The sequence below is a fragment of the Citrobacter sp. CK198 genome (assembly GCF_030333295.1).
GTDB lineage: Bacteria > Pseudomonadota > Gammaproteobacteria > Enterobacterales > Enterobacteriaceae > Citrobacter_B > Citrobacter_B koseri.
The window spans coordinates 169,846-227,516 of sequence record NZ_JAOWGE010000031.1 but is presented as its reverse complement, the minus strand read 5'-3'; the positions used below and the strand labels follow the sequence as shown (position 1 = coordinate 227,516).

54 protein-coding genes (1 of these 54 running past the window's edge) are annotated in these 57,671 nt (G+C 53.6%); 19 read left to right on the top strand and 35 right to left on the bottom strand.

All coding sequences use genetic code 11. The features are described from left to right. Positions 1–88: 88 nt before the first annotated feature. The 3 genes from OGY62_RS13450 to icd all read right to left on the bottom strand — a co-directional run bounded on the left by OGY62_RS13450 (position 89) and on the right by icd (position 3,258). Positions 89–220 (bottom strand): hypothetical protein, encoded by a 132-nt coding sequence (locus tag OGY62_RS13450; RefSeq protein WP_012132696.1) that lies wholly within the window; start codon positions 218–220, stop codon positions 89–91. Between the two features lie 123 nt (positions 221–343). Then, complete coding sequence (locus OGY62_RS13445) at positions 344–1,303, bottom strand: Kdo(2)-lipid IV(A) acyltransferase (protein WP_049011760.1); 960 nt, start codon at positions 1,301–1,303, stop codon at positions 344–346. A 704-nt stretch (positions 1,304–2,007) separates the two neighbouring features. After that, positions 2,008–3,258 (bottom strand): NADP-dependent isocitrate dehydrogenase, encoded by a 1,251-nt coding sequence (gene icd / locus OGY62_RS13440; RefSeq protein WP_047457457.1) that lies wholly within the window; start codon positions 3,256–3,258, stop codon positions 2,008–2,010. Between the two features lie 172 nt (positions 3,259–3,430). On the opposite strand from icd, the gene rluE reads away from it, so the two are divergent. From rluE to roxA, 8 genes are all read left to right on the top strand, one after another. Beyond that, a complete protein-coding gene (gene rluE / locus OGY62_RS13435; protein ID WP_286451592.1) occupies positions 3,431–4,084 on the top strand; it encodes a 23S rRNA pseudouridine(2457) synthase RluE in 654 nt (217 codons plus the stop codon). A 9-nt stretch (positions 4,085–4,093) separates the two neighbouring features. Then, a complete protein-coding gene (locus tag OGY62_RS13430) occupies positions 4,094–4,555 on the top strand; it encodes an NUDIX hydrolase (protein WP_012132701.1) in 462 nt (153 codons plus the stop codon). A 54-nt stretch (positions 4,556–4,609) separates the two neighbouring features. Continuing rightward, on the top strand, positions 4,610–5,716 hold the full coding sequence (mnmA, locus tag OGY62_RS13425; RefSeq protein ID WP_024130406.1) for a tRNA 2-thiouridine(34) synthase MnmA: 1,107 nt from the start codon (positions 4,610–4,612) through the stop codon (positions 5,714–5,716). Between the two features lie 35 nt (positions 5,717–5,751). Then, the gene (gene hflD, locus OGY62_RS13420) at positions 5,752–6,393 is read left to right on the top strand and encodes a high frequency lysogenization protein HflD (protein WP_024130407.1); all 642 of its coding nucleotides are present in this window, start codon (positions 5,752–5,754) and stop codon (positions 6,391–6,393) included. 3 nt (positions 6,394–6,396) lie between these two features. Continuing rightward, positions 6,397–7,767, top strand: coding sequence for an adenylosuccinate lyase (gene purB / locus OGY62_RS13415; protein WP_012132704.1), 1,371 nt, complete (start codon positions 6,397–6,399; stop codon positions 7,765–7,767). Between the two features lie 171 nt (positions 7,768–7,938). Then, positions 7,939–8,610 carry a two-component system response regulator PhoP gene (gene phoP / locus OGY62_RS13410; RefSeq protein ID WP_024130426.1) on the top strand — a complete coding sequence of 224 codons (672 nt, stop codon included), beginning with the start codon at positions 7,939–7,941 and terminating at the stop codon, positions 8,608–8,610. Further along, complete coding sequence (phoQ, locus tag OGY62_RS13405) at positions 8,610–10,073, top strand: two-component system sensor histidine kinase PhoQ (RefSeq protein WP_286460085.1); 1,464 nt, start codon at positions 8,610–8,612, stop codon at positions 10,071–10,073. The genes phoP and phoQ overlap by 1 nt, the downstream gene beginning before the upstream one ends. Positions 10,074–10,165: 92 nt before the next feature. After that, positions 10,166–11,287, top strand: coding sequence for a [50S ribosomal protein L16]-arginine 3-hydroxylase (gene roxA, locus OGY62_RS13400; protein WP_024130427.1), 1,122 nt, complete (start codon positions 10,166–10,168; stop codon positions 11,285–11,287). 109 nt (positions 11,288–11,396) lie between these two features. Here the strand turns inward: roxA and pepT are convergent, their stop codons facing one another. Further along, the gene (gene pepT / locus OGY62_RS13395) at positions 11,397–12,623 is read right to left on the bottom strand and encodes a peptidase T (RefSeq protein WP_047457474.1); all 1,227 of its coding nucleotides are present in this window, start codon (positions 12,621–12,623) and stop codon (positions 11,397–11,399) included. Between the two features lie 250 nt (positions 12,624–12,873). Between pepT and potA the strand changes: the two genes are divergently transcribed. Genes potA through potD form a run of 4 tightly spaced genes read left to right on the top strand, consistent with a single transcriptional unit; the run spans position 12,874 to position 16,698 of the window. Further along, on the top strand, positions 12,874–14,010 hold the full coding sequence (gene potA / locus OGY62_RS13390; RefSeq protein ID WP_012132791.1) for a spermidine/putrescine ABC transporter ATP-binding protein PotA: 1,137 nt from the start codon (positions 12,874–12,876) through the stop codon (positions 14,008–14,010). Then, a complete protein-coding gene (gene potB, locus OGY62_RS13385) occupies positions 13,994–14,851 on the top strand; it encodes a spermidine/putrescine ABC transporter permease PotB (RefSeq protein WP_286460084.1) in 858 nt (285 codons plus the stop codon). Before potA ends, potB begins: the two co-directional genes overlap by 17 nt. Beyond that, positions 14,848–15,627: a spermidine/putrescine ABC transporter permease PotC gene (gene potC, locus OGY62_RS13380; RefSeq protein WP_012132793.1), complete on the top strand. Its 780-nt coding sequence runs from the start codon at positions 14,848–14,850 to the stop codon at positions 15,625–15,627. Before potB ends, potC begins: the two co-directional genes overlap by 4 nt. Before the next feature lie 24 nt (positions 15,628–15,651). Beyond that, entirely contained in the window at positions 15,652–16,698 is a 1,047-nt protein-coding gene (potD, locus tag OGY62_RS13375) for a spermidine/putrescine ABC transporter substrate-binding protein PotD (RefSeq protein WP_012132794.1), read from the top strand. 101 nt (positions 16,699–16,799) lie between these two features. On the opposite strand, the gene cobB is transcribed toward potD, so the two are convergent. The 5 genes from cobB to lolC are packed head-to-tail and all read right to left on the bottom strand — an operon-like array spanning position 16,800 to position 21,718. Continuing rightward, entirely contained in the window at positions 16,800–17,621 is an 822-nt protein-coding gene (gene cobB / locus OGY62_RS13370; RefSeq protein ID WP_047457485.1) for a Sir2 family NAD+-dependent deacetylase, read from the bottom strand. 15 nt (positions 17,622–17,636) lie between these two features. Then, complete coding sequence (nagK, locus tag OGY62_RS13365) at positions 17,637–18,548, bottom strand: N-acetylglucosamine kinase (RefSeq protein ID WP_110494339.1); 912 nt, start codon at positions 18,546–18,548, stop codon at positions 17,637–17,639. A 32-nt stretch (positions 18,549–18,580) separates the two neighbouring features. Beyond that, a complete protein-coding gene (gene lolE, locus OGY62_RS13360) occupies positions 18,581–19,825 on the bottom strand; it encodes a lipoprotein-releasing ABC transporter permease subunit LolE (protein WP_024130429.1) in 1,245 nt (414 codons plus the stop codon). Then, positions 19,825–20,526: a lipoprotein-releasing ABC transporter ATP-binding protein LolD gene (gene lolD / locus OGY62_RS13355; protein WP_115609376.1), complete on the bottom strand. Its 702-nt coding sequence runs from the start codon at positions 20,524–20,526 to the stop codon at positions 19,825–19,827. The genes lolE and lolD overlap by 1 nt, the downstream gene beginning before the upstream one ends. Continuing rightward, positions 20,519–21,718, bottom strand: a complete 1,200-nt coding sequence (gene lolC, locus OGY62_RS13350; protein WP_024130430.1) for a lipoprotein-releasing ABC transporter permease subunit LolC — start codon at positions 21,716–21,718, stop codon at positions 20,519–20,521. Before lolC ends, lolD begins: the two co-directional genes overlap by 8 nt. Before the next feature lie 261 nt (positions 21,719–21,979). On the opposite strand from lolC, the gene OGY62_RS13345 reads away from it, so the two are divergent. From OGY62_RS13345 to ldtC, 3 genes are all read left to right on the top strand, one after another. Continuing rightward, a complete protein-coding gene (locus tag OGY62_RS13345) occupies positions 21,980–23,053 on the top strand; it encodes an acyltransferase family protein (protein WP_012132800.1) in 1,074 nt (357 codons plus the stop codon). Between the two features lie 129 nt (positions 23,054–23,182). Next, entirely contained in the window at positions 23,183–26,629 is a 3,447-nt protein-coding gene (mfd, locus tag OGY62_RS13340; RefSeq protein WP_286460082.1) for a transcription-repair coupling factor, read from the top strand. A gap of 289 nt (positions 26,630–26,918) precedes the next feature. Then, a complete protein-coding gene (ldtC, locus tag OGY62_RS13335; RefSeq protein ID WP_024130431.1) occupies positions 26,919–27,884 on the top strand; it encodes a L,D-transpeptidase LdtC in 966 nt (321 codons plus the stop codon). Positions 27,885–27,963: 79 nt separating this feature from the next. On the opposite strand, the gene bhsA is transcribed toward ldtC, so the two are convergent. After that, the gene (gene bhsA, locus OGY62_RS13330) at positions 27,964–28,221 is read right to left on the bottom strand and encodes a multiple stress resistance protein BhsA (RefSeq protein WP_047457498.1); all 258 of its coding nucleotides are present in this window, start codon (positions 28,219–28,221) and stop codon (positions 27,964–27,966) included. Between the two features lie 240 nt (positions 28,222–28,461). On the opposite strand from bhsA, the gene comR reads away from it, so the two are divergent. Beyond that, complete coding sequence (gene comR, locus OGY62_RS13325; RefSeq protein WP_286460081.1) at positions 28,462–29,097, top strand: TetR family copper-responsive transcriptional repressor ComR; 636 nt, start codon at positions 28,462–28,464, stop codon at positions 29,095–29,097. A 73-nt stretch (positions 29,098–29,170) separates the two neighbouring features. On the opposite strand, the gene OGY62_RS13320 is transcribed toward comR, so the two are convergent. The 8 genes from OGY62_RS13320 to hinT form a co-directional block, all read right to left on the bottom strand. Further along, the gene (locus tag OGY62_RS13320) at positions 29,171–29,710 is read right to left on the bottom strand and encodes a glycine zipper 2TM domain-containing protein (RefSeq protein WP_024130433.1); all 540 of its coding nucleotides are present in this window, start codon (positions 29,708–29,710) and stop codon (positions 29,171–29,173) included. A 286-nt stretch (positions 29,711–29,996) separates the two neighbouring features. Next, positions 29,997–31,301, bottom strand: coding sequence for an NADH-quinone dehydrogenase (ndh, locus tag OGY62_RS13315; RefSeq protein ID WP_024130434.1), 1,305 nt, complete (start codon positions 31,299–31,301; stop codon positions 29,997–29,999). A 248-nt stretch (positions 31,302–31,549) separates the two neighbouring features. Beyond that, positions 31,550–32,092 carry an alpha/beta hydrolase YcfP gene (gene ycfP, locus OGY62_RS13310; RefSeq protein WP_012132812.1) on the bottom strand — a complete coding sequence of 181 codons (543 nt, stop codon included), beginning with the start codon at positions 32,090–32,092 and terminating at the stop codon, positions 31,550–31,552. Between the two features lie 23 nt (positions 32,093–32,115). Then, on the bottom strand, positions 32,116–33,141 hold the full coding sequence (nagZ, locus tag OGY62_RS13305; RefSeq protein ID WP_024130435.1) for a beta-N-acetylhexosaminidase: 1,026 nt from the start codon (positions 33,139–33,141) through the stop codon (positions 32,116–32,118). Positions 33,142–33,151: 10 nt separating this feature from the next. After that, a complete protein-coding gene (gene thiK / locus OGY62_RS13300) occupies positions 33,152–33,976 on the bottom strand; it encodes a thiamine kinase (RefSeq protein WP_286460079.1) in 825 nt (274 codons plus the stop codon). Then, entirely contained in the window at positions 33,957–34,598 is a 642-nt protein-coding gene (gene lpoB / locus OGY62_RS13295) for a penicillin-binding protein activator LpoB (protein ID WP_286460078.1), read from the bottom strand. Before lpoB ends, thiK begins: the two co-directional genes overlap by 20 nt. Before the next feature lie 13 nt (positions 34,599–34,611). After that, complete coding sequence (locus OGY62_RS13290; RefSeq protein WP_049008937.1) at positions 34,612–34,986, bottom strand: YcfL family putative periplasmic lipoprotein; 375 nt, start codon at positions 34,984–34,986, stop codon at positions 34,612–34,614. Positions 34,987–34,988: 2 nt separating this feature from the next. Further along, positions 34,989–35,348, bottom strand: a complete 360-nt coding sequence (gene hinT / locus OGY62_RS13285) for a purine nucleoside phosphoramidase (protein WP_047463701.1) — start codon at positions 35,346–35,348, stop codon at positions 34,989–34,991. Between the two features lie 354 nt (positions 35,349–35,702). Here hinT and fhuE point away from each other — a divergent pair, with 354 nt between their 5' ends. Further along, the gene (gene fhuE / locus OGY62_RS13280; protein ID WP_275166374.1) at positions 35,703–37,901 is read left to right on the top strand and encodes a ferric-rhodotorulic acid/ferric-coprogen receptor FhuE; all 2,199 of its coding nucleotides are present in this window, start codon (positions 35,703–35,705) and stop codon (positions 37,899–37,901) included. A gap of 191 nt (positions 37,902–38,092) precedes the next feature. On the opposite strand, the gene ptsG is transcribed toward fhuE, so the two are convergent. The 14 genes from ptsG to yceD all read right to left on the bottom strand — a co-directional run bounded on the left by ptsG (position 38,093) and on the right by yceD (position 50,641). Next, positions 38,093–39,526 carry a PTS glucose transporter subunit IIBC gene (ptsG, locus tag OGY62_RS13275; RefSeq protein WP_024130440.1) on the bottom strand — a complete coding sequence of 478 codons (1,434 nt, stop codon included), beginning with the start codon at positions 39,524–39,526 and terminating at the stop codon, positions 38,093–38,095. Between the two features lie 416 nt (positions 39,527–39,942). Then, positions 39,943–40,740 carry a metal-dependent hydrolase gene (locus OGY62_RS13270; protein ID WP_198448254.1) on the bottom strand — a complete coding sequence of 266 codons (798 nt, stop codon included), beginning with the start codon at positions 40,738–40,740 and terminating at the stop codon, positions 39,943–39,945. Between the two features lie 10 nt (positions 40,741–40,750). Next, the gene (gene holB / locus OGY62_RS13265; RefSeq protein WP_153258413.1) at positions 40,751–41,755 is read right to left on the bottom strand and encodes a DNA polymerase III subunit delta'; all 1,005 of its coding nucleotides are present in this window, start codon (positions 41,753–41,755) and stop codon (positions 40,751–40,753) included. Further along, positions 41,752–42,393: a dTMP kinase gene (gene tmk / locus OGY62_RS13260; RefSeq protein WP_286460074.1), complete on the bottom strand. Its 642-nt coding sequence runs from the start codon at positions 42,391–42,393 to the stop codon at positions 41,752–41,754. Before tmk ends, holB begins: the two co-directional genes overlap by 4 nt. Then, positions 42,383–43,405 (bottom strand): cell division protein YceG, encoded by a 1,023-nt coding sequence (gene yceG, locus OGY62_RS13255; protein WP_200053583.1) that lies wholly within the window; start codon positions 43,403–43,405, stop codon positions 42,383–42,385. The genes tmk and yceG overlap by 11 nt, the downstream gene beginning before the upstream one ends. 2 nt (positions 43,406–43,407) lie before the next feature. After that, positions 43,408–44,217 (bottom strand): aminodeoxychorismate lyase, encoded by an 810-nt coding sequence (gene pabC / locus OGY62_RS13250; protein ID WP_286460073.1) that lies wholly within the window; start codon positions 44,215–44,217, stop codon positions 43,408–43,410. A gap of 116 nt (positions 44,218–44,333) precedes the next feature. Next, positions 44,334–45,575 carry a beta-ketoacyl-ACP synthase II gene (gene fabF, locus OGY62_RS13245; protein WP_058669004.1) on the bottom strand — a complete coding sequence of 414 codons (1,242 nt, stop codon included), beginning with the start codon at positions 45,573–45,575 and terminating at the stop codon, positions 44,334–44,336. A gap of 85 nt (positions 45,576–45,660) precedes the next feature. Further along, positions 45,661–45,897 carry an acyl carrier protein gene (gene acpP / locus OGY62_RS13240; protein ID WP_000103754.1) on the bottom strand — a complete coding sequence of 79 codons (237 nt, stop codon included), beginning with the start codon at positions 45,895–45,897 and terminating at the stop codon, positions 45,661–45,663. A gap of 151 nt (positions 45,898–46,048) precedes the next feature. Further along, complete coding sequence (gene fabG, locus OGY62_RS13235) at positions 46,049–46,783, bottom strand: 3-oxoacyl-ACP reductase FabG (protein ID WP_012132828.1); 735 nt, start codon at positions 46,781–46,783, stop codon at positions 46,049–46,051. Between the two features lie 12 nt (positions 46,784–46,795). Beyond that, positions 46,796–47,725, bottom strand: a complete 930-nt coding sequence (gene fabD, locus OGY62_RS13230; protein ID WP_058669003.1) for an ACP S-malonyltransferase — start codon at positions 47,723–47,725, stop codon at positions 46,796–46,798. A gap of 15 nt (positions 47,726–47,740) precedes the next feature. Next, entirely contained in the window at positions 47,741–48,694 is a 954-nt protein-coding gene (gene fabH / locus OGY62_RS13225) for a beta-ketoacyl-ACP synthase III (protein ID WP_012132830.1), read from the bottom strand. A 76-nt stretch (positions 48,695–48,770) separates the two neighbouring features. Next, entirely contained in the window at positions 48,771–49,850 is a 1,080-nt protein-coding gene (gene plsX / locus OGY62_RS13220) for a phosphate acyltransferase PlsX (protein ID WP_071818860.1), read from the bottom strand. A gap of 79 nt (positions 49,851–49,929) precedes the next feature. Next, a complete protein-coding gene (gene rpmF, locus OGY62_RS13215; RefSeq protein ID WP_000290727.1) occupies positions 49,930–50,103 on the bottom strand; it encodes a 50S ribosomal protein L32 in 174 nt (57 codons plus the stop codon). 16 nt (positions 50,104–50,119) lie between these two features. After that, the gene (gene yceD / locus OGY62_RS13210; protein WP_012132832.1) at positions 50,120–50,641 is read right to left on the bottom strand and encodes a 23S rRNA accumulation protein YceD; all 522 of its coding nucleotides are present in this window, start codon (positions 50,639–50,641) and stop codon (positions 50,120–50,122) included. A gap of 198 nt (positions 50,642–50,839) precedes the next feature. Here yceD and OGY62_RS13205 point away from each other — a divergent pair, with 198 nt between their 5' ends. After that, positions 50,840–51,424 carry a Maf family protein gene (locus tag OGY62_RS13205; protein WP_012132833.1) on the top strand — a complete coding sequence of 195 codons (585 nt, stop codon included), beginning with the start codon at positions 50,840–50,842 and terminating at the stop codon, positions 51,422–51,424. Between the two features lie 157 nt (positions 51,425–51,581). Here OGY62_RS13205 and rluC read toward each other — a convergent pair whose 3' ends face one another. Beyond that, positions 51,582–52,535, bottom strand: a complete 954-nt coding sequence (rluC, locus tag OGY62_RS13200; protein WP_012132836.1) for a 23S rRNA pseudouridine(955/2504/2580) synthase RluC — start codon at positions 52,533–52,535, stop codon at positions 51,582–51,584. A gap of 687 nt (positions 52,536–53,222) precedes the next feature. Here rluC and rne point away from each other — a divergent pair. Then, positions 53,223–56,420: a ribonuclease E gene (gene rne, locus OGY62_RS13195; protein ID WP_286460072.1), complete on the top strand. Its 3,198-nt coding sequence runs from the start codon at positions 53,223–53,225 to the stop codon at positions 56,418–56,420. Positions 56,421–56,582: 162 nt separating this feature from the next. Here rne and flgL read toward each other — a convergent pair whose 3' ends face one another. Next, the gene (gene flgL, locus OGY62_RS13190; RefSeq protein ID WP_115626607.1) at positions 56,583–57,536 is read right to left on the bottom strand and encodes a flagellar hook-associated protein FlgL; all 954 of its coding nucleotides are present in this window, start codon (positions 57,534–57,536) and stop codon (positions 56,583–56,585) included. Between the two features lie 15 nt (positions 57,537–57,551). After that, on the bottom strand, positions 57,552–57,671 hold the end of the coding sequence (flgK, locus tag OGY62_RS13185) for a flagellar hook-associated protein FlgK (RefSeq protein ID WP_115626606.1). Its footprint extends 1,515 nt past the window's final position; the window shows 120 of its 1,635 coding nt (coding positions 1,516–1,635); its start codon lies beyond the right edge, outside the window; the stop codon is at positions 57,552–57,554.

Sequence of the window (57,671 nt, the reverse complement as noted above, 5' to 3'; positions counted from 1 at the left end):
AGTCGTCACTCTCACAACACGCCATTCTACTGACATGAAAAAACGGGAACTGACAGGTTCCCGTTCTTGTTTATCCTCAGGTGCATATTTACAGATACCCGGCGATATAACCGGAGATCATACGCACAAGATAAGGCCACCCGGCCATGACAAGCAGCATCAGCAGCGCGATAAGCAGCCCCGTTAATACTGACCGAATGCGTTCATGTTCCGTACCCATTTTCACCTCCCCTGACCGCAGAAAATGAATGACTAAATTCCCAATAGCACGAACACATGACAGGTTTATGACGGCATTATTGACCAGTAACCGCCCGGAGGCGGTTTGAAACCAGGAAACGAGCTATTCGCCGTTACTCTCAATCGCGTTTTCCTTCTTCCCATACAGGGCCGGCTTGCCTGCTGGTCGGGTCTTAAAGCGACGGTGTAGCCACATATATTGTTCAGGAGCCAGGTTGATTGCGCGTTCAATCGCCCGATTCATTCTGGTCGCAACGGTTTCCTTGCCCTCGTCATACAGTTCATGGCCGATATCCGGGAGGATGATCAGCTCGTACCCTCTTCCATCCGCTCGGCGTCGGGGAACAAAAGGAACAACCGCCGGGCGCGCGCTTCTGACAAGCATGTAACTGCCTGCGGTAGTCGCCGCATCGGGAACATCAAAAAAAGGAACAAACACGCTGTTACGAGCGCCATAGTCATGATCAGGTGCATACCAGACAATCTCACCTTGTTTGAGCACTCGTATCATGCCTTTTAAATCATAGCGATCGAGCATGGTTTTATTTGAGCGAAGACGTCCCCGCGTCTGCAACCAGTCATACAGCGCGTTATTGTTCGGCCTGTATACGCCAATGCCCGGATTGAGCATCCCAAATATGCGCGCCCCAAGTTCAAGAGTAAGAAAGTGCATACCGATGAGAAGCACGCCTTTATTTTCAGCTCGCGCACTTTCCATATGTTCATAACCCGTAACCGTAAACCATTTGCGTAAACGCCTGTCTGACCAGAACCAGGCGATACCGGTTTCAAGTACCCCCATGCCTACCGACTCAAAATTTTTAATCAGTAATTTCTCACGCTCCTTCGCAGGTAACGCCTTAAAGCAAAGTTCCAGGTTGCGACGGGCTATTGTTACCCTGCGAGGCAATGCGCGCATGGCCACTCTCCCCAGACAAGCGCCAAGCCTGAGCAGAATGGGATAAGGCAGCAAAACAGCACATCGTAAGAAGAAAATACCCAGCCATAGCAGCCAGTAGCGAGGATGAAAAAAAGCGAATGAAAATGTTGGGAGTCTCGTCATTGAGTAAAATACGTTCCGGTTTACTGATAACTGCGGTGTTAGCTATCTGACTATTACAAAGAGGGGAAAACTAAACCCCCGGTTAGCACAAAAAGTCTATAAAAAGACGAAAAAGTCGTTTTGTCATTTTTTGCGACTTATCCCCTGCTCACCGCGAGGTCGTAAAAACGTCATTTACCTTTTCGCCGCCACATGACCGATCGGACAATTTCAGGTCTATTCATTAAGCACAATTGAGGTTATGTTATTACATAACTTTTAGTGAGAAGGGTAATCATCAGATGAAAGTCAGAAACATATTCGCCATATCACTGGCTGCCTCGTCGTTCAGTTGCCTGGCATTCAAATCGCCGCCCAACGTAGTACCCGGTACGGCTCCTGATAACGTTCGCACACTCGAAAGTAAGATTCTGGGAAGTTTTTACAGTCAGCATGGTACTGAGCCGCAGACAACATTTTTGGGAACCTGTGATGCTTCACCCGTTCCAGGTTGTTCATGCCCGTTTTGCACAATGCTCCGTAGCCATATTCGCTGATGGGCTAAACGTCTGAGCCACTGGCAGATGCGCATCTTCCCCGTCTGGAGACTTGCGAAGTATCGTCTTAATCCTCTGCGAATTCGACATTCAAAAAACAAGTTCGAATGCTAATAATAAAAAACGGGAACCCTCAGGCTCCCGTTCTTGTTTAACCCAGAAACTGGATTACATATTTGCGATGATCGCGTCGCCAAACTCTGAACATTTCAGCAGCTTAGCGCCTTCCATCAGACGTTCGAAATCGTAAGTGACGGTCTTCGCGGCAATCGCGCCTTCCATCCCTTTGACGATCAGATCTGCGGCTTCGAACCACTGCATGTGGCGCAGCATCATCTCAGCAGACAGAATGATGGAGCCCGGGTTAACTTTATCCTGGCCCGCGTACTTCGGCGCAGTACCGTGAGTCGCTTCGAACAGCGCGCACTCGTCACCGATGTTTGCGCCCGGCGCGATACCGATACCGCCAACCTGCGCCGCCAGGGCGTCAGAGATGTAGTCGCCGTTCAGGTTCATACAGGCAATCACGTCGTACTCAGCCGGACGCAGCAGGATCTGTTGCAGGAACGCATCGGCGATCACGTCTTTAATCACGATCTCTTTGCCGGTGTTCGGGTTCTTGATTTTGACCCACGGGCCGCCGTCGATCAGCTCACCGCCGAATTCATCACGCGCTAACTGGTAGCCCCAGTCTTTAAACGCGCCTTCGGTGAACTTCATGATGTTGCCTTTGTGAACCAGGGTCACAGAATCACGGTCGTTAGCGATGGCATATTCAATCGCCGCACGCACCAGACGTTTGGTTCCTTCTTCGGAACACGGCTTAATACCGATACCACAGTGTTCAGGGAAGCGAATTTTCTTCACGCCCATCTCTTCACGCAGGAATTTGATCACTTTCTCGGCATCCGCAGAGTCGGCTTTCCATTCGATACCTGCATAAATATCTTCAGCGTTTTCGCGGAAGATGACCATGTCGGTCAGTTCAGGGTGTTTAACCGGGCTTGGGGTGCCCTGATAGTAACGAACCGGACGCAGACACACGTACAGGTCGAGTTCCTGACGCAGCGCCACGTTCAGGGAACGAATACCGCCGCCGACCGGGGTAGTCAGAGGGCCTTTGATGGCCACGCGATAATCACGAATCAGATCCAGAGTTTCAGCAGGCAGCCAGACATCCTGGCCATAAACCTGAGTGGATTTTTCACCGGTGTAAATTTCCATCCAGGAGATTTTACGCTCGCCTTTATAGGCTTTCTCGACAGCGGCATCGACCACTTTGAGCATGGCTGGGGTTACATCAACACCGATACCGTCGCCTTCAATGAACGGGATAATCGGATTTTCAGGAACGTTGAGTTTGCCGTTTTGCAGGGTGATCTTCTTACCTTCCGCCGGAACAACTACTTTGCTTTCCATTCACCTCTCCTTCGAGCGCTTCTGGTTTGCTCGTCTGTCATCACGCTGCATGTGCGTTTGCGTCCTGCGACACGGATGCATTAGAGCAACTTTTTTGTTAATGATTTGTAATGAGCGTGTCAATACTACCCTATTGTTTGCTGCCATGAAAGACACTCGTTATTAGGCTATAATGCGGCAATTGATAAGCTCTGAAAATACCATGCAAAAAACTTCTTTTAGAAATCACCGGGTTGAGCGATTCAGCTCACGACAAGTCACTAAGCGGCGGAAAGAAAACCAGCCAAAACGCGTGGTTTTGTTCAATAAACCTTACGATGTTTTGCCGCAATTTACGGATGAGGCCGGGCGCAGCACATTAAAAGACTATATTCCTGTCCAGGGCGTCTATGCAGCAGGTCGTCTGGACAGGGACAGCGAAGGTCTTCTGGTGCTCACCAACGATGGCGCATTGCAGGCTCGTCTGACGCAGCCCGGCAAACGTACCGGTAAAATTTATTACGTTCAGGTTGAAGGCGAACCCACCGCAGAAGCGCTGGAAGCCCTGCGCAATGGCGTGACGCTCAATGATGGCCCCACTCTGCCTGCGGGCATTGAGGTAGTGGACGAACCCGAATGGCTGTGGCCGAGAACGCCGCCGATTCGCGAACGAAAAAGTATTCCCACCCGCTGGCTCAAAGTGACCTTATATGAAGGCCGTAACCGTCAGGTACGGCGTATGACGGCGCACGTCGGCCACCCTACGCTGCGACTGATCCGCTACGCAATGGGCAACTACACGCTGGATAATCTTGCCAACGGCGAATGGCGAGACGCTACCGATTAAGGAAAAACCATGTTCAAACCGCACGTCACCGTCGCCTGCATCGTCCATGCAGAAGGTCAATTCCTCGTGGTGGAAGAGACCATTAACGGCAAAGCGCTCTGGAATCAGCCAGCCGGACACCTGGAAGCCGACGAAACGCTGGTGGAAGCCGCCGCGCGCGAACTCTGGGAAGAGACAGGGATTACCGCGCAACCCCAGCACTTTATTCGTCTGCATCAATGGATCGCGCCGGACAACACGCCGTTCCTGCGTTTCCTGTTTTCCATTGAACTTACCAGAATGTGCGCCACTGAACCTCACGACAACGACATTGACTGCTGTCGCTGGGTCAGCGCCGACGCGATCCTCAACGCCCCCAACCTGCGTTCGCCGCTGGTTGCCGAGAGCATTCGTTGCTGGCAGAACGGGCAACGTTATCCGCTGGCGATCATCGGCGAATTTAACTGGCCGTTTACAGAGGGTGTCAAGTAAAAGGGCTGCGTGATAGAATACGCCGCCTTGAAGTTCAATGTCGTGAGTATTCCAATGTCAGAAAGCCCAAAAAAAGTGATCGTCGGCATGTCCGGCGGTGTCGACTCCTCCGTTTCCGCCTGGCTGTTGCAACAACAGGGCTACCAGGTAGAAGGCCTGTTCATGAAGAACTGGGAAGAGGACGACGGTGAGGAATATTGCACAGCGGCAGCCGACCTGGCTGATGCGCAGGCCGTTTGCGACAAACTTGGCATTGAACTGCATACCGTAAACTTTGCCGCAGAATACTGGGACAACGTTTTTGAACTCTTCCTGGAAGAGTACAAAGCGGGCCGCACGCCAAACCCGGATATTCTGTGTAATAAAGAGATCAAATTTAAAGCCTTCCTCGAATTTGCCGCTGAAGATCTGGGCGCTGATTATATCGCCACCGGTCACTACGTCCGTCGCGCGGATGTGGACGGCAAAAGCCGCCTGCTGCGCGGGCTCGACGGTAACAAAGATCAGAGCTACTTCCTTTACACACTCGGCCATGAGCAGATCGCCCAAAGCCTGTTCCCGGTCGGTGAGCTGGAAAAACCGCAGGTACGCAAAATTGCCGAAGACCTCGGTCTGATCACCGCGAAGAAAAAAGACTCTACCGGCATCTGCTTTATCGGCGAACGTAAATTCCGCGAGTTCCTCGGTCGCTATCTCCCGGCGCAGCCAGGAAAAATCATCACCGTAGACGGCGACGAAATCGGTCAGCACCAGGGGTTGATGTACCACACGCTGGGCCAACGTAAAGGTCTGGGTATCGGCGGCACCAAAGAAGGCACCGAAGATCCGTGGTACGTGGTCGATAAAGATGTCGAGAACAACATTCTGGTTGTCGCTCAGGGTCATGAGCATCCACGTCTGATGTCCGTCGGCCTGATTGCCCAACAGCTTCACTGGGTCGATCGCGAACCGTTTAGCGGCACCCTGCGCTGCACGGTGAAAACCCGCTACCGCCAGACCGACATTCCGTGCACCGTGAAAGCGCTGGATGACGAACGCATTGAAGTGATTTTTGATGAGCCGGTAGCCGCAGTAACGCCGGGTCAGTCGGCTGTCTTTTATAACGGAGAAGTGTGCCTCGGCGGCGGTATTATCGAGCAGCGCCTGCCCCTGCCGGTATAATTATTCTCTATAACTGATACAAGGAAGCAGTGATCGTGGCAAAGAATTATTATGACATCACCCTCGCACTGGCAGGTATTTGCCAGTCAGCACGCCTGGTGCAACAGCTGGCGCACCAGGGGCACTGTGATGCCGATGCGCTACACGTTTCACTGAACAGCGTTATCGATATGAACCCCAGCTCTACGCTGGGCGTATTCGGCGGCAGCGAAGCGAACCTTCGCCTCGGTCTGGAAACCCTGCTCGGCGTCCTGAATGCCAGTAGCCGCCAGGGGCTGAACGCAGAGCTGACGCGCTATACGCTAAGCCTGATGGTGCTGGAGCGCAAACTGTCAGCTGCCAAAGGCGCGCTGGACATGCTGGGCGAGCGCATTAACGGCTTACAGCGTCAGCTTGACCATTTTGACCTGCAATCAGAAACGCTGATGAGCGCGATGGCCGGTATTTATGTCGATGTCATCAGCCCGCTGGGGCCACGCATTCAGGTGACGGGCTCACCCGCCGTGCTGCAAAGCCCGCAGGTGCAGGCAAAAGTTCGCGCCTCGCTTCTGGCCGGTATCCGTGCCGCAGTGCTCTGGCACCAGGTCGGCGGTGGCCGCCTGCAATTAATGTTTTCTCGTAATCGCCTGACCACTCAGGCAAAACAAATTCTTGCTCATTTAACCCCGGAGTTGTGATCTATGGAATTATCCTCACTGACCGCCGTTTCCCCTGTCGATGGACGCTACGGCGATAAAGTCAGCGCGCTGCGCGGGATTTTCAGCGAATACGGTTTGCTGAAATTCCGTGTACAGGTTGAAGTACGCTGGCTGCAAAAACTGGCCGCGCACGCAGCGATCAAGGAAGTTCCTGCTTTTGCTGCCGACGCAAACGGTTTCCTGGATACGATCGTCGCGAACTTCAATGAAGAAGATGCCGCGCGTATCAAAACCATTGAGCGCACGACGAACCACGATGTGAAGGCAGTTGAGTATTTCCTGAAAGAAAAAGTGGCGGATATCCCGGAACTGCATGCGGTTTCGGAGTTCATCCACTTCGCCTGTACTTCTGAAGACATCAACAACCTGTCTCATGCGCTGATGCTGAAAACCGCGCGTGACGAAGTGATCCTGCCGTACTGGCGTCAGCTGATCGACGCGGTAAAAGATCTGTCCGTTCAGTATCGCGATATTCCCCTGCTCTCCCGTACCCACGGTCAACCGGCTACGCCGTCCACGATGGGGAAAGAGATGGCTAACGTGGCTTACCGCATGGAACGCCAGTTCCGCCAGTTAAACCAGGTGGAAATCCTTGGTAAAATCAACGGCGCGGTCGGTAACTATAACGCCCACATTGCCGCTTACCCGGAAGTGGACTGGCACCATTTCAGCGAAGAGTTTGTGACATCGCTGGGTATCCAGTGGAACCCGTACACCACACAGATTGAACCGCATGACTACATCGCAGAGCTGTTTGACTGCGTCGCGCGCTTTAACACCATCCTGATTGACTTCGATCGCGACGTCTGGGGTTATATCGCGCTCAACCACTTCAAACAGAGAACCATCGCGGGTGAAATTGGTTCTTCCACCATGCCGCACAAGGTTAACCCGATTGACTTCGAAAACTCCGAAGGCAACCTGGGCCTGGCTAACGCCGTACTGCAACACCTGGCAAGCAAACTGCCGGTTTCCCGCTGGCAGCGCGACCTGACGGACTCCACCGTGCTGCGTAACCTGGGCGTCGGTATTGGCTATGCGTTGATCGCGTATCAGTCCACCCTGAAAGGCGTAAGCAAACTGGAAGTGAACCGCGATCGTCTGCTGGATGAACTGGATCACAACTGGGAAGTGCTGGCAGAGCCGATCCAGACCGTAATGCGCCGCTACGGCATTGAGAAACCGTACGAGAAGCTGAAAGAGTTAACGCGCGGCAAACGTGTTGACGCCGAAGGCATGAAGCAGTTTATCGACAGTCTGGCCCTGCCGGAAGAAGAGAAAACGCGCCTGAAGGCGATGACCCCGGCCAACTATATTGGCCGCGCCATCACTATGGTTGACGAGCTGAAGTAATCCCCCCTGCCGGATAGCGATGCTAACGCATCTTATCCGGCCGATATTCAGCGCCCCCAATGCCGGAGACTCATCCGGCATAACTCTCCCCCCGGTTTACGAAATGTTTATCCCCGCCGCAACATAATCAGCGTTAAACTACTAATACCGTTAATTTAGGGAGAAAAGATGATGCGCGTACTGGTTGTCGAAGATAATGCCTTATTACGCCACCACCTGAAGGTTCAATTACAGGATTTGGGGCACCAGGTTGATGACGCAGAAGATGCAAAGGAAGCCGATTATTATCTTAACGAGCATCTGCCGGACATCGCCATCGTCGATTTAGGCCTCCCGGATGAAGACGGGCTTTCGCTGATCCGCCGCTGGCGCAGCAATGACGTTTCCCTTCCTGTTCTGGTATTAACCGCCCGTGAAGGCTGGCAGGATAAAGTGGAAGTGCTGAGCGCCGGCGCCGACGACTACGTGACAAAACCGTTTCATATTGAAGAAGTGGTCGCGCGTATGCAGGCGTTAATGCGCCGCAACAGCGGTCTGGCCTCGCAGGTTATCTCTATTCCGCCTTTTCAGGTGGATCTCTCCCGCCGTGAATTGTCCGTAAATGATGAAGTGATAAAACTGACGGCGTTTGAATACACCATTATGGAAACGCTGATCCGCAATAATGGCAAAGTCGTCAGTAAAGATTCGTTGATGCTACAGCTCTACCCGGATGCGGAACTGCGTGAAAGCCATACCATTGATGTATTAATGGGGCGCTTACGCAAAAAAATTCAGGCGCGATATCCTGATGATGTGATTACCACCGTCCGTGGTCAGGGATACCTGTTCGAACTGCGCTAATGAATAAATTACTGCGTCATCTTTTTCCTTTATCGCTGCGCCTGCGCTTTCTGCTGGCGACGGCAGGCGTTGTGCTGGTGCTCTCTCTGGCCTACGGCATGGTCGCACTGGTTGGCTATAGCGTCAGTTTTGATAAGACAACCTTTCGCCTGTTACGCGGTGAGAGCAACCTTTTCTACACCCTCGCGTCATGGCAAAACAATAAAATCAATATCGAGATCCCGGAAAATCTCGATATGCAAAGCCCCACGATGACACTGATCTATGATGAGAACGGCAAGTTGTTATGGGCGCAGCGCAACGTTCCCTGGCTGGAGAAACGTATCCAGCCGGAATGGCTGAAAGCCAACGGTTTTCATGAAATTGAAGCCGATGTCGACGCCACCAGCACATTGCTGAGTGAAGATCATTCCGCCCAACAGCAGCTCAAAGAGGTGCGGGAAGATGACGACGATGCGGAAATGACCCACTCCGTGGCGGTGAATGTCTATCCGGCTACCGCGCGGATGCCGCAACTGACGATAGTGGTTGTCGATACCATCCCCATTGAGCTGAAACGCTCGTATATGGTCTGGAGCTGGTTTATTTATGTTCTGGCGGCAAACCTGCTGTTAGTCATCCCGTTGCTCTGGGTCGCTGCGTGGTGGAGTTTACGCCCTATCGAAGCGCTGGCACGTGAAGTGCGCGAGCTGGAAGAACACCACCGCGAAATGCTCAACCCGGAAACCACGCGGGAACTGACCAGCCTGGTGCGCAACCTCAACCGGCTGCTGAAGAGCGAACGTGAACGTTATGATAAATACCGCACCACGTTAACCGATCTCACCCATAGTCTGAAAACGCCGCTGGCGGTATTGCAGAGCACCCTGCGTTCAATGCGCAGCGAAAAAATGAGCGTCAGCGACGCCGAACCGGTCATGCTGGAACAGATCAGCCGTATATCCCAGCAGATTGGTTATTACCTGCATCGCGCCAGCATGCGCGGAAGCGGCGTGTTACTCAGCCGCGAGCTGCACCCCGTAGCGCCGTTACTGGACAATCTCACCTGCGCGCTCAATAAGGTGTATCAGCGTAAAGGGGTCAACATTAGCCTCGATATTTCGCCGGAAATCAGCTTCGTCGGCGAGCAGAATGACTTTGTTGAAGTGATGGGCAACGTGCTGGATAACGCCTGTAAATACTGCCTTGAGTTTGTCGAAATTTCAGCCCAGCAGACCGATGAGCATCTGCATATTCTGGTAGAAGACGACGGCCCGGGCATTCCGCAAAGCAAGCGTGATGTGGTTTTCGATCGCGGTCAGCGCATTGACACCCTGCGACCAGGGCAAGGCGTGGGGCTGGCGGTCGCCCGTGAGATCACTGAGCAATATGAAGGGAAGATCGTCGCCGGTGACAGTTTGCTCGGCGGAGCGCGGATGGAGGTGATTTTTGGTCGCCAGCACCCGATTCAGCGCGATGAATGACGCTGGCGTGTAATATTTATGTATGTTCTTCACCGCATGTCGTTAAGCATCCGTTATAATCGGTGTCAGATACCAGCCTGCGGATAATCAACATGGAATATCAATTAACACTTAACTGGCCCGAATTTCTTGAACGCCACTGGCAAAAACGCCCGGTGGTGTTAAAACGTGGGTTCAACAACTTCATTGATCCGCTCTCCCCTGACGAACTGGCGGGACTGGCGATGGAAAGCGAAGTCGATAGCCGTCTGGTCAGCCATCAGGATGGTAAATGGCAGGTCAGCCACGGCCCGTTCGAGAGTTACGACCACCTCGGCGAGAACAACTGGTCGCTGCTGGTTCAGGCCGTAAACCACTGGCATGAACCTACCGCTGCGCTGATGCGCCCTTTCCGCGCGTTGCCGGACTGGCGTATTGACGATCTGATGATCTCCTTTTCCGTCCCTGGCGGCGGCGTGGGTCCGCATCTGGATCAGTACGATGTCTTTATCATTCAGGGAACCGGTCGCCGCCGCTGGCGCGTAGGCGAGAAGCTGCAACTGAAGCAGCATTGCCCTCACCCGGACCTGCTCCAGGTCGATCCTTTTGAAGCCATCATTGATGAAGAGCTGGAGCCCGGCGATATTCTGTATATCCCACCGGGATTCCCGCACGAAGGCTACGCGCTGGAAAACGCGATGAACTACTCGGTTGGTTTCCGCGCGCCGAATACGCGTGAACTGATCAGCGGTTTTGCCGACTACGTTCTGCAACGCGAACTGGGCAGCACCTATTACAGCGACCCGGATATCCCGTCGCGCGAGCATCCTGCCGACGTTCTGCCGCAGGAGATGGACAAGCTGCGTGAAATGATGCTCGACCTGATCAATCAGCCTGAACACTTTAAACAGTGGTTTGGCGAATTTATCTCCCAGTCTCGTCACGAACTGGACATCGCGCCGCCGGAACCTCCGTATCAGCCGGATGAGATCTATGATGCGCTGAAACAAGGCGATGTGCTGGTGCGTCTGGGCGGATTACGCGTCCTGCGCATTGGCGATGAGGTCTACGCCAACGGTGAGAAGATTGATTCTCCGCACCGCCCGGCGCTGGAGGCGCTCTCCAGTCACATCGTGCTGACCGCCGAGAATTTTGGCGATGCGCTGGAAGACCCGTCGTTCCTCGCAATGCTGGCCGCACTGGTCAACAGCGGGTACTGGTTCTTCGAAGGGTAATAAGTTATTGCGATTGAGCCTGATGGCAACGCTAGCGCGTTTTATCAGGCCTACACACGGTAGGCCTGATAATCGAAGCGCCATCCGGCGCCATCACACCACGACACCATTACTGCTGCTTCGCAGTTAGCTCCGCAATACGCACAATCACCTGCACCGCTTTCTCCATCCCTTCCAGCGTCACAAACTCATGCTTGCCATGATAGTTATAGCCGCCGGTAAAGAGGTTCGGGCACGGTAAACCCATAAACGAAAGCTGGGCGCCGTCAGTGCCGCCACGGATCGGCTTCATATCCGGCACAATATCGCAGTCACGCATTGCCTGCTGTGCAATATCGAGAATATGTGGATGCTCGACCACTTTCTCGCGCATATTGTAATAGCTGTCTTCGATCACCAGCTCAATGTAGCAGTCCGGGTGCAGTCCCTTCCCGACCTTTTTAGCGATCTCCATCATTTTGCGCTTGCGGGCTTCAAACTGTTTGCGGTCGAAATCGCGAATGATGTAGTGCATATCCGCACGATCAACTGTGCCTTTCATACTCGCCAGATGGTAGAAGCCTTCATAGCCTTCAGTCGTCTCCGGGCTCTCATCCGCCGGAACCTCGGCATGAATACGCGCCGCCAGCGACAGCGCATTCACCATCACGCCCTTCGCCGTACCGGGGTGTACGTTATTGCCCACGATTTTGATATTCACGGAGGCCGCATTGAAGTTTTCAAACTCCAGCTCCCCTACGCCGCCGCCATCAACGGTATAAGCCCACTGCGCGCCGAAAGCCTCAACGTCAAAATGTTTCGCCCCTTTTCCGACCTCTTCATCCGGCGTAAAGGCCACGCGAATATCACCGTGCGGAATGTCTTTCTGTTTCAGTACCGCCAGCGCGGTCATGATTTCCGCCACGCCCGCTTTGTCGTCAGCGCCCAGCAGCGTTTTCCCGTCAGTGGTGATCAGCGTCTGCCCCAGCAGTTGATGCAGAACCGGGAACATCACCGGCGACAGCACCTCATCGCCGATCCCTAGCGCAATATCGCCACCACGGTAGTTTTCCACAATCTGCGGATTCACATTTTTACCGCTGAAATCAGGTGAGGTATCCACATGAGAGATAAAACCAATCGCGGGAATATCACCAGCAACGTTGGCTGGCAGCGTCGCCATGACGGTCCCTTTGTCACTTAACGTGACATTCACCAGCCCCATTTCTTCGAGCTGTTGTTTGAGCAAATGTAATAATTTCCACTGGCCCTCAGTGCTGGGCACTTGCCGTACGCCCGCCTTTGATTGGGTATCCAGCGACACGTAGTGTAAAAAACGCTCAAGTAGTTTATCCATGCAGTCACCCTCACTTTTCGTGACAACATTATTAATAAGCAAGAAAAGACAAATATTGCGTCAGGTCACTTTTATCCCTGCAAACGAGAATATTTCGCGTAGACACTTTTTCTGACTATAAAGCTAAGCCAGTAATTCGCAACAAGGATTGGCGATTTTAGCGGTTTGCCGTAGAATGACCGCCCTCATTAAGAGTCACCAAGGTGGTTAACCACAAACCCCGCATCGGTCAGCCATCCGTTGCGTCTACATGGGACAGAGTAAAAAATTGAATAAACAACCGCGTTCGCTTTCACCGCTGGTACAACTGGCGGGAATTCGCAAAAGCTTCGACGGAAAAGAGGTCATTTCTAATCTGAATCTGACCATCAATAACGGCGAATTCCTCACGCTGCTTGGCCCCTCTGGCTGCGGTAAAACAACCGTTCTGCGCCTGATTGCCGGTCTGGAAAATGTTGATGCCGGTCATATCATGTTGGATAACCAGGACATCACCGACGTTCCAGCGGAACACCGCTATGTGAACACCGTCTTTCAAAGCTATGCGTTATTCCCCCACATGACCGTATTTGAAAATGTGGCTTTCGGTTTACGCATGCAGAAAACCCCCGCCGCCGAGATTACCCCTCGCGTCACCGACGCTCTGCGCATGGTGCAACTGGAAGAGTTTGCGCAGCGAAAGCCGCATCAGCTTTCCGGCGGGCAGCAGCAGCGTGTGGCCATCGCCCGCGCCGTCGTCAATAAACCGCGTTTATTGCTGCTGGATGAATCCCTCTCCGCGCTGGATTACAAGCTGCGAAAGCAGATGCAGAACGAACTGAAAGCGTTGCAGCGTAAGCTGGGCATCACTTTTGTGTTCGTTACGCACGATCAGGAAGAAGCGCTGACCATGTCTGACCGTATCGTGGTGATGCGCGACGGCATTATTGAGCAGGACGGCACGCCGCGAGAAATCTATGAGGAGCCGAAAAACCTGTTCGTCGCCGGATTCATTGGCGAAATCAACATGTTTAACGCCACGGTAATTGAACGTCTGGACGAACAACGCGTACGCGCCAATGTAGAAGGACGCGAGTGCAATATTTATGTTAACTTTGCCGTCGTTCCTGGTCAGAAACTGAACGTACTGTTACGCCCGGAAGATCTGCGCGTTGATGAAATTAACGATGATAACCACATTGAAGGTCTCATTGGCTACGTACGCGAGCGCAACTACAAAGGCATGACGCTGGAGTCCGTCGTCGAACTGGAAAATGGCAAAATGGTGATGGTCAGCGAATTCTTCAATGAAGACGATCCTGACTTCGACCACTCTCTCGACCAAAAAATGGCCATTAATTGGGTAGAAAGCTGGGAGGTCGTACTGGCTGATGAAGAACACAAGTAAATTCCAGAATGTGGTGATTGTCACTGTCGTTGGTTGGCTTGTGTTGTTTGTCTTTCTGCCCAACCTGATGATTATTGGTACCAGCTTTTTGACCCGTGATGACGCGAACTTCGTCAAAATGGTCTTTACGCTGGATAACTACGCTCGTCTGCTCGATCCGCTCTATTTTGAGGTATTGCTGCATTCCCTCAATATGGCGCTCATCGCCACCTTCGCCTGCCTGGTGCTCGGCTATCCCTTTGCCTGGTTTCTGGCGAAACTGCCGGAAAAAATGCGTCCGCTGCTGCTGTTTTTGCTGATCGTACCGTTCTGGACCAACTCGCTGATCCGTATTTACGGCCTGAAAATTTTTCTTAGCACCAAGGGCTATCTCAACGAGTTCCTGCTGTGGCTGGGTGTGATTGACGCCCCGATCCGCATCATGTTCACGCCGGGCGCGGTCATTATCGGTCTGGTCTATATCCTGCTGCCGTTTATGGTGATGCCGCTCTACTCCAGCATTGAAAAACTGGATAAGCCGCTGCTGGAGGCCGCCCGCGATCTGGGCGCCAGTAAATTGCAGACCTTTATTCGCATTATTATTCCACTGACCATGCCGGGGATCATCGCCGGGTGTCTACTGGTGATGCTGCCGGCGATGGGGCTGTTCTATGTCTCTGACCTGATGGGTGGAGCAAAGAACCTGCTGATTGGTAACGTTATTAAGGTTCAGTTCCTGAACATTCGCGACTGGCCGTTTGGCGCAGCCACCAGCATTACGCTGACGATTGTGATGGGCCTGATGCTGCTGGTTTACTGGCGCGCATCGCGGCTGCTGAATAAGAAGGTGGAACTCGAATGATCGGTCGACTGCTTCGTGGCGGTTTTATGACCGCTATCTACGCGTACCTGTATATTCCAATCATCATCTTGATTGTGAATTCCTTTAACAGTTCGCGCTTTGGCATCAACTGGCAGGGCTTTACCACCAACTGGTACAGCCTGCTGATGAATAACGACAGCCTGTTGCAGGCGGCACAGCACTCGCTGACGATGGCGGTGTTCTCGGCCACCTTTGCCACGATCATCGGCTCGCTAACGGCAGTGGCGCTGTATCGCTATCGTTTTCGCGGTAAACCGTTTGTCAGCGGCATGCTGTTCGTCGTCATGATGTCGCCGGATATTGTAATGGCGATTTCACTGCTGGTGCTGTTTATGCTGCTCGGCATCCAGTTGGGCTTCTGGTCGTTGCTGTTTTCGCATATCACCTTTTGCCTGCCCTTCGTGGTCGTTACCGTTTACTCGCGCCTGAAAGGGTTTGACGTGCGGATGCTGGAAGCGGCAAAAGACCTTGGAGCCAGTGAAGTCACGATTTTGCGTAAGATCATTCTGCCGCTGGCAATGCCTGCGGTCGCGGCTGGCTGGTTGCTCAGTTTCACCCTGTCGATGGATGACGTGGTGGTTTCGTCATTCGTCACCGGGCCTGGCTATGAGATTCTGCCATTGAAAATTTACTCAATGGTAAAAGTCGGCGTTTCACCGGAAGTTAATGCGCTGGCAACGATTTTGTTGGTTCTGTCGCTGGTTATGGTCATCGCCAGCCAGCTTATTGCTCGTGATAAAACCAAGGGCCGTTGAGGCCCACTATTCAGGGGACGTTAAATGAAAAAATGGTCACGCCACCTGCTCGCGGCGGGTGCTCTGGCACTGGGCATGAGCGCCGCTCACGCTGATGACAACAACACGCTCTATTTCTACAACTGGACCGAGTATGTTCCACCAGGACTGCTGGAACAGTTCACTAAAGAGACGGGCATTAAGGTTATCTATTCGACCTACGAGTCGAATGAAACCATGTATGCCAAGCTGAAAACGTATAAAGACGGCGCCTACGACCTGGTGGTGCCTTCCACCTATTACGTCGATAAAATGCGTAAAGAGGGCATGATCCAGAAGATCGACAAAACGAAGTTAACCAACTTCCACAACCTCGATCCTGAAATGCTCAACAAACCGTTTGACCCGAATAACGACTACTCCATCCCGTATATCTGGGGCGCAACGGCAATTGGCGTTAACAGTGACGAAATTGACCCGAAAACCGTCACCAGTTGGGCTGACCTGTGGAAGCCTGAGTATAAAGGCAGTCTGCTGCTGACTGACGATGCGCGTGAAGTGTTCCAGATGGCGCTGCGTAAGCTGGGTTACTCCGGCAACACCACCGATCCTAAAGAGATTGAAGCGGCGTATAACGAACTGAAAAAACTGATGCCAAACGTGGCGGCGTTCAACTCAGACAACCCGGCTAACCCGTATATGGAAGGCGAAGTCAACCTGGGGATGGTGTGGAACGGTTCTGCGTACGTTGCACGTCAGGCAGGGACGCCGCTTGAGGTTATCTGGCCGAAAGAAGGCGGTATTTTCTGGATGGACAGCCTTTCTATTCCGGCGAACGCCAAAAACAAAGAAGGCGCGCTGAAGCTGATCAACTTCCTGTTGCGCCCGGATGTGGCGAAAGAAGTGGCGGAAACCATCGGTTATCCGACACCGAACCTGGCCGCACGTAAGCTGTTAAGCCCTGAAGTGGCAAATGATAAATCACTCTACCCTGATGCCGACACCATCAACAAAGGGGAATGGCAGAACGACGTGGGTTCCGCCAGTGCTATCTATGAAGAGTATTATCAGAAGCTAAAAGCGGGACGCTAATTCAGCGTTGTAAAGAATGCCCGATGGCGCTGCGCTTATCGGGCCTGGATAAATGCAAACCGTAGGCCGGATAAGGCATTCGCCGCCATCCGGCAAAAAAATCACAGTCCTTTCAATAATTTCTCAATAAACGCCGGTACAACCTGGCTTGCCGGGCCATAATATTTCTCTTCAAACTCGCTGCCGACCTGGCTTGGTTCAAGATTTAGCTCGACCGTATGCGCGCCGTGCAGACGGGCCTCATGCACAAACCCGGCCGCCGGATAAACATGCCCGGATGTTCCGATAGCGATAAACACATCTGCCATCGCCAGCGCCATATAGATCTCATCCATGCCAAGCGGCATTTCACCAAACCACACGACGTGCGGGCGAAGCGAAGCCGGGAACTGGCAGCAGTGGCACTTATCGTCTGAAGTCACATCGCCCGTCCAGTCCAGAATTTGCCCGCTCTGGGAGCAGCGCACTTTCAACAGCTCGCCGTGCATGTGAATGATATTCTTGTTGCCCGCGCGTTCATGCAGATTATCGATATTTTGCGTCACCAGCAGGAAACGATCGCCCAGCGCCTCTTCCAGTTTTGCCAGCGCGACATGCGCCGGGTTGGGCTGAATCTCAGGCCGCTGCAACTGCTGACGGCGGGCGTTGTAAAATGACTGAACCAGTTCTGGATCGCGGGCAAACCCTTCCGGGGTCGCCACATCCTCTACCCGATGCTCTTCCCAGAGACCATCAGCGGCGCGAAATGTACGAATGCCGGATTCGGCAGAGATTCCCGCTCCAGTAAGAACTAATACTCTTGGTTTTTCCATCATTTCCGGCACCACTCTGTCTCTGAAAAAGATTCGCTGACGCAGGCGTTCACGCAAATGGCGTTTGTTTTTACGAAAACGGCTTAATCGATGAGCCCGACGCGACTGCATAACAACCTCTTTTGATTAATCGGTAAGATGTAAGAAGGCAGCGCCGCGCATCCCGCCCGCATCACCGTGTCGCGCCCGTTCAATACGCGGTACACGAGCAACAGGAAGGAGATGACGTGGCAACCTGTCTGCCAGTTGCGTTGTTATAGCAGTGAAGTTTGATAATCCTCCCCCAATCACCACCAGATCGGGATCGACGATCGTGAGGATATTCCCCAGGCAGACCGCCAGTAAATCCAGGTAACGTTCAACATGCGCACGCGCGCGTTCATCACCTTGCTCCCACAAAGCAATAATCTCCGGCGCCTGTAGAGGTTGATGATAGTAATGCTGATACAGCCACGCAAACCCGCGGCCGGAAAGATAATTTTCGATGCAGCCCAGTTGACCGCAGCCGCAGCGACGCAGAGGAAAATCGAACCCCATCAGGGTGAGCGCATCGACAGGCAAACGCATATGACCAAACTCGCCGGTAATATAGCTGCGACCGGTGATCGGCTTACCGTTGAGCACCAGTCCGCCGCCTACGCCCGTCCCGAGGATAAGCCCCATGACCAGCGGGTACTGCGTGAACTCATCATCCCAGGCTTCCGACAGTGCAAAGCAGTTCGCGTCGTTATCCAGGCGAACATCACGATCCAGCCGGGCGCTGAGATCGGCGCGGAGCGGTTTACCGCTGGCGGCAGGAACATTGGCGGCATACAGCGTTCCGTCTTCCGTTTCCGGCATCCCGGGAATACCAATGCCCACGGAACCTTTTACGTCAAACCGCTGGTCGGCTTCCGCCACCAGATCGCAGACCGCCGTTAAAAAAGCCTCATAGCCTTCGCGTGGCGTCGGTACGCGTTTTTCCCAGCGCAAACGTCGCTCGTTATCAAACACGCCTAAGGCAATTTTTGTCCCGCCAATGTCAAACCCGTAATACATCACGCACCGCTCCTTGTTCTTATGTACTGCGACTACTGGCCGCTTAACACTCTCGCGGGGTCAATATTGCTGGCGCGTCGTGCCGGATACCAGCTCGCCAACAAGCTCAGCAACAATGCCGTAACCAGTACGTAAATAACGTCCAGCCAGTGTAATTCGGATGGCAGGAAGTCGATAAAATAGATGTCTCCAGAAAGGAACTGATGCCCTATCAGCTTTTCGATGCCTTCAATGATAGGAGTCAGTTGCAATGAGACGACCACGCCAATCGCCACACCGCACAGACTGCCGAGCAGACCCGCCAGCAGCCCATACCAGACGAAAATGGCGCGGATTAGGCCATCTTTCGCCCCTAAGGTTCTTAATACCGCGATATCGCCGCTCTTATCTTTTACCGCCATCACCAGCGTCGAAACGATGTTGAAGCAGGCCACGCCGATCACCAGCACCATCGCCAGATACATGATGGCGCGGATCATCTGAATATCATGGTACATATAGCCGTAAGTACCGATCCAGCTCTTAATGTAAACGTAACTGTCGGTCACTTCGCCAGCGTCCCGTACCAATTTATTGGCGTTAAAGACATCGTTGACCTTAATCGCGATGCCGGACACGCTGGCCCCCATATCCAGGTACTGCTGCGCGTCTTCCATAGGGATCATGGCAAAGCTGTGATCGAGCTGACCGCTCAGTTGCAGAATCCCCGTCACATGCAGACGCACTCGCTTAGGCTGCTGCAATTTATGATCGGCGCTGGCATTGGGGATCATGATCGACACCCAGTCGCCCTGCTTCACTTTCAGCGCATCGGCAACGCCCTTGCCAATGATGATCTGCTGCTCGCCCGCCCTGAAGTTATCCCAGGCATGGTTTTGCACAAACGACGGCAGCGCGCTCAAGCGCTGTTCCTGTTTCGGGTCCACGCCCTTCACCTGGATTGCGCGCAGATTCGCCCCGCTCTCCACCAGCCCGGTAAAGTTGATATAGGGCGCTGCCGCTGCAATCCCCTGTACGTGCTGCACTTTTTCCAGCGCTTCGCGCCAGTGAGTCCACGGCTGATTCACCGCTTCAATTTCACCATGCGGCACCACGGCCAGAATACGGTTGTTCAGCTCGCGCTCAAAACCGTTCATCGCGCTTAAACCGACAATCAGTACCGCCACGCCCAGCGCGATACCGATAGTCGAGATAACGGAAATCAGCGACACCATACCGCCGCGTCGACGACCACGACTAAAGCGCAAGCCGATCAATAACGATAAAGGCGAAGCCATTACTCAGCTCCCATCAGGCTCAGTTCTGCCGTCAGCAGACCGTCGCGCATTTCAAGCTGACGGCTCATTCGCTTCGCCAGCTGCAAATCGTGAGTCACTACCAGAAACGCCGTTCCCTGAGCGCGATTGAGTTCACCCAGAAGCTGGAAAATACTGTCGGCATTGCGCGCATCCAGGTTGCCGGTCGGTTCATCCGCCAGCACCAGGCGCGGATTGTTGACCAGCGCTCGGGCGATGGCGACACGCTGACGCTCGCCGCCGGAAAGTTCGGATGGTCGATGGTTAGCCCGGTGATCCAGCCCCACCGCCTGCAACATTTCACGCGCCCGCTCGGTAATTTCAGCCGGTTTTTTCTTGCCGATCAGCAGCGGCATCGCGACGTTTTCCAGCGCGGTGAAATCCGGTAGCAGGTGATGGAACTGATAAATAAAGCCAAGCTTCTGGTTGCGCAGTTCCGCTTTCGCCGCCGACGAGAGTTTGCTCATCGGCTGGCCGCTAAAAATGACATCGCCCGACGTCGGCGTATCCAGGCCGCCCAGCAGGTGCAGGAGCGTACTTTTCCCGGAGCCGGAGCTGCCGACAATCGCCATCATTTCGCCTTCGCCAATGCTGAAGCTGACATTGTGCAGCACGTCGGTTTGCACGGAGCCTTCCTGATAGCGTTTGCACAGGTTGTCGCATTGCAACAGGATCTTATTCATAACGTAAAGCCTCAGCGGGTTGGGTGGCGGCAGCGCGCCAGGAAGGATACAGCGTGGACAATAACGCGATGGCCATCGCCACCAGCGCAATAACAACAACCTGTAGCGGTTCAATCGCCACCGGCAGCGCAGCGCCATCCAGGAATGCGCCAATGATCGGCATCAGGTTATTCAGTTGGCTGGCCAGCAATGCGCCCAGCACCGCCCCCAGCAGCGCGCCGATAATCCCGGCGCTGGCGCCCTGAACCATAAACACCATCATGATCTGGCGCGGCGTCAGCCCCTGGGTTTGTAAAATAGCCACTTCGCCCTGCTTCTCCATCACCATCAAACCTAACGAAGTAATAATATTAAACGCCGCCACGGCGACGATCAGGCTTAACAGCAAACCCATCATGTTTTTTTCCATGCGCACGGCCTGGAACAGTTCACCTTTTCGCTCACGCCAGTCCTGCCATTTCGTCCCCTCCGGCAGCGTCTGCTGGCTGAGGGTATCCACCTTCAGCGGCTCATTGAGCCACAAGCGCCAGCCGGTGATATTGCCCGCCGGGTAGCGCATCAGGCGCGACGCGTCCTGAATATTGGTCAGCATCTGGTAGCCATCCACTTCGCTGTTCGCCGCGAAGGTGCCAATCACCGTAAACAGGCGCTGGCTCGGCAGCCGTCCCATTGGCGTGAACTGGCTGGCGGAAGGCACCATCACACGAATTTGATCGCCGCGATTGACGCCCAACTGCCCGGCAAGCTGCTCGCCGAGGATGACATTATACTTGCCCGGTTCAAGAGAGGTTTGCTTCACATTGACCAGATACGGCGTTAAGGGATCTTTTTGCGCCGGGTCGATACCCAGCATCACGCCCACGGCGACACTACGCGCGCTTTGCAGCACGACATCTCCCGTGGTAAGCGGTGCGATACGGTTGACGCCATTTAACGTAACCGCTTTTTCGGGTATCTGCTGTGGATTAAGGGAGCCCTGCTCAGACGAGAGAATTGCCTGCGGCATCAGGCCAAGGATGTTGTTTTGCAGTTCACGTTCAAAACCATTCATCACCGACAATACCGTGACCAGCGCCATCACCCCGAGAGTAATGCCAATGGTGGAAAGCCAGGAGACGAAACGACCGAAACGATCTGCTGCACGCCCACGCATATAACGCAGGCCAATAAATAGAGCGACAGGTTGGTACATGAAATCCGTCTGGTTGCTGTTAGCAAAGCCCTGAGTATATAAGCGAAAGCGGAATGGGTAAATGACTGAACCGTAAGTGTTCGTCAGCGTAATTCTGAAAAGTATCAAGAAATCAACTTCCTGAAGATACCTGCCTTGATACTCACCCTTGACCCTGATCTTTATCTTAAAAAAATAAAATACAGAATGTTACGCATTACAACACCGATCCCCGCCCGCAGGATCACAGGCTATGTTGAATAACACGAGTACGCCGTCCTGATGAAACAAAAAGAATTGTGGATCAACCAAATCAAAGGGTTATGCATCTGCCTGGTGGTCATTTATCACTCTGTGATTACGTTCTATCCCCACCTGACCGCTTTCCAGTATCCGTTATCGGAGATCCTGACGAAATGCTGGATCTACTTTAACCTCTATCTGGCGCCGTTTCGTATGCCGGTGTTTTTCTTTATTTCCGGGTATCTGATCCGCCGCTATATTGACAGCGTGCCCTGGGGAACCTGTATTGATAAACGGATCTGGAGCATTGTCTGGGTACTGGCGCTCTGGGGAGTGGCGCAATGGCTGGCGCTTAGCTGGCTCAACCACTGGCTGGCGCCCGAACGCGACATCAACAATGCCTCCAACGCCGCTTATGCCGGGTCCGTCGGCGAGTTTATTCACGGAATGCTGACGGCCAGCACCAGCCTCTGGTATCTGTATGCGCTGGTTGTCTATTTTGTGCTGTGTAAAGTCTTCAGCCAATGGGCAAAACCACTGTTCGTACTGTTTGTACTGCTGAGCGTGACGATAAACTTCGTGCCGACGCCGTGGTGGGGAATGAACAGCGTGATCCGCAACCTGCCTTACTACAGCCTCGGCGCCTGGTTTGGCGCCACGCTGATGGAGTGGATTAAGCATGTCCCACTGCGTCGTTATGCTATCGCGTTTGCGGGCATTGCGCTGCTCGCCGTCATCGCCTGGCTGGCTAATGTATCCCTGCTGCTCTCACTGGTGTCGATTGTGCTGATCATGAAACTTTTTTATCAGTATGAGCAGCGCTTCGGCATGCGTTCTTCCAGCCTGCTGAATGTCATCGGCTCAAACACTATTGCTATCTATACAACCCACCGTATCCTGGTCGAAGCGTTCAGCTTAACGTTGATTCCGAAAATCAACGGCGCGGCATGGTCGCCGCAGCTTGAGTTTGCTCTGCTGTTGGTTTACCCCTTTGCCAGTCTGCTGATTTGCACGCTGACGGGCCTTACCGTCCGAAAAATTTCGCAACGCCTGTTTGCCGATCTCTTCTTCTCTCCGCCTTCTCTCCCCGCCGTTACCAGCTATTCGCGTTAATCTTTTCGCCCCCTCCCGGGGGCGAATCAATTTGCTAAAGAGAAACGATCACGGATAATAAAGAGCATTGCTTATCAGTGATATGCCCCCATAGTGTGGTGTATACCCAATAGAGATCCTGCAACCACTATGCCTGAACAACAACGTTATACTCTGCCAACCAAACCCGGCGATCAGCGCCAGTTGGGCGAGCTTACCGGCGCCGCCTGCGCCACGCTGGTGGCGGAGATTGCCGAGCGCCATGCTGGCCCAATCGTACTTATTGCACCTGACATGCAAAACGCCCTGCGCCTGCATGACGAAGTTCGCCAGTTCACCGACCAACTGGTGATGAATCTGGCGGACTGGGAAACGCTCCCTTACGACAGCTTTTCCCCACACCAGGAAATCATCTCTTCACGCCTGTCCACGCTTTACCAGTTGCCGTCAATGCAGCGCGGCGTATTGATTGTTCCGGTAAATACGCTGATGCAGCGCGTTTGCCCGCACAGTTATTTGCACGGCCACGCCCTGGTGATGAAAAAGGGTCAGCGTTTGTCGCGCGACGCCCTGCGCGCACAGCTGGATAGCGCGGGCTATCGTCATGTTGATCAAGTCATGGAACACGGTGAATACGCCACTCGCGGCGCGCTGCTGGATCTGTTTCCGATGGGCAGCGAACAGCCCTATCGTCTTGATTTTTTTGATGATGAAATCGACAGTTTGCGCCTGTTTGATGCCGATACCCAGCGTACGCTGGAAGAAGTCGACGCCATCAATTTGCTGCCCGCGCATGAATTTCCGACCGATAAAACGGCCATCGAGCTGTTCCGCAGCCAGTGGCGTGACACATTTGAAGTTAAACGCGACGCCGAGCATATTTACCAGCAGGTCAGTAAAGGTACGCTGCCTGCCGGGATCGAATACTGGCAGCCGCTGTTCTTCAACGAGCCGCTGCCGCCTCTGTTCAGCTACTTCCCGGCGAACACGCTGCTGGTGAATACCGGCGCGCTGGAAAACAGCGCTGAACGCTTCCAGGCCGATACCCTGGCGCGTTTTGAAAACCGTGGCGTCGATCCTATGCGCCCGCTTTTGCCGCCAGAATCCCTGTGGCTGCGGGTCGATGAGCTGTTCTCCGAACTCAAACGCTGGCCCCGCGTACAGTTAAAAACCGAACATCTGCCAGGTAAGGCGGCGAATACCAATCTGGGTTTCCAGAAACTGCCGGATCTGGCGGTACAGGCGCAGCAAAAAGCGCCGCTGGACGCGCTGCGTAGATTTCTTGAATCCTTCAACGGGCCGGTCATTTTCTCCGTAGAAAGCGAAGGCCGCCGCGAAGCGCTCGGGGAACTGCTCGCCCGTATTAAAATTTCACCCAAACGAATTTTGCGCCTGGATGAGGCGCTCGACGCCGGACGTTACCTGATGATTGGCGCTGCGGAACATGGCTTCATTGATACGCAGCGTAATCTGGCGCTTATTTGCGAGAGCGATTTGCTGGGTGAACGCGTTGCGCGTCGCCGTCAGGACTCACGTCGCACGATTAACCCCGACACGCTGATCCGCAACCTGGCGGAACTGCATCCTGGCCAGCCGGTGGTACACCTTGAGCATGGTGTGGGGCGTTATGCGGGTATGACGACGCTGGAAGCCGGCGGCATCAAGGGCGAGTACCTGATGCTCACCTACGCCAACGACGCCAGACTGTACGTACCGGTGTCATCTTTACATCTCATCAGCCGCTATGCCGGAGGCGCCGAAGAGAACGCGCCGCTGCATAAACTGGGCGGCGACGCCTGGTCTCGCGCCCGACAGAAAGCCGCGGAGAAAGTGCGCGACGTGGCGGCAGAGCTACTAGATATTTACGCCCAGCGCGCGGCGAAAGAAGGTTTCGCCTTTAAGCACGATCGCGAGCAGTATCAACTGTTCTGCGACAGCTTCCCGTTCGAGACCACGCCAGACCAGGCGCAGGCCATTAACGCCGTCCTGAGCGACATGTGCCAACCGTTGGCAATGGATCGTCTGGTGTGCGGCGACGTCGGCTTCGGGAAAACCGAAGTGGCGATGCGCGCTGCGTTCCTGGCGGTGGAAAACCACAAACAGGTCGCGGTGCTGGTGCCTACCACCCTGCTGGCGCAACAGCATTTCGATAACTTCCGCGACCGCTTCGCCAACTGGCCGGTGCGCATCGAAATGCTCTCCCGTTTCCGTAGCGCCAAAGAGCAAGCGCAGATCCTTGAGCAGGTCGCTGAGGGGAAAATCGACATTCTGATCGGCACTCATAAGCTGCTGCAAAGCGATGTGAAATTAAAAGATTTGGGCTTGCTGATTGTCGATGAAGAGCACCGTTTCGGCGTACGGCATAAAGAGCGCATCAAGGCAATGCGCGCCGACGTTGATATTCTGACGCTGACGGCAACGCCAATCCCCCGTACGCTCAACATGGCGATGAGCGGTATGCGCGATCTGTCGATCATTGCCACACCGCCCGCCCGTCGTCTGGCGGTAAAAACCTTCGTCCGCGAATATGACAACCTGGTGGTGCGCGAGGCTATCCTGCGTGAAGTTCTGCGCGGCGGCCAGGTGTATTATCTGTATAACGACGTGGAGAATATCCAGAAAGCCGCGGACCGACTGGCGGAACTGGTGCCGGAAGCCCGCATCGCGATTGGTCACGGGCAGATGCGCGAGCGCGAACTTGAGCGCGTTATGAACGACTTCCACCACCAGCGCTTTAACGTTCTGGTGTGTACCACCATTATCGAAACCGGTATTGATATTCCAACCGCGAACACGATCATCATTGAACGCGCCGACCATTTCGGCCTGGCGCAGCTCCACCAGCTACGTGGTCGCGTTGGACGTTCACACCATCAGGCGTATGCCTGGCTGCTGACGCCGCATCCAAAAGCGATGACGACCGACGCGCAAAAACGTCTGGAAGCCATTGCCTCGCTGGAGGATTTGGGCGCTGGTTTTGCGCTGGCGACCCACGACCTCGAAATTCGCGGCGCTGGCGAGCTGCTTGGCGAAGATCAGAGCGGGCAGATGGAGACCATCGGCTTCTCGCTGTATATGGAGCTGCTGGAGAACGCCGTGGATGCGCTGAAAGCCGGACGTGAGCCGTCGCTGGAAGACCTCACCAGCCAGCAGACGGAAGTCGAACTGCGTATGCCGTCGCTGCTGCCGGATGATTTTATCCCGGATGTGAATACGCGTCTGTCGTTCTATAAACGCATTGCCAGTGCGAAAAACGAAAACGAGCTGGAGGAGCTCAAGGTAGAGCTGATCGACCGTTTCGGACTGCTGCCTGACCCGGCGCGCAATCTGCTGGATATCGCGCGTCTGCGCCAACAGGCGCAGACGCTGGGCATTCGAAAACTGGAAGGCAACGAGAAAGGCGGTACGATCGAGTTTGCCGAGAAAAATCACGTTAACCCAACCTGGCTGATTGGTCTGTTGCAAAAACAACCGCAGCACTTCCGCCTCGACGGCCCGACACGCCTGAAGTTTATTCAGGATCTAGCGGAGCGTAAAACGCGTATGGACTGGGTGCGCCAGTTTATGGCGCAACTGGAAGAAAACGCGGCGGCGTAACGCTCTACGACGCCGGATGGCGGCGCAAGCGCCTTATCCGGCCTACGGGAAGCATATCCTGTAGGCCTGGTAAGCGCAGCGCCACCGGGCACATCGCCTTATCCGGCCTACGGGAAGCATACCCTGTAGGCCCGGTAAGCGCAGCGTCACCGGGCGTAATGCTCTCTGCCATCCCCGCGTTTTCGCCCACATTTACAACACTTTGCACTTCTCTTGCACTTCAAGACATGACAACCCGCCATAATGATCATTGACTCAATTTATTACAATAACCATTTTATTTGTGATGATAATGAATAACATGCGACTTTCCCGCTGGCTGGCGTTTTTTACGCTCGCCGCGTCCGTAGCGCTGGCGATACCGGCGCAGGCAAACACCTGGCCGCTTCCTCCTCCCGGCAGCAAACTGGTGGGCGAGAATACATTTCACGTTGTCGAAAACAACGGCGGCTCGCTGGAGGCGATTGCTAAAAAATACAATGTCGGTTTTTTAGCGTTGCTACAGGCAAACCCGGGCGTTGATCCTTACGTTCCCCGCGCGGGCAGCGTTCTGACCATCCCTCTGCAAACCTTACTGCCGGATGCGCCGCGCGAAGGTATTGTGATTAACCTCGCCGAATTGCGTCTGTATTACTATCCTCCCGGAAAAAATTCGGTGACCGTGTATCCAATCGGTATCGGTCAACTGGGTGGCGATACGCTGACGCCAACGATGGTCACTACCGTCTCGGATAAGCGCGCGAACCCAACCTGGACACCTACGGCGAATATCCGCGCCCGTTACAAAGCTCAGGGGATAGACCTCCCTGCCGTGGTTCCCGCCGGGCCGGATAACCCAATGGGCCATCATGCGATCCGCTTAGCGGCTTATGGCGGCGTCTATTTGCTGCACGGCACGAATGCTGATTTCGGTATCGGGATGCGCGTCAGTTCCGGTTGTATTCGCCTGCGTGACGGTGATATTGAGACGCTGTTCCGTCAGGTCACGCCGGGTACGAAGGTCAACATTATTAATACGCCGATCAAAGCGTCCGTTGAACCTGGCGGCATGCGCCTGGTAGAAGTCCACCAGCCGTTATCGAAGAATATTGATGACGACCCGCAGATATTGCCGATCGTATTGAACGGTCAAATGCAGGCTTTCAAAGATGCCGCACAGACCGATGCCGCCGTTATGGAGCATGTTATGGAAGTGCGTTCAGGAATGCCGGTCGATGTCACCCGCCATCCCGGGATAACGCAGCAGTCGATGTAACGTCGGATAATAAAAAAGCCCCGCTCAGACAGCGGGGCTTTTTTGTGGCAGTAGCAGTGGCATTAATGAGGGTTAATGCTTATTTGTAGATAACCGCAGTCCCGTGGAGGGTGTTAGGACCGGTTACCGAAGTAATGCGGAAAGATTTCGCGCCCATTTCATCCGCTTTTTGCGCCAGTTGATCTTCCAGAGATCCCAGGTTAGTCCCGGCGGTTGCGGAAATGGTGCCCACTTTCTGTTGATCTACTGGCGTCGCCTGAACTTCAACAGCAGCGAAACTTGCGAAAGAGAGTGAACTCAGTACAGCGGCAGCAATGAGGGTTTTTACGTTTTTCATGATAGTGACCTTTAGCAGATGAACGGTGTCGAAATATTTACTTAACGATCGATAGGTAAATCATAGATGTGATCCAGGTCACACGTCAACATTTTTTTATAACGATCATTATATAAATTAAAAAGAACTTATTTTTCATATCAATACAGGTGAATTATTTTTCTTCTGAATGCGCTGGAGACTGAGCGGGATTATTTTTATAATGGTTGTTCAACAAACCCAACAAGGTACAACGGCATCATGACAACTGACTCGACAGGTTGCGTAAAAAAAAGCCGTGGCCGACCAAAAGTGTTCGACAGGGAAGCCGCGCTTGACAAGGCCATGACACTCTTCTGGCAGCACGGTTATGAAGCAACATCGCTCGCCGACCTCGTGGAAGCGACCGGCGCAAAAGCGCCCACGCTGTACGCAGAATTTACGAACAAGGAAGGGTTGTTCCGCGCAGTGCTGGACCGCTATATCAGCCGCTTTGCGGCAAAACATGAGGCCCAGCTCTTTTGTGAAGAAAAAAGCGTTGAGTCCGCGCTGGAAGACTATTTCACCGTCGTCGCGACATGCTTCACCAGTAAAGACACCCCTGCCGGGTGCTTTATGATCAACACGTCCGCCACACTGGCCGCCTCCTCCCGTGAAATCGCCCATACGGTGAAATCCCGCCACGCGATGCAGGAGCAGACGCTGACCCAGTTTTTGCGCCAGCGGCAGGAGCGCGGGGAAATTCCGGCGCACTGCAATCCACAAACGCTGGCGGAATATCTGAACTGTATTTTACAAGGAATGTCGATCAGCGCGCGTGAAGGCGCGACGTTTGACAAGCTGATGCAGATAACCCGCACCACCCTACGGCTGTGGCCGGAGATGCTGAAGGCTTAGCGCCTGACCGTCTGATAAAAAAAGCCCCTCATCCTGAGCGAATGAGGGGCTAACGTGCAGAGTACAGCTTTTTTTACGCGTCGTTATTCAGAATCAATTGACCGTTATTATCCAGCGGGATTTGCGTTCCGGGATCTTTATCCATGCGGATTTTCCCCTGCTGATCGCCAATCTTGTAAGTGACGTCATAGCCCAGCATTTTCTCTGACTTGTCATACACTGTTTTACAGCGCTGCTGCGTTGAGGTGTAGGTGTCATTTTCCTGCATTGATCCCTGGATTTGGTTACCGGCGTACCCTCCGCCCAGCGCCCCGACGACGGTCGCCACATCTTTACCACGGCCTCCGCCGAACTGATGACCAATCACGCCGCCAGCAACCGCACCAAGCACCGAACCGGCAATGCGGTTTTCGTCCTGAACAGGTTTGCGGTGCGTGACCGTCACGTTGCGGCATTCCTGACGCGGTGTTTTGACGGTTTCTTTTATGGGTGTGGCTGATACGACTTGCGCATATTTCGGGCTACGGTCAAAAACGTTCAGACTGGCCACCGCCGCCACACCCAGCGCAGCAGCTACGCCAATCCCTATACCCGCCAACATTGATTTATTCACGGGAATTCCTCCTTTTTTGCTATTAGTAACAATTTTGCAACCAGCAGTGGGGTTAAGCAAATCAGAAAGAGGATGAAAAGTGCGGGGTTATGCGGCAAACAGACACGATTCAGAGAACTCTGAAGCAAATGGCGCGATTAAATTGCCGGATGGCGGCCGATGGCCTTATCCGGCCTACAAACGGTGAGGGATGATGCCGGGTGGCGGCCGATGGCCTTATCCGGCCTACATGCTGTGCGAGCCGTAGGCCTGATAAGCGAAGCGCCATCAGGCGATACGGTAAGGATTAATGCAGTTTCAGACGCGGGCGAATCACACGGTTAATGCTGCCTACTAACATCATTAACCCGGTTTTAAAGTAACCGTGCAGCGCAATCTGGTGCATACGGTAAAGCGAAATGTAAACAAAACGCGCAATACGCCCTTCCACCATCATTGAACCGCGCATCAGGTTCCCCATCAGGCTGCCGACAGTCGAGAAATTAGAGAGCGATACCAGCGAACCGTGATCTTTATAAACATAGTCTTTCATCGGTTTGCCTTTCATCTGCGCCAGAATATTATTCAGTGCGCAGCTTGCCATCTGATGCGCGGCCTGTGCGCGCGGCGGCACAAAGCCCCCTTCAGGACGTGCGCAGGAAGCACAGTCGCCGATGGCATAAACATCCGGGTCACGAGTGGTTTGCAGCGTTGGTTCAACCACTAACTGGTTGATGCGGTTAGTTTCCAACCCGCCAATGTCTTTCAGGAAATCAGGCGCTTTAATCCCTGCCGCCCACACCATCAGGTCAGCTTTGATGTGTTCGCCATCTTTCGTGTGCAGACCGCCTTCGTCTGCGCTGGTCACCATCGTCTGAGTCAGTACGCGTACGCCCAGTTTGGTCAGTTCGCTATGCGCCGCAGCGGAAATACGCGGCGGCAGCGCAGGCAGAATGCGCTCACCGGCTTCAACCAGCGTCACGTTCAGCGCTTCGTTAGTCAGGCCTTTGTAGCCGTAGCTGTGCAGCTGTTTCACAGCGTTATGCAGTTCCGCAGAAAGCTCCACGCCCGTTGCGCCGCCACCGACAATCGCAATGTTGACCTTACCGCTAACACCCATGCTGGAAGAGTATTTCAGGAACAGGTTCAGCATTTCCTGATGGAAGCGACGCGCCTGATGCGGGTTGTCCAGGAAAATACAGTGTTCTTTAACGCCAGGGGTGTTGAAGTCGTTAGAGGTACTGCCCAGCGCCATCACCAGGGTGTCGTACGCGATTTTACGCTCAGGAACCAGCAGTTCCCCTTTCTCGTCACGCAGTTCCGCAATGGTGATCGTTTTCGCTTCACGATCGATATCCATAACCGAACCCAACTGGAACTGGAAACCATGATTACGCGCATGCGCCAGGTAGCTCAGAGCGTCCACGCCTTCGTCCAGTGAACCGGTCGCCACTTCATGCAGCAACGGCTTCCACAGATGGCTGTGGTTTCTGTCCACCAGCGTGATTTTTGCCTTTTTCTTACGACCCAGTTTTTTACCCAACTGAGTCGCCATTTCAAGCCCGCCAGCACCGCCGCCGACAATCACGATCTTTTTCAATGGTGTAGTCAACGTGACCCCCCTTAAATTTATTAACCAATTGTTAAGTAAAAGTTATAAATATAGCCTTTAATTAACAACAAGTTACGGTAATGCAAAGTGACTTCGCTAGTGAGAATAACACGAACGGTGCATTGGTCATACCAAAATTGATGTACATCAAGTTTTCTCGCTGAAAAGATAGACAACCCTGCCTGAATGCTCATAAAGAAACCAGCCCGAAGGCTGGTTTCTGAGGGGGGTGATCGGGTTACAACAGCTTAACCTAACGTTTTAAACGCTTTTATCCGCTGTAAATGAGGAGAGATATTCTTAAATTTATGGGTCTGCTCTTCGTCCCAGACAATTTCATAGAAATGATGCAGCTCTTTTGCCGAACGATGGCTGTCCAGCGCTTCATCATGCCGGGACAGGATCACCAGGCAGCGATCGCGGTTTTTTTCGCGGAAATTGGTGACGCATTTCGTTGCGATATCGGCATACTCTTCCGGGCGGTCGATTTTGCCTTCCATGTTCTCATAGGGGAACAGATTAGGGTTGAATACCACCTGGCGTATGTCGCACAGGAAGCCAATCCGCTCCGCCCAATACCCACCCAGTCCTACGCCACAAATTAATGGCCGATCGTCCACATTCAGTTGCAACATTTTGTCTACTTCTTTCAGCAGATGCTGCATGTCATGTTTGGGATGCCGTGTGCTATAGCTGATCAGTCTGACATCCGAATCAATAAACTGTAGCTGCAACACTTTCTCGTGGTTACCCGGACTGTTGGAGTCAAAACCGTGTAAATAGATAATCATCGCATCCTCACACAAAACTCGGGTTAATGACCTGCTTTTTCTTCCTGCCAGCGTTCATGCAACTGGTTAAGCTGGGCGCTGACCGTTTTCCAGCGTGCGGAGTCCATCAACTCCTGACGCGAAAATGAACCTTTATGATACAAACGCGTAACACGTTCTGCATTGATCGGCGACAGATTATCTAACACGCTGACCGCTCCTTTACGATTATTACAGACCAGGATCATATCGCAACCCGCATCCAGCGACGCCTGCCCGCGCTCTGCGTAGCTCCCCATAATCGCCGCTCCTTCCATCGACAGATCATCGGAGAAAATCACGCCATCAAAACCAAGTTCCTCACGCAGCACCGTTTTCAGCCAGTGCGGTGAACCACTTGCCGGACGCGGATCGACATCGCTGTATATGACGTGCGCCGGCATAATCGCATCAAGTTTGTTCCCGGTGATTAGCGAACGGAACACCGACATATCCCTGGCGCGAATTTCCGCCTCAGGACGCGGATCGGTTGGCGTTTCTTTGTGCGAATCGGCAGTGACTGCCCCGTGTCCGGGGAAGTGCTTACCGGTGGTTTTCATTCCGGCAGCATGCATCCCGTCGATAAAACGCGTCGCCATTGCCAGAGCTTTAAGCGGATCGGCATGGTAAGAACGCTCGCCAATTGCTGCGCTGATATGCCCGACATCCAGCACCGGCGCGAAACTGATATCAATGTCCATCGCGATCATCTCGCTGGCCATTAGCCACCCGGCATCCTGCGCCAGTTTGCCCCCTTCTTCCAGCCCGTGCAGCGCAGCAAAAGATTGTGCGGCTGGCAGGCGGGTAAAACCTTCACGAAAACGCTGTACGCGTCCGCCTTCCTGGTCAACCGCCACCACCAGATGATTGCGCGAAGCCGCCCGAATCTGGCGGACTAACTCGCGCAGCTGCTCCGGGTCATGATAATTACGCGTAAAGAGGATCAGCCCCCCCACCAGCGGATGGGCCAGAATCTCGCGCTCTTCTGCGTCCAGCTCAAACCCTTCGACATCCAACATTACTGGACCCACACTGCTCTCCTTATCCTTTCTTTTTCAGCTGCCGCCAGGCGTCGTCGGCCAGCCTGATAAATTGTTGTTCGCCGGTTTGCTGCCAGCGGTATTCAAACCATCCGGCTTTCAGCATCATTACCCAGGGGCACCATAACCTGACCTGCCGCCATAGCGTTTGCGGACAGATATGCGCAACGGCGGCATAGGATGCCACCAGCCGTTGATGCTGCCGCTCATCCTCTACCCATACGGCGGCCAGTTCCAGAGCGATATCGCCGTCCCCGGCGTATTCCCAGTCAATCAACCGTAGCCCCGATGCCGTCTGTACCAGGTTATCGCCGTGGACATCCATATGCAAAGGCGCCAGACGCAGCGGACGAGGTTCCCGCGCCGCTCGCAGCCGTTTTAGCATCCGTAGCCAGTACGGCGTCCTGCGTGCCGGATCGCTCCCCTGCCAGTAGCGCATAAGCAGCGGTAACAGCGAAATACGCCAGCCAAAACGCGGTTGTTGATGCAGATGATACAGTAAGCCCACCAGTTCGTCGGTATCCGGTAATCCAGATCTTACCTCTCCCTGCAAATAGTCCACCGCCATCCAGCCGGGAATATAAAAACGCGGTCTGGGAGCAAGGGTTTCCGGTAAACGTGACAAAGCGTGATACTGACGCAAAAAATCAGATTCAGGCGCGAAGGGATCATGATGGCAACGGAGCACCAGACGGCGGGCGTCATGTTCAATGATGCAACTCCCGCCGCTTAATCCGTTGTGGCAGGCGGCGACGGGATGATATTGCGGGAAGTAGCGCGACAAAACGTCGTCGCGCGTCAGTAGATTATTGTTGCTGGACTGCACCTTTACCTGACCAGATTATCTCGCCAGTTTGTACCAGCATTAACTGCATTTGCAGCGATGGCGCATTGACGTTACCCGCCGCGCTGGAATAGAGCACATATTGCGCCCCTACGTTACGGGCGATGCCAATCGCTTTACTGCGCGTACCGAGGCTGTCCTGCGGTGATAAACCCAGTTGCTGCTTCGCCATCGCCAGTTGCTGCGCGGAAACCAGCGTAAATTTACCGTTATTCGCCAGCGCATTACGTAAAGTCTCTGTGGCCTCGCCCGCGTTGAGCGAACCGTTGGTGCGGTTATTTACGCTATCGACCAGCAGTACGTTACCCGCCGTTACGCCATCAGCCTGAAGCATTTTTCCGACCATCGGCTGCATCGCGCTGTTCCAGTCATAATGGCGCACGCGCGGCGCAGGCTGTGCGGTCTGGTCTTCGTGTTCAATCGGGCCCGGCTGTTGCGGGATCGTCGGCACCGATGGCACGACCGGCACAGGCTGCTGCGGCTCAGCTGGCTGTTCCGGCACCGGTTTGACTTCATCAACCGGTGCGGGTTCACGTTGCCCCACACAACCGGAGAGGAATATCGCCAGCGCGGCCACCAGTGCGTAGCGATTCATTTTCGTCATCAAAATTCACCCCTTACAAATAAAGATAAAGTCTAACCTTATGCGCCCCCAGATAATTGGCGCTGCCATACAGTGTGACCGACGAACGCGCCGGGATAGTCACACTGCGTGGCGCTTCCAGAGGATGCATTTCCAGCCCTCTGGCGTCATACCAGTAAAACCGATAATGCACGGTAACGGGTTCTTGCCTTTCGTTATAGAGGCGTGAGGATGCAGAAGGCTGAATATCGGACGTCGTCAACGCAGGCGCTTCCGCCGTGATACCGGCCGCCAGCAGCGTTGACTCCATCACCAGTGTCTGTTCATCACTGACCGGAATTTCAGGGTGTGAACGACAACCCACAAGCAACAGTAAGGCCAGTGATATCGCAAGGCATCCTCTGGTCATTGTCAGAGGCCTTTATGCGCCAGCATCGGCCCCAGCGCACGCCCGCCCAGCAGGTGCATATGAATGTGATAAACCTCCTGCCCGCCATGACGGTTAGTATTCATGATCAGGCGGTAGCCGTCTTCGGCAATGCCTTCCTGCCCGGCAATTTTTGCCGCGACGGTGATCATACGGCCCAGCGCCTGTTCGTGCTCCGCCGTGACATCATTAACCGTTGGGATCAGGGTATTCGGGATGATCAGAATGTGCGTGGGCGCCTGCGGCGAAATATCGCGAAATGCGGTAACCAGTTCATCCTGGTAAACGATATCCGAGGGGATTTCACGACGGATAATTTTGCTGAATATAGTTTCTTCTGCCACGACATTTTTCCTTTTTTCAAAATTAGCCATAACGTTGCGCCATGCTACGCCGAGCCACACTGCGAGTATAGAGTATGAGCGAGTTACTCACGCTCTTTCAACTTTAACCCACGATTTATTAAGCAAAAAATCTGTCAGTTGCTGCGCTTATACTCATTTCCCTCTTCTCTTTGCACCTCATAGCACTGAAACAAGATTTCATTTTCACCCGTAACATCTGTTTACAGCATTAATGCAAGTGCGTATATTTCGCATTTGCATTTTCATGCGCATTTGATGGTTAGAAAATTAAAAGGGTTCGCCATGCCATTTCATGGTTTGAACTTAACGTTCATCATTATTAGGGGTTTTTCGATGTCTTTCACAACACACACCCAGGATGAGCAGCGTCAGCCTGCCGCAGTTCCCACTCTGCTGGCAGCCTGCATCGCTATGGCATTGATGCCTTCCACCAGCTTCGCCGCTACCACAACAGAAGAAACAATCATTGTTGATAGCGCATCACAAGCCGACACGTCCAGCGATGAAGAACAGGACTACAACGTTAAAACGACAACCGCTGGCACTAAAATGCAGATGGCGCAGCGCGATATTCCTCAGTCTGTCAGTATCATCAGCCAGCAACGCATGGCTGATCAGCAATTACAAACCCTTGGCGATGTAATGGACAGCACGCTGGGTATCAGCAGAAGCCAGTCAGACTCCGACCGCAACCTCTACTACTCACGCGGTTTCCTCATCGACAACTACATGGTCGATGGCATCCCCACCTATTTTGAATCACGCTGGAATCTTGGCGATGCCCTTTCTGACACGGCCCTGTTTGAACGTGTGGAAGTCGTACGCGGCGCAAATGGATTAATGACCGGAACCGGCAACCCTTCCGCGTCTATCAATATGATCCGCAAACATGCCACCAGCCGTGAATTCAAAGGTAATGTGTCTGCGGAATATGGAAGCTGGAACAAACAGCGTTACGTAACCGATTTACAAAGCCCGCTGACAGAAGACGGTAACGTACGTGCGCGGATTGTTGCGGGTTATCAGAACAATGACTCATGGCTGGATCGTTATAACAGCGAGAAAACATTCTTCTCCGGCATTATCGATGCCGATCTGGGGAGCACAACCAGCCTTTCCGCCGGGTATGAATATCAACGCATCGACGTTAACAGCCCGACCTGGGGCGGTTTACCTCGCTGGAATACGGATGGCAGCACCAACAAATATGACCGCTCGCGCAGTACCGCTCCAGACTGGGCTTACAACGATAAAGAGTTTAATAAAGTCTTTGTCACGCTGAAGCAGCGTTTTGCGGATACCTGGCAGGCAACGCTCAACGCCACGCATTCTGAAATCAAATTCGACAGTAAAATGATGTACCTGGATGCCTATGTCAATAAAGACACCGGTATGCTGGTTGGCCCTTACGCCAACTATGGGCCAGAGTACGGTTACATTGGCGGTACGGGCTGGAACAGCGGCAAACGTAAAGTCGATGCTGTCGATCTTTTCACCGATGGGGGCTACGACCTGTTTGGCCGTCAGCATAACCTGATGGTCGGCGGAAGCTACAGCAAACAGAATAACCGCTATATGAATACCTGGGCGAACGTATTCCCGGATGAACTGGGCAATTTCTACAACTACGACGGTAACTTCCCGGAAACAAACTGGGGTCAACAAACCGTTGCCCAGGATGATACCACGCACATGAAATCGCTCTATGCAGCGACCCGCATTTCGCTGGCCGATCCGCTGCATCTGATCATCGGCGCTCGCTACACCAACTGGAGTATCGACACGCTGACCTACCGGATGGAGAAAAACCATACCACGCCATATGCCGGACTGGTATATGACATTGATGATAACTGGTCTGCCTACGCCAGCTATACTTCCATCTTCCAGCCACAGAACTATCGTGATAGCTCGGGTAAATATCTCGCCCCTATTACGGGTAACAACTATGAAGTGGGCTTGAAATCTGACTGGATGAACAGCCGCCTGACCACCACATTGTCGGTCTTCCGTATTGAGCAGGATAACGTCGGCCAGTCGACCGGTAGACCGATTTCAGGTAGTAACGGCGACACCGCTTATAAAGCGGTAGACGGAACCGTCAGCAAAGGCGTTGAATTCGAAATTAACGGCGCTATCACCGACAACTGGCAGATGACCTTCGGCGCAACGCGCTTTATCGCGGAAGATAACGAGGGAAATGCGGTGAATCCGAACTTGCCACGTACAACCGTGAAGCTGTTTACCAGCTACCGTCTGCCAGTCATGCCTGAGTTGACCGTCGGCGGTGGCGTTAACTGGCAGAACCGTGTTCACGGCAGCGACACTGTCACACCATACGGCACATGGCGCGCGGAACAAGGCAGCTATGCGTTAGTGGATCTGTTCACTCGCTACCAGGTAACCAAAAACTTCGCCGTACAGGGCAACATCAACAACCTGTTAGACAAAACCTACGACACCAATATCGATGGTTCTATTGTCTACGGCGAACCACGTAACGTCAGCATTACTGCAAGCTATCAGTTCTGATAACGTTACTGACGAGAAGGGAGCCATCTGGCTCCCTTTTTTACGTTCTCGCAAGCCTGATGGCGGCTAATGCCTTATCAGGCCTACAACTGTGCTATAACCGTAGGCCGGATAAGCCACGCGCCATCCGGCAACACAGCATAAAAAAGGCAGCCATTTGGCTGCCTTAGTTCTCCCCAACGTCTTACTGCTTAGCTATTGCGGATGTATTCATCCATTTCCGTTTTCAGGTTATCGGATTTCGTACCGAAAATAGCCTGAACGCCGGAACCTGCGACGACGACACCAGCTGCGCCAAGCGTCTTCAGGCCAGCCTGATCCACTTTAGCAACGTCAGCAACGCTAACGCGCAGACGGGTGATACATGCGTCGAGGTTAGTGATGTTCTCTTTACCACCAAACGCGGCGATCAGGGCCGGAGCCATTTCACTGGTTGCGCCCACTTTGCTGTCTTCGCTCGCGTCTTCACGACCCGGCGTTTTCAGATCCAGCGCTTTAATCAGCACACGGAAGACGGTGTAGTAAATAATCGCATAACCTGCACCAACAATCGGGAACAGCCACAGTTTGCTGCTGTTGCCAGACAGAACGATGAAGTCGATCAGACCGTGCGAGAACGATGTACCGTCACGCATACCCAGCAGGATACAGATCGGGAATGCCAGACCTGCCAGAATCGCGTGGATAACGTACAGGATCGGCGCAACGAACATGAAGGAGAACTCGATCGGCTCGGTGATACCGGTCAGGAACGAGGTCAACGCTGCGGAGATCATGATACCGCCCACTTTCGCGCGGTTTTCCGGTTTAGCAGAGTGCCAGATCGCGATAGCCGCAGCAGGCAGACCGTACATTTTGAACAGGAAGCCGCCGGACAGTTTGCCCGCAGTCGGGTCGCCCGCCATATAGCGAGGAATGTCGCCGTGGAACACCTGACCTGCTGCGTTGGTGTATTCACCGATCTGCATCTGGAAAGGAACGTTCCAGATATGGTGCAGACCAAACGGCACCAGGCAGCGCTCAATGAAGCCATAGATACCGAACGCCACAACCGGGTTCTGGTAAGCAGCCCACTGAGAGAACGTCTGGATAGCCGTCCCGATCGGCGGCCAAATGAAGGACAGGATCACGCCGGTGAAGATGGCAGCCAGACCAGAAATGATCGGCACAAAGCGTTTACCCGCAAAGAAGCCCAGATACTCAGGCAATTTGATACGGTAGAATCGGTTAAACATGTACGCTGCAATCGCACCGGAGATAATCCCCCCGAGAACACCGGTATCCGCCAGGTGTTTTGCTGCGATTTCTTCAGCAGGTAAATGCAGAACCAGCGGCGCAACCACGGCCATGGTTTTGACCATGATGCCGTAAGCGACAACCGAGGCCAGAGCCGAAACGCCGTCGTTGTTGGTGAAGCCCAGTGCGACACCAATGGCGAAAATCAGCGGCATATTTGCAAAAACAGAACCGCCTGCTTCTGCCATAACGTGCGACACAACGGCTGGCAGCCAGCTGAAGTTAGCGGAACCGACGCCCAGCAGGATACCTGCGATAGGCAGTACGGATACCGGTAGCATCAGCGATTTACCGACCTTTTGCAGGTTAGCAAATGCATTCTTAAACATAATTAGGAGTGCTCCTGAGTATTTGTGCTTATACACTTCATCCTTCAAACCGCCTCAGCGTTGGCTGCGCTCGTTCATCCCAGTCACTTACTCAAGTAAGCTCCTGCAATTCACTCACTTGCCGCCCTGATGCAGCTTGAATGATTTTGTGTATTCTACGTTTTCACGCATTGGCGAGGGGGGAGAACCTCGCCGTGGACAGGGCATCTAAGCGCCCTTTATTTATTACACAGAGTAAAATAAATAAGCTCGGTTTTGTTTGACGGCTATCACGTTTCAGCTCCTGACAGCCATAAAACCATCACATTCTGACAAAATGAGTGTCTGAATGTTACAATTCGCTCATTCACCGCCCATTTTGTGGCGGTGAACTTTACTCGCTTTGAATATTAATTACGAGCTTTAAAAAAACTCAGTTAACGGGTTGATTGCAGGCGAGAAGCGTCGATGTGGAACAGGCGAGCAAAGTTTTCAGTGGTTGCCTGCGCCAGTTCTTCAACGGCAACACCCTTCAATACGGCCATATACTCTGCGACATCGCGAACCATTGCAGGCTGGTTCTCTTTACCACGATGCGGCACCGGAGCAAGATAAGGAGAGTCCGTCTCAACCAGCAGACGATCCAGAGGAACATAGCGGGCGGCATCACGTAACTGCTCGGCGTTGCGGAAGGTCACGATCCCGGAAAAAGAGATATAAAACCCAAGATCCAATAATTTACCCGCCGTCTCTCTGTCCTCTGTAAAACAGTGTAGTACGCCACCGCAATCCGTCACTTTTTCTTCGCGCAAAATCGCCAGCGTATCGGCGCGTGCGTCACGGGTATGCACAATCACGGGTTTATTTAATTCACGGCCAATCTGAATATGGTTAATGAAGGATTCTTGCTGGCGAACTTTTGTTTCCGGCGTATAAAAATAATCCAGCCCGGTCTCTCCCATGGCCACCACGCCTTCTTCAGCGGCAAAGCGACGCAGGTCTTCCACATCGTATGTTTCATCCTGGTTTAACGGGTGTACGCCGCAGGAAAACACAACGTTATCCCGCTCGCCAACCAGTTCGCGCATATTCCGGTATCCGGGCAGGGTTGTCGCCACCGCCAGGCAGAACTTCACATCGCGCGCGGCGGCTTTTGCCAGCACGTCATCCACGTCCTTATGCAGAGATTGATAATCCAGGCCATCAAGATGGCAGTGTGAGTCGACTAAAAACATAATGTCTCTCTCAAAGATGGGAAACAGGCAACACGGCGCCTGGTTGCAGGTAATGCTCTATGCGGAGAATAAGATCGGTTAATACCAGTTCGCGGTTTAATCCGGTCACGTTAATCAGCTGTTCGCGACAATGGCAGACATCGCTGAGTATGGCCTGGATGCGTGCGACGGATAACCGTTCAGCTATCGACGCCACCAGCGTTCCGGCATCCTGATTTGTCAGGCTGGAAGCGCCATACTGGTATTTAAGGGCATCCATAAGCAGCGTCGCCAGCCAGTGTAAACGTACGGCGGCCTGTTCGTGATTCAACACCGACAGAAGGATATACCAGTCGCCGGATTGCAGCGTATTCGCCAGCGCTTCGCAAAGCGCGTTACGATGCGCCCAGCTGTCGGCCTGCAACAACGCCAGAGCGGCGCCGGGAGCCCCTGCGCTCAGGCGCAGCGCCGCCAGCAACGTCTCTTGTGACATTGTCACTTCACGAGAAAGCCAGGAAACAGCGTATTGTTCGGATGGCGGCGCAAGATGATGCAGACGGCAGCGGCTGCGTAAAGTCGCCAGCAGGCGTGCCGGTTCACGGCTGGCAAGGAAGAACCAGGTTTGCTCCGGCGGCTCTTCGAGCGTCTTTAATAAGGCATTCGCCGCGGCATCAGTCAGCAGGGCCGCATCCGGGATCAATACGACTTTCGCGCCGCCAAGTCGAGAATGTTCGTACAGCTTCTCGCCCACGTCGCGTACCGCGTCCACGCCAAGAGTGCTTTTTCCCTTTTCCGGCAACAGCGAATAATAGTCAGGATGCGTACCCGCCTGCATTAACTGGCAGCCACGACAGCGCCCGCAGCTTTTATGCCCTTCCGGTTGCTGGCACAGCAAATAACGACTGAGGGCATAAATAAGCGCATCATCCCCCATTCCGGGCAACGCCTGAATCAGTAACGCATGGTGGCCCCGACCCGCCTGATAGCTTGCTACCAGTTTTTCAAAGTCTGGCCGTAACCACGGATACCATTTCATGCACCCTGCTCCTTGATCCAGGCCGTTACGGTTGTGCGCATATCGTTCATCACAGCCTCCAGCGGCTGAGTCGCATCAATGGTGCGAATGCTGGCATCGCTGGCGGCCAGCTCAAGGTAGCGGGCACGCGTGCGATTGAAGAAATCCAGAGACTCCTGCTCAATGCGGTCAAGTTCGCCGCGCGCGCGCGCGCGTTTTAAGCCAACCTCCGGCGTCACATCCAGATACAGGGTCAGGTCAGGACGGAAGTCGCCCAATACAGCATCACGCAGCGTCGCCAGCATCGTCTGGTCGATCCCACGGCCGCCACCCTGGTAGGCCTGAGTGGACAGGTCATGGCGATCGCCAATGACCCATGTTCCTTTCGCCAGCGCAGGCTTGATAACGGTTTCCACCAGTTGCACTCGCGCGGCATAAAACATCAGCACTTCAGCTTTATCCGTGATTGTTTCATCACCCACCGATTTGATGTCCAGCACCAGACTTCTTAATTTCTCTGCAAGCTGGGTGCCGCCCGGCTCACGCGTAAAAATCATGTCGTGAATACCCAGTTGCTCAAGTGTCTCCACCACCACGTTACGCGCGGTGGTTTTTCCGGCGCCTTCCAGGCCTTCGATGACGATATAGTTACTGCCCATTTTTTTCCTTAAGCACTTTCAGGTAGTCCTGCACTGACCGGTTATGGCTGGCAAGATTGGTGTTAAACGTGTGACCGCCCTTTCCGTCAGCCACAAAATAGAGGTACGGCGTTTTCGCCGGATGCGCGGCGGCTTTCAAAGAGGCTTCGCCAGGCATGGCGATAGGACCTGGCGGCAACCCGGTGATGGTATAGGTGTTATACGCCGTCGGCGTTTCCAGCGCCGCGCGCGACAGCTTACCATTATAACTCGCCCCCATGCCGTAAATCACGGTCGGATCGGTCTGCAAACGCATACCAATACGCAGACGGTTAATAAAGACTGATGCCACCTGATCGCGTTCGCTGGCGACGGCCGTCTCTTTCTCGATAATAGACGCCATCGTCACCAGTTGATTCTTATCTTTATAAGGCAGCCCTTCCGCGCGCCCTTTCCAGACGTCATCTACCGCTTTAACCATCTTTTGATGCGCACGCTTCAGAAGCGCGACGTCGGTGGTGTTGGCGGTATACATCCAGGTGTCCGGCCAGAACCAGCCTTCAAGCCACTCCGGGTTCTCCAGCTTCAGCGCCTGCGCGACGGTTTCGTAACGGTCATCGCTAAGCGTGTGCTGAATATAAGGCGCATTTCGCAGCTGATTCAGGTAATCGCTCAGGCGCATCCCTTCGACCAGACGTAGCGGGAACTGTGCTTCTTTACCGCTTTCCAGCAGTTTCAGCATCTCTCGTACGGTCATATCAGGCGTTAAACGATAGGTGCCCGCTTTAAAGTTTGATAATTCAGGTTCAACGCGCAGCAACCACTGAAACACGCGCGGCCGATTGATAATCTTGTCGGCGTAGAGTTGATCGCCTAATGCCAGACGCCCGGTTCCGGCCTTCAGGGTAAAGATCGTCTCTTCTTTTATTAACAAGGGGCTGTCGGCCAGTTGGCGCACTTTCCACATTCCTGCGCCAGCGGCAATGCCCAACACAACGACCAGCAGAAGGAAAAAGCGTAACATTCTTTTCATGACTAATTCGGGTGCTCACAAAGTGGGGCTAAAAAATCGAACAATGAACGTGCAAACATCAGTTTATCGCCACAGGCGCGCACGGGAATCACGGGCATCAACGCATTGCAGATAACCATCTCATCGGCCTGCATAAGCGCGTCCTCCCCGGCATACACTTCGACAACCTGGAAAGGCGATTGTGCCAGCGACTGTAAACAAAATTGTCGCATAATGCCGTTTACCCCCGCCTGATCCAGGCGCGGCGTGTACACCACATTCTCTTTACGCCAGAACAAATTAGCCGCACAGCATTCCGTAACCCATCCCTCGCTGTCAAGAACCAGCGCTTCATCGGCGTTTGTCTGCTCAAGATGAGACCGGATCAGTATCTGTTCCAGCCGGTTAAGGTGTTTTATACCCGCAAGCATAGGGTTACGCCCCAGCCTTACGGGGCTTAGCGCCAGCGTAATACCTTCCGTACGCCAGCGTTCATAATGAGTGGGATAAGGAGAAACGGATAAAATTCGCGTGGCCGCACGACAGTTTGACGGGCTGTAGCCCCTGCCGCCGCTGCCACGACTCAGAATAACTTTCAGTACACCACTGTTCTGGCCTGCTGCCATCGCCATCATTTCGTGTTGCAGTTCCGTCCATTGACTGAAGGGAAGCAGCAGTTTTTCGCAGGCATCCTGCAAACGGCGAAGGTGTGCGGGCAGGAGGCAAATTCTACCGTCACGGATTCGCGCAGTAGTGAAACAGCCATCGCCAAACTGCGTCGCGCGATCGCTGGCGGCAAGAGAATCCTGTTCACGGCCATTAATTAAGAACATAGTGGCTCCTTATTCGTGGTCGATTAGTGTGGCAGGATGGTTAACACAGGACAAGGGAAGAAAGCTGAATAAAAAAGGCCCGACAAGCGGACCTTTTTACTCTCTGGTGGAACGACTTAGACCTTTTTGAAGATCAACGAGCCGTTAGTACCGCCAAAGCCGAAGGAGTTACACAGCGTATACTCCATTCCGTTAACCTGACGAGCTTCGTGAGGCACAAAGTCCAGGTCGCAACCTTCATCCGGGTTATCCAGGTTGATGGTTGGCGGAACAGCCTGGTCGCGCAGCGCCAGAATAGAGAAAATGGACTCTACCGCGCCCGCAGCACCCAGCAGGTGACCCGTCATGGATTTCGTCGAGCTGACCAGCACACGGCTTGCCGCATCGCCAAAGACAGATTTCACCGCCTGAGTTTCCGCTTTATCGCCTGCCGGCGTAGACGTACCGTGGGCGTTGACGTAACCAATCTGACCCGGCTCAATGGCCGCATCACGCAGCGCATTGACCATCGCCAGCGCGGCGCCCGCGCCGTTTTCCGGCGGTGACGTCATGTGATAAGCATCGCTACTCATCCCGAAGCCAACGATCTCGGCATAAATTTTCGCGCCACGCGCTTTTGCATGTTCGTACTCTTCCAGTACCACCATGCCCGCGCCATCGCCGAGAACAAAACCGTCACGCTCTTTATCCCACGGGCGGCTGGCCGCTTGCGGGTTATCATTACGTGTAGACAGCGCACGCGCTGCGCCAAAGCCACCGACACCCAGCGGCGTACTGGCTTTTTCCGCACCCCCCGCTACCATCGCGTCCGCATCGCCGTATGCAATGATACGCGCGGCATGACCGATGTTATGTACGCCTGAGGTGCAGGCGGTAGCGATAGAGATGCTTGGCCCACGCAGGCCGTACATGATGGTCAGGTGACCCGCCACCATGTTAACAATCGTCGACGGAACAAAGAACGGGCTGATCTTACGCGGCCCACCGTTCACCAGGGAACTGTGGTTTTCTTCGATCAGTCCGAGACCGCCGATACCAGAGCCGATAGCGGCGCCAATACGGGCTGCGTTCTCTTCCGTTACTTCAAGGCCAGAATCCTGCATGGCCTGAACGCCAGCGACAATTCCATATTGAATGAAGGCATCCATCTTGCGCTGTTCTTTGCGCGAGATGATGTCGTCACAGTTAAAATCCTTTACTAAGCCAGCAAATTTCGTTGCATAGGCGCTAGTATCGAAATGGTCGATCAGGCTGATGCCACTCTGACCGGCAAGGAGAGCTTTCCAGGTAGACTCTACGGTATTGCCGACAGGAGACAACATGCCCAGTCCGGTCACAACTACACGACGCTTAGACACGTTTGTCCTCCAGGGAGGGAAAATGATTCTAGTGGGACAAAAAGATAAAACTCAGGCGGTCGAATGACCGCCTGGAGATGTTCACTTACGCCTGGTGGCCGTTGATATAATCAATGGCAGCCTGAACGGTGGTGATTTTCTCAGCTTCTTCGTCCGGAATCTCAGTATCAAACTCTTCTTCCAGAGCCATTACCAGCTCAACGGTGTCAAGAGAATCTGCGCCCAGGTCTTCAACGAAAGAAGCATTGTTGGTAACTTCTTCCTGCTTAACGCCCAGCTGCTCGCCGATAATTTTCTTAACGCGTTCTTCGATAGTGCTCATACTCTTAAATTTCCTATCAAAACTCGCTTTCGCGATGGTTTTCGTAGTGTATAAAATGTTGAAAAATTTGCAACTAAATCCCGGCAGTTCTTACCACGATTTTACGTTATTTTGAGGCCAAGACCTACAATAACGCAAATATTTTTCGTGGTTAAACCATATACATTCCGCCGTTGACGTGCAGAGTCTCACCAGTGATGTAACTTGCTTCGTCAGAGGCTAAAAATGCAACCGCACTGGCGATTTCCTGAGCGCCGCCGAGGCGACCCGCAGGAACCTGCGCCAGAATACCCGCACGCTGATCATCAGACAGCGCACGCGTCATGTCCGTTTCAATAAAGCCCGGAGCCACAACATTGACAGTAATCCCACGCGACGCAACTTCACGCGCCAGTGATTTACTGAAGCCAATCAGACCCGCTTTCGCCGCAGCGTAGTTAGCCTGACCCGCATTTCCCATGGTACCAACCACAGAACCGATAGTGATAATACGTCCATGACGTTTTTTCATCATAGCGCGCATTACCGCTTTTGACAGACGGAAAACAGATGACAGATTGGTTTCGAGAATATCGTTCCACTCGTCATCTTTCATTCGCATCAGCAGATTATCGCGAGTGATACCGGCATTATTGACCAGGATATCAACTTCACCAAATTCTGCGCGAATATTTTCCAGAACAGATTCAATAGATGCCGGATCGGTCACATTCAACATCAGACCTTTACCGTTCGCACCTAAGTATTCGCTAATGGCCTGAGCGCCATTTTCGCTGGTAGCAGTACCGATGACTTTCGCGCCACGGGCAACGAGCGTCTCAGCAATTGCGCGGCCAATGCCACGGCTTGCACCGGTAACCAGCGCGACTTTTCCTTCAAAACTCATGGTTTTCCTCTTTTATTGCTCAAGCGCCGCTGACAGTGCCGCCGGTTCGTTTAGCGCCGAGGCCGTCAGGGTGTCAACAATACGTTTAGTCAGACCAGTGAGGACTTTACCTGGACCCACTTCATAAAGGTGTTCAACACCTTGTGCTGCGATAAATTCTACACTCTTCGTCCACTGCACCGGGTTGTACAGCTGGCGTACCAGCGCATCACGGATAGCGTTAGCGTCGGTTTCACACTTCACGTCAACGTTATTCACAACCGGTACGGTCGGGGCATTGAAGGTGATTTTCGCTAATTCAACCGCCAGCTTATCAGCCGCAGGTTTCATCAGCGCACAGTGTGACGGCACGCTTACCGGCAGCGGCAGCGCACGTTTTGCGCCAGCGGCTTTACAGGCTGCGCCCGCACGTTCAACCGCGTCTTTATGCCCGGCGATAACCACCTGGCCCGGAGAGTTAAAGTTCACCGGAGAAACCACCTGGCCTTCAGCCGCCTCTTCACACGCTTTGGCGATGGACGCATCATCCAGACCGATGATCGCCGCCATTGCGCCGGTGCCTTCCGGCACAGCTTCCTGCATGAACTTGCCGCGCAGTTCAACCAGACGAACCGCGTCGGCGAAATCGATGACGCCAGCACATACCAGCGCGGAGTATTCCCCCAGGCTGTGTCCCGCCATCAGCGCTGGCGCTTTACCGCCCTGCTGCTGCCATACGCGATACAGCGCAACGGAAGCGGCCAGCAATGCTGGCTGAGTCTGCCAGGTCTTATTCAGTTCTTCCGCAGGCCCTTGCTGCGTCAGCGCCCACAGATCATAACCCAGCGCCGCAGAAGCTTCAGCAAAGGTTTCTTCTACGATCGGGTAGCTGGCTGCCATTTCAGACAACATCCCAACCGTCTGGGAACCCTGCCCCGGGAACACAAAAGCAAATTGCGTCATGTTTAAATCCTTATACTAGAAACGAACCAGCGCGGAGCCCCAGGTGAATCCACCCCCGAAGGCCTCAAGCAATACCAACTGCCCGGCTTTAATCCGCCCGTCGCGCACGGCTTCGTCCAGCGCGCACGGCACAGAGGCCGCAGAGGTGTTGCCGTGTCTGTCCAGCGTAACCACCACATTATCCATCGACATACCCAGCTTTTTCGCTGTCGCGCTGATGATGCGCAGGTTAGCCTGGTGCGGAACCAGCCAGTCCAGAGCGGAACGATCCAGATTATTCGCCGCCAGCGTCTCGTCAACGATGTGTGCCAGTTCAGTTACCGCCACTTTAAACACCTCGTTGCCCGCCATCGTCAGATAAATCGGATTTTCTGGATTGACGCGATCGGCGTTTGGCAGCGTCAGCAACTCACCATAGCTGCCGTCTGCATGAAGATGCGTCGAAATAATGCCTGGTTCTTCAGATGCGCTCAGAACCGCTGCGCCCGCGCCGTCACCAAAGATAATGATCGTCCCGCGATCGGTGGGATCGCAGGTGCGCGCCAGGACATCGGAACCGATGACCAGCGCATATTTAACGGCGCCTGATTTTACATACTGATCGGCAACGCTTAACGCGTAGGTAAAACCGGCGCAGGCCGCTGCAACGTCAAACGCCGGGCAGCCTTTAATGCCCAACATACTCTGAATCTGGCATGCTGCGCTTGGGAAAGCATGTGTTGCTGACGTGGTCGCAACCACAATCAAGCCAATCTGGTCTTTATCGATGCCCGCCATTTCAAGCGCGCGGTTTGCGGCTGTATAGCCCATCGTCGCGACTGTTTCGTTTGGCGCTGCAATATGGCGTTCACGGATGCCTGTACGCGTGACAATCCACTCGTCAGACGTCTCTACCATCTTTTCCAAATCGGCGTTAGTACGCACTTGTTCAGGCAGATAGCTGCCAGTACCAATAATCTTTGTATACATGTACGCTCAGTCACTTTTCGGTTATATACCACCGCGTGCAAACTGCTGGTATGTTGGTTGCGCTCAGGTTACACCGTTAATTGTGCACCCGTGAGTGTCCGTTTTTGCCACCTTCCAACAGTTCGAATCCGGCTGGGTATACAGATTCCAGGCGAGCGGCAATTCGCTGAGGAACTTGTCGCTGCACCGCCTGCACTGCCTGTTCAATCGCGACGGCAAATGCTCGCTGATTGGCCGCACCATGACTTTTAATCACCGTGCCACGCAATCCTAACAGACAGGCGCCATTATACTGGTCGGGGTTGAGGTGACTGAATCGCCTCGTCAGGCTTTTTTGTAACCAACGTTTTAATAACAGCAGCCACCACGACCGTTTTTTACTCTCACCCTGAGATTTCAGCAGTGAAAGGAACATCCTGACAACCCCTTCCATTGTCTTTAATGTGACATTACCTGTAAATCCGTCACATACCAGCACATCAGTTTTTCCCGTCAATAATTCATTGGCTTCAAGATAACCAATGTAATTGATGGAAGGGACTGTTTTGAGCAACGCAGAGGCATCACGAATACTGTCGAGACCTTTGGTTTCTTCTTCACCAATATTGAGCAACGCCACGCGGGGATTGGTTATCCCAATCACCTCTTCCGCCATCACGGACCCCATCACGGCAAACTGCACCAACATGGTACTGTCACAATCGACGTTGGCGCCTAAATCCAGCACCACCGTTTTTCCTTTCTGCTGATGCGGTAAAACCGTCATCAACGCAGGACGCTCAATGCCCTCAAGGGGTTTGAGCAATAATTTCGCAAGTCCCATGAGCGCGCCCGTATTACCGGCGCTCACACAGGCTTCGGCTCGACCTTCTTTCACGAGCTCCAGGGCCACACGCATTGAGCTGCCGCGACTGGCGCGGATAGCCTGCGAAGGCCGGGCATCACTGGCAATAACTGACTGTGCAGGGATAATCTGCAGACGCGAACGTTGTTCAAAGTCAGCTTTGGCAAGTAATGGCGTTATGGTATCGGGATCCCCGACTAAAAGAAGTGTGAGTTGCGAATTAGAATTCAGTGCCTGCAGTGCTGCAGGCACTGTCACGGAAGGGCCGAAATCTCCCCCCATGACATCTAACGCCAGGGTTAGACGTGTCAAGGTATCGTCGCTGCCTGGTTTGGTGTTTCCCCGCTTACGCGGGGAAATCCTCACTAAGCTTCATCACGCTTGCGCGTGATTACTTAGCGATGACCTTACGGCCGCGGTAGTAACCGTCGGCAGTGATGTGGTGACGCAGGTGTTTTTCACCAGAAGTTTTGTCTACAGACAGGCTGGTGACTGCGGTCAGAGCGTCATGAGAACGACGCATGCCACGTTTGGAACGGGTTGGTTTATTCTGTTGTACGGCCATGGACCTTACTCCTCAATTACTTACGCTTTAAGCTGGCTAATACGGCAAATGGGTTTGGTTTTTGCGCTTCATCAGGCAATTCACCAAAGACCATGTCCGCCTCGGACACTTCACAGTGTTCAGAATCATGCACCGGAACTACCGGCAAGGAGAGGATGATTTCATCTTCAACCATTGCAAGCAGATCGATTTCACCGAATTCGTTAACCTCAATCGGCTCATACGCTTCCGGGAGTGCTTCAGCCTGTTCGTCAGAACGAACCGGACTAAAACAATACGTTGTGTGAACCTGATGGGTAAACGGCTTCCCGCAACGCTGGCATTCGAGCGATACCGTCACCTTCGCATCACCCGTAATAACGGCGAGACGTTGGTTATCGATAGCGAACGACATGGAGCATTCCACATCACTGTCCACACTGACTACAGAATCGGCGACGCGCTCTACCAGATCAGAAGTATAGATACCTTCATAATCGAGGCGTTTTTGAGCCGTACGAACCGGATCAAGAGTCAGGGGTAATTTTACCTTTTGCATAGGGCGCGCATATTAACTTTGTAACGTCATAGAGTCAAAGAAAAAGGCAGCCTGCGGTTGCCTTTTGCCAATAATTCGCACACATTGCGGGTTACAGACTTATTTTCGCTCAAACCGTGACTGTATGTCATGCTTGAAGGACGAAGAGCATAGTTTAAGATGGCTCTCATTAATACGCTATATCTGAGGGAAAAAAATATGCCCCGTCTCATCCTTGCTTCTACCTCTCCCTGGCGTCGCGCGCTGCTCGAAAAACTGGCGATCCCTTTCGAGTGCGCGGCTCCCGAGGTTGACGAAACGCCCATGTCTGGCGAAGCGCCGCGCCATTTGGTCTCTCGCCTCGCACAGGCGAAAGCACAATCGCTCGCCCACCGTTTCCCCGATCATCTGATTATTGGCTCCGATCAAATTTGCGTTCTGGATGGCGAAATTACCGGCAAACCGTTAACCGAAGAAAAAGCGCGCCAGCAATTAACCAAAGCCAGCGGTAATATTGTGACGTTTTATACCGGACTGGCGCTTTATAATTCTGCAACCGGACATTTACAAACGGAAGTCGAACCGTTTGATGTGCATTTCCGCCATTTAAGCGAAACGGAAATAGAGGACTATGTCCGCAAAGAGCGTCCATTGCATTGTGCCGGAAGTTTTAAAAGCGAAGGTCTTGGCATTGCCCTTTTCGAGCGCCTGGAGGGGCGAGATCCCAATACGCTTATTGGGCTACCGCTGATTGCGCTGTGCCAGATGCTGCGCCGGGAAGAGATGAACCCGCTGATGGCATAGTGGATGCGTCTGATGGCGACGCTAAAACATCTTATCAGGCCCACAGCGAAGCAATGCCCGTAGGCCTGATAAGCACAGCGCCATCAGTAAAGATGCCGGATGGCGACGTACGTCTTATCCGGCCTACAGGTTTAGCGCGATAATATCGCAACGCGCATCAGGCTTTGTTACGTAACACCTGAAGGCAATGCTTGAGTTGGTTATCCATCGGCGCTTCGATACGCATCACCTCGCCAGTCCCCGGATGGGTAAACTTCAGCGCTGCCGCGTGCAGAAAAAGCCGTGACAGCCCCGTTCCCGCAAGCTGCTTATCAAATTCGCGATCGCCGTAACGATCGTCAAACGCGATCGGATGGCCCGCATGCAGCGTATGCACACGAATCTGATGCGTACGTCCCGTCACCGGGCTACAGCGCACCAGCGTCGCAAACGCATAGCGCTCTTCAACTTTAAAGCGCGTTTCGGAGGGTTTTCCTTCCTGACTCACACGTACAATACGTTCGCCGCTTTGCAGAATATTCTTTAATAAAGGCGCCTGTACCGATTTAACATGCGACTGCCACTGGCCGCGAACCAGCGCCAGATAATCTTTCTGCATCCCCTTCTCACGCAGTTGCTCATGCAAAGAACGCAGCGCTGAGCGTTTTTTCGCAACCAGCAGTACGCCAGAGGTATCGCGGTCCAGACGATGCACCAGTTCCAGGAAACGCGCTTCTGGCCGCAACGCGCGCAGCCCCTCAATAACGCCGAAGCTCAACCCGCTTCCGCCATGCACCGCCGTACCGGAAGGTTTGTTCAGCACAAGGATATGGTCATCTTCATACAAAATGACATCGGCCAGCGCCGCCACTTTTTGCAAATGCGGCGAAACGGCCTCTTCTTCGCGTTCGGCGACGCGCACCGGCGGAATACGCACTTCATCCCCGGCTTCGAGCTTATATTCCGGTTTGATGCGTTTTTTGTTCACCCGCACTTCGCCTTTACGCAAAATGCGGTAAATCATGCTTTTCGGTACGCCTTTGAGTTGCGTGCGCAAAAAGTTATCGATGCGTTGCCCCGCTTCGTCGGCAGTAATGGCAACTATTTTTACGGATGGAGTCTCAGTTTTCATGGGGGCCGATTCTAAATAGCCATAAGGATTAGCGCCACTCATTTTTCTATGCTTATATTTACTTCTATATCCTGTTACTCACGTTCAACATGACCAATTTGCTGGTTATTAAACCAATCGCCATGAGGAAGTGAAAAAACTGTGAGTAACCGGGTGATAAATGGTAAAAGTCATCTTGCTATAACAAGGTTAGCAGTGGAATAATGTAACCGTTTCCGTGTCGAACCTTGTTAAAACAAGAAATTTTACGGAATGACCCATTTTGCCAGACAGATCATCAACGCAGCAATGGCGTAAGACGTATTGATTTTTCAGGCAGTTAGCGGGCTGCGGGTTGCAGTCCTTACCGGTATATGTTCTATGTACTACGCGTTGCAGAAAGGCGGCAAATCTGGGAATCCCCAGGAGCTTATGCCCGGGTGAGCAGATAAAGCCAACGCATCTGCGGCGTGAAAGACGATGAACATAATGGAATCTTCTCTGGAGAGTAACTCCCAGGCTGTTCCCCTGATAATTGCGCTGTATTTCCGTATGAAATACAGGCAACCGACACTCTGCGCCTCTTTGAGCAGACGATAACCGTGAGGTTGGCGACGCGAATAGACACGAGGCCATCGGTTCACACCCGGAAAGGCATTACTATGCCCGCAGCTTAGTCGTCAATGTAAGAATAATGAGTAAGTTACGATGAAAAGAATGTTAATCAACGCAACTCAGCAGGAAGAGTTGCGTGTTGCCCTTGTAGATGGGCAGCGCCTGTACGACCTGGACATTGAGAGTCCAGGACACGAGCAGAAAAAAGCGAACATCTATAAAGGCAAAATTACCCGTATCGAACCGAGTCTGGAAGCGGCTTTTGTTGATTACGGCGCTGAACGTCACGGTTTCCTCCCGTTAAAAGAAATTGCCCGCGAATATTTCCCCGCCAACTACAACGCCCACGGCCGTCCAAACATTAAAGATGTGTTGCGCGAAGGTCAGGAAGTGATTGTTCAGATTGATAAAGAAGAACGCGGCAACAAAGGCGCTGCGCTGACGACGTTTATCAGTCTGGCAGGGAGCTATCTGGTTTTAATGCCGAACAACCCGCGCGCGGGCGGCATCTCCCGTCGCATTGAAGGCGACGATCGCACCGAATTAAAAGAAGCGCTGGCAAGCCTCGAACTGCCTGACGGCATGGGGCTTATCGTGCGCACCGCAGGCGTCGGCAAATCCGCCGAAGCGTTGCAGTGGGACCTGAGCTTCCGCCTGAAACACTGGGAAGCGATTCAGAAAGCCGCTGAAAGCCGCCCTGCTCCATTCCTGATCCATCAGGAAAGCAACGTTATCGTCCGCGCATTCCGTGACTACTTACGTCAGGATATCGGCGAAATTCTTATCGATAATCCGAAAGTGCTTGAGCTGGCGCGCCAGCACATCGCGGCGTTGGGTCGCCCGGATTTCAGCAGCAAGATTAAGCTTTACACCGGCGAAATTCCGCTGTTCAGCCACTACCAGATCGAGTCGCAAATTGAATCCGCCTTCCAGCGTGAAGTGCGTCTGCCTTCCGGCGGCTCTATCGTTATCGACACAACCGAAGCGTTAACCGCGATTGATATTAACTCCGCGCGTGCCACACGCGGCGGCGATATCGAAGAAACCGCGTTTAACACAAACCTGGAAGCGGCCGATGAAATTGCTCGCCAGTTGCGCTTGCGCGACCTCGGCGGCCTGATCGTTATCGACTTCATCGACATGACGCCAGTACGCCACCAGCGCGCGGTGGAAAACCGTCTGCGCGAAGCGGTACGTCAGGATCGTGCGCGTATCCAGATTAGCCATATTTCTCGTTTTGGCCTGCTGGAGATGTCCCGCCAGCGTCTCAGCCCGTCTCTGGGCGAGTCCAGCCATCACGTCTGCCCACGCTGTAGCGGCACCGGCACCGTCCGCGACAACGAATCGCTCTCCCTGTCTATTCTGCGTCTGATTGAAGAAGAAGCGCTGAAAGAGAATACCCAGGAAGTTCACGCCATTGTTCCGGTTCCGATCGCCTCTTACCTGCTTAACGAAAAGCGCACCGCGGTTAATGCTATTGAGACTCGCCAGGATGGCGTGCGCTGCGTGATCGTACCAAACGATCAGATGGAAACGCCGCACTACTCCGTTCTGCGCGTACGTAAAGGGGAAGAAACGCCAACCCTGAGCTACATGCTGCCGAAACTGCATGAAGAAGCGATGGCGTTGCCTTCTGAAGAAGAGTACGCCGAGCGAAAACGTCCTGAGCAGCCAGCACTGGCGACCTTCGCAATGCCAGAAGTGCCGCCTGCGCCGACGCCAGCAGAACCTGCGGTGAAAGCAGCGACGGCAGCACCGAAAGCCGTTGCCACTGCGCCTGCACAGCCAGGTCTGCTTACCCGCTTCTTCGGCGCGCTGAAAAACATGTTCAGCGGCAGCGAAGTCGCCAAGCCGGTTGAACAACCTGCACCGAAAGCAGAGGAAAAACCGGAGCGTCAGCAGGATCGTCGTAAGTCTCGCCAGAATAATCGCCGCGACCGTAACGATCGCCGTGACAACCGTGATAATCGCGACAACCGCGCTGAAGGCGGTGAAAACCGTGATGACAACCGTCGTAACCGTCGTCAGGCACAGCAGCAGAACGCAGAAGCGCGTGACAACCGCCAGCAGTCTAACGACGTTGCCGATAAGGCGAAGTCCGGTGACGAGCAGCAGACGCCGCGTCGTGAACGCAACCGTCGTCGCAACGATGAAAAACGTCAGGCGCAGCAAGAAGTCAAGGCGCTGAATCTGGATGAGCAACCGGCTCAGGAAACAGAACAGGAAGAACGCGTTCGTCAGCCGCAGCCTCGCCGCAAACAGCGTCAGCTGAGCCAGAAAGTTCGTTACACAGACTCTGCAACCTCTGAAGCAGAAGCTGTCGCAACGCCAGTCGTCGAAGACGCTGTCGCCGCCCAGCCTGCTACGCAAAGCGCGCCTGCTCAGCGTACTGAACTGGCGAAAGTTGACCTGCCAGCGATCGCAGACGTTGCGCCAGCAGAGCAGGAAGAAAACGGCGAAGCGCGTGATAACGCAGGAATGCCGCGTCGCTCCCGTCGTTCTCCTCGCCACCTGCGCGTCAGCGGCCAGCGCCGTCGTCGCTACCGCGATGAGCGTTACCCGCTTCAATCGCCAATGCCGTTAACCGTCGCTTGCGCTTCACCGGAAATGGCGTCTGGCAAAGTGTGGATTCGCTACCCTGTCGCCCGTCCTCAGGATACGCAGGTTGAAGCACAGCACGAAGAAGGGACCGTACAAGCTCAGCCAGTTGCAGTAGAGCCGCAGGTCGTCGCTGCCGCAGCCGAACAGGTTGTAGACGCACCGGTTCAAACTGAAACCGTTGTCGCTGAACCTCAGCCCGCTACTGTGGAAACAACGCATCCTGAAGTAATTGCCACCCCGGTTGAAGAACAACCTCAGGTGATTGCAGAGGCTGACGTCCCTGTTGCGCAGGAAGTCGCTGCACAAGCGGAACCTGTCGCTGACGTTCAGGAAACCACGACGGCTGAAGAATCCGCTGACGTTGTCATCGCCGAACCGGAAGAGATCGTTAAAGAAACGGTTGAACCTGTCGTTGTTGCCGCTGAACCGGAAGAGATTGTCGCTGCGCCTGTCGCCGTTGCCGTTGCTGAAACCGTGTCAGAAAGCGCGGTAACAACCGGGGAGAAACCCGTCAGCCACGCCAGTGCGCCGATGACCCGCGCGCCTGCGCCGGAATATGTCCCGGAAGCGCCACATCACAGCGACTGGCAGCGCCCTGCCTTCATCTTTGAAGGTAAAGGTGCGGCGGGTGGTCATAGCGCAACGCATCAGGCCGCCGCACCAGCCACGCGCCCGCAGCCTGTAGAATAAGCTGAACGCGATGTTAAAGATAAGCCGACCTGCGGGTCGGCTTTTTTGTACCTGCAATCGGTGCCCGTTATCTGTTTTCCGGGCAAAAAAATGCCCGCTCCGGGGTGAAGGGAGCGGGCAGACAAAACATACCCAGTTTCATGATATGTTTCAAAACATGTGCTATCTGTTCAACTGAAACAGAGACATTCCTTGCATATCGCTAAACGCTTTATAGGACGCCTGTAACGCAGCCTGTTGCATTACATACGACGAGATGGCCGCATTCCAGTCCACATCGACCAGATCGCTCATCTGCTGCGCCTGACCCAGTGCGCGCTCGCTTCCCAATGAATCCAGGGAATCCAGCTCACTCAATTGCGTTCCCAGTTCCGCACGAACGGTCAGGACGTTATTAAGTGAATTTCTTAAACCGCGATTCGTTTTATCAATCGCCGCATCGGCTTCCGCTTTCTTCACATCATCGCCGGCAACTGGCGTATTCAGCGCTGCAATGGCCGTATCCAGCATCGCAAACAGGTTGGTTTCTGAGGCGCTGTTATCAGGCTCCGGTACAGCATTACTGGTAATACGATTAAAAATCTGATCGCCCGTATGGCCAATTACCATCGTACGCGAAACATCAACTTGTTGGATGATGTTTTCAGTGCCCCCGCTATAGTCACCATTCGCCTGATCAAACGGCGCTTTTTCAGTTTTATAGCCCGCGAAAATGTAACGACCGTTGCCGTCGGTGCTATTGGCCAGGTTCATTAACTGATCGCGAACCCCCTGTAGTTCGATCGCCAGCGAGGCACGGTCATCGTCGCTTAAAGTGCCGTTAGCGGCGTTAACGATTTTTTCCTGCGCCGTTTGAATCGAAGTAGTCACCTGGCTTAGCACGTTTTCTTCCAGCGACACTTTCTGAGTGGCAAAGGTACGTGCCAGCGCATACTGACTGTTCTGAGCCTGGGCCTGAGCAAGTACAATAGCCTGAGAAGCAGCGACAGGATCGTCAGATGGATTAATCACGCGCTTACCGGTGGACATCTGTTCACCGTACTTCATCCATTCAGCCTGGGAATTGGTGATACCACGCATATTCTGCTGGTACATCATCTGGGTACTGATACGCATTTATCCTCCTCTCCCTTAGCGAATGCCCAACAGCGCATCAAACAGCGTATTCGCGGTTTGCAGCACCTGGGCGTTTGCCAGGTAGTACTGTTGGTAGCGTTGCAGGTTGCCGTATTCTTCATCAAGGTTAACGCC

What these genes read in the sequence shown, in the direction of transcription:
- OGY62_RS13450 (WP_012132696.1), bottom strand. Translation starts at nt 220, where the DNA reads ATGGGTACGGAACATGAACGCATTCGGTCAGTATTAACGGGGCTGCTT.
- OGY62_RS13445 (WP_049011760.1), bottom strand. Translation starts at nt 1,303, where the DNA reads ATGACGAGACTCCCAACATTTTCATTCGCTTTTTTTCATCCTCGCTAC.
- icd (WP_047457457.1), bottom strand. Translation starts at nt 3,258, where the DNA reads ATGGAAAGCAAAGTAGTTGTTCCGGCGGAAGGTAAGAAGATCACCCTG.
- rluE (WP_286451592.1), top strand. Translation starts at nt 3,431, where the DNA reads ATGCGGCAATTGATAAGCTCTGAAAATACCATGCAAAAAACTTCTTTT.
- OGY62_RS13430 (WP_012132701.1), top strand. Translation starts at nt 4,094, where the DNA reads ATGTTCAAACCGCACGTCACCGTCGCCTGCATCGTCCATGCAGAAGGT.
- mnmA (WP_024130406.1), top strand. Translation starts at nt 4,610, where the DNA reads ATGTCAGAAAGCCCAAAAAAAGTGATCGTCGGCATGTCCGGCGGTGTC.
- purB (WP_012132704.1), top strand. Translation starts at nt 6,397, where the DNA reads ATGGAATTATCCTCACTGACCGCCGTTTCCCCTGTCGATGGACGCTAC.
- phoP (WP_024130426.1), top strand. Translation starts at nt 7,939, where the DNA reads ATGCGCGTACTGGTTGTCGAAGATAATGCCTTATTACGCCACCACCTG.
- phoQ (WP_286460085.1), top strand. Translation starts at nt 8,610, where the DNA reads ATGAATAAATTACTGCGTCATCTTTTTCCTTTATCGCTGCGCCTGCGC.
- roxA (WP_024130427.1), top strand. Translation starts at nt 10,166, where the DNA reads ATGGAATATCAATTAACACTTAACTGGCCCGAATTTCTTGAACGCCAC.
- pepT (WP_047457474.1), bottom strand. Translation starts at nt 12,623, where the DNA reads ATGGATAAACTACTTGAGCGTTTTTTACACTACGTGTCGCTGGATACC.
- potA (WP_012132791.1), top strand. Translation starts at nt 12,874, where the DNA reads ATGGGACAGAGTAAAAAATTGAATAAACAACCGCGTTCGCTTTCACCG.
- potB (WP_286460084.1), top strand. Translation starts at nt 13,994, where the DNA reads ATGAAGAACACAAGTAAATTCCAGAATGTGGTGATTGTCACTGTCGTT.
- potC (WP_012132793.1), top strand. Translation starts at nt 14,848, where the DNA reads ATGATCGGTCGACTGCTTCGTGGCGGTTTTATGACCGCTATCTACGCG.
- potD (WP_012132794.1), top strand. Translation starts at nt 15,652, where the DNA reads ATGAAAAAATGGTCACGCCACCTGCTCGCGGCGGGTGCTCTGGCACTG.
- cobB (WP_047457485.1), bottom strand. Translation starts at nt 17,621, where the DNA reads ATGCAGTCGCGTCGGGCTCATCGATTAAGCCGTTTTCGTAAAAACAAA.
- nagK (WP_110494339.1), bottom strand. Translation starts at nt 18,548, where the DNA reads ATGTATTACGGGTTTGACATTGGCGGGACAAAAATTGCCTTAGGCGTG.
- lolE (WP_024130429.1), bottom strand. Translation starts at nt 19,825, where the DNA reads ATGGCTTCGCCTTTATCGTTATTGATCGGCTTGCGCTTTAGTCGTGGT.
- lolD (WP_115609376.1), bottom strand. Translation starts at nt 20,526, where the DNA reads ATGAATAAGATCCTGTTGCAATGCGACAACCTGTGCAAACGCTATCAG.
- lolC (WP_024130430.1), bottom strand. Translation starts at nt 21,718, where the DNA reads ATGTACCAACCTGTCGCTCTATTTATTGGCCTGCGTTATATGCGTGGG.
- OGY62_RS13345 (WP_012132800.1), top strand. Translation starts at nt 21,980, where the DNA reads ATGAAACAAAAAGAATTGTGGATCAACCAAATCAAAGGGTTATGCATC.
- mfd (WP_286460082.1), top strand. Translation starts at nt 23,183, where the DNA reads ATGCCTGAACAACAACGTTATACTCTGCCAACCAAACCCGGCGATCAG.
- bhsA (WP_047457498.1), bottom strand. Translation starts at nt 28,221, where the DNA reads ATGAAAAACGTAAAAACCCTCATTGCTGCCGCTGTACTGAGTTCACTC.
- comR (WP_286460081.1), top strand. Translation starts at nt 28,462, where the DNA reads ATGACAACTGACTCGACAGGTTGCGTAAAAAAAAGCCGTGGCCGACCA.
- ycfP (WP_012132812.1), bottom strand. Translation starts at nt 32,092, where the DNA reads ATGATTATCTATTTACACGGTTTTGACTCCAACAGTCCGGGTAACCAC.
- lpoB (WP_286460078.1), bottom strand. Translation starts at nt 34,598, where the DNA reads ATGACGAAAATGAATCGCTACGCACTGGTGGCCGCGCTGGCGATATTC.
- OGY62_RS13290 (WP_049008937.1), bottom strand. Translation starts at nt 34,986, where the DNA reads ATGACCAGAGGATGCCTTGCGATATCACTGGCCTTACTGTTGCTTGTG.
- fhuE (WP_275166374.1), top strand. Translation starts at nt 35,703, where the DNA reads ATGTCTTTCACAACACACACCCAGGATGAGCAGCGTCAGCCTGCCGCA.
- ptsG (WP_024130440.1), bottom strand. Translation starts at nt 39,526, where the DNA reads ATGTTTAAGAATGCATTTGCTAACCTGCAAAAGGTCGGTAAATCGCTG.
- OGY62_RS13270 (WP_198448254.1), bottom strand. Translation starts at nt 40,740, where the DNA reads ATGTTTTTAGTCGACTCACACTGCCATCTTGATGGCCTGGATTATCAA.
- holB (WP_153258413.1), bottom strand. Translation starts at nt 41,755, where the DNA reads ATGAAATGGTATCCGTGGTTACGGCCAGACTTTGAAAAACTGGTAGCA.
- tmk (WP_286460074.1), bottom strand. Translation starts at nt 42,393, where the DNA reads ATGGGCAGTAACTATATCGTCATCGAAGGCCTGGAAGGCGCCGGAAAA.
- yceG (WP_200053583.1), bottom strand. Translation starts at nt 43,405, where the DNA reads ATGAAAAGAATGTTACGCTTTTTCCTTCTGCTGGTCGTTGTGTTGGGC.
- pabC (WP_286460073.1), bottom strand. Translation starts at nt 44,217, where the DNA reads ATGTTCTTAATTAATGGCCGTGAACAGGATTCTCTTGCCGCCAGCGAT.
- acpP (WP_000103754.1), bottom strand. Translation starts at nt 45,897, where the DNA reads ATGAGCACTATCGAAGAACGCGTTAAGAAAATTATCGGCGAGCAGCTG.
- fabG (WP_012132828.1), bottom strand. Translation starts at nt 46,783, where the DNA reads ATGAGTTTTGAAGGAAAAGTCGCGCTGGTTACCGGTGCAAGCCGTGGC.
- fabD (WP_058669003.1), bottom strand. Translation starts at nt 47,725, where the DNA reads ATGACGCAATTTGCTTTTGTGTTCCCGGGGCAGGGTTCCCAGACGGTT.
- fabH (WP_012132830.1), bottom strand. Translation starts at nt 48,694, where the DNA reads ATGTATACAAAGATTATTGGTACTGGCAGCTATCTGCCTGAACAAGTG.
- rpmF (WP_000290727.1), bottom strand. Translation starts at nt 50,103, where the DNA reads ATGGCCGTACAACAGAATAAACCAACCCGTTCCAAACGTGGCATGCGT.
- yceD (WP_012132832.1), bottom strand. Translation starts at nt 50,641, where the DNA reads ATGCAAAAGGTAAAATTACCCCTGACTCTTGATCCGGTTCGTACGGCT.
- OGY62_RS13205 (WP_012132833.1), top strand. Translation starts at nt 50,840, where the DNA reads ATGCCCCGTCTCATCCTTGCTTCTACCTCTCCCTGGCGTCGCGCGCTG.
- rluC (WP_012132836.1), bottom strand. Translation starts at nt 52,535, where the DNA reads ATGAAAACTGAGACTCCATCCGTAAAAATAGTTGCCATTACTGCCGAC.
- rne (WP_286460072.1), top strand. Translation starts at nt 53,223, where the DNA reads ATGAAAAGAATGTTAATCAACGCAACTCAGCAGGAAGAGTTGCGTGTT.
- flgL (WP_115626607.1), bottom strand. Translation starts at nt 57,536, where the DNA reads ATGCGTATCAGTACCCAGATGATGTACCAGCAGAATATGCGTGGTATC.